The organism is Paenibacillus wenxiniae (genome assembly GCF_039822605.1).
GTDB classification, from domain to species: Bacteria; Bacillota; Bacilli; order Paenibacillales; family Paenibacillaceae; genus Saccharibacillus; species Saccharibacillus wenxiniae.
Genome location: NZ_JBCGUH010000001.1, coordinates 467,960 through 525,630 on the forward strand (window position 1 = coordinate 467,960; position 57,671 = coordinate 525,630).

50 protein-coding genes, 3 pseudogenes and 1 riboswitch (2 of these 54 running past the window's edge) are annotated in these 57,671 nt (G+C 45.2%); of the genes and pseudogenes, 18 read left to right on the top strand and 35 right to left on the bottom strand.

The genetic code is table 11. The annotated features are described in order from the left end of the window. From AAHF22_RS02005 to AAHF22_RS02020, 4 genes are all read left to right on the top strand, one after another. A protein-coding gene (locus tag AAHF22_RS02005; RefSeq protein WP_347323290.1) for a YitT family protein crosses the window boundary here: on the top strand, positions 1-646 show its 3' portion. It extends 176 nt beyond the left edge of the window; 646 of the gene's 822 nt are visible here — the last part of the coding sequence; its start codon lies off the left edge, out of view; it ends in the stop codon at positions 644-646. A gap of 338 nt (positions 647-984) precedes the next feature. Then, the gene (locus AAHF22_RS02010; RefSeq protein ID WP_347323291.1) at positions 985-1,188 is read left to right on the top strand and encodes a hypothetical protein; all 204 of its coding nucleotides are present in this window, start codon (positions 985-987) and stop codon (positions 1,186-1,188) included. A 586-nt stretch (positions 1,189-1,774) separates the two neighbouring features. Further along, positions 1,775-2,950: a putative glycoside hydrolase gene (locus AAHF22_RS02015; protein WP_347323292.1), complete on the top strand. Its 1,176-nt coding sequence runs from the start codon at positions 1,775-1,777 to the stop codon at positions 2,948-2,950. 563 nt (positions 2,951-3,513) lie between these two features. Next, positions 3,514-4,884 (top strand): MATE family efflux transporter, encoded by a 1,371-nt coding sequence (locus tag AAHF22_RS02020; protein ID WP_347323293.1) that lies wholly within the window; start codon positions 3,514-3,516, stop codon positions 4,882-4,884. A 292-nt stretch (positions 4,885-5,176) separates the two neighbouring features. Here AAHF22_RS02020 and AAHF22_RS02025 read toward each other — a convergent pair whose 3' ends face one another. The 6 genes from AAHF22_RS02025 to AAHF22_RS02050 form a co-directional block, all read right to left on the bottom strand. Next, the gene (locus AAHF22_RS02025) at positions 5,177-6,046 is read right to left on the bottom strand and encodes a DUF72 domain-containing protein (RefSeq protein ID WP_347323294.1); all 870 of its coding nucleotides are present in this window, start codon (positions 6,044-6,046) and stop codon (positions 5,177-5,179) included. A gap of 69 nt (positions 6,047-6,115) precedes the next feature. After that, positions 6,116-6,715: a TetR/AcrR family transcriptional regulator gene (locus tag AAHF22_RS02030; RefSeq protein WP_347323295.1), complete on the bottom strand. Its 600-nt coding sequence runs from the start codon at positions 6,713-6,715 to the stop codon at positions 6,116-6,118. 555 nt (positions 6,716-7,270) lie between these two features. Then, positions 7,271-8,254 carry a 6-phosphofructokinase gene (gene pfkA / locus AAHF22_RS02035; protein WP_347323296.1) on the bottom strand — a complete coding sequence of 328 codons (984 nt, stop codon included), beginning with the start codon at positions 8,252-8,254 and terminating at the stop codon, positions 7,271-7,273. Between the two features lie 23 nt (positions 8,255-8,277). Then, positions 8,278-9,360 carry a tetraprenyl-beta-curcumene synthase family protein gene (locus AAHF22_RS02040; RefSeq protein ID WP_347323297.1) on the bottom strand — a complete coding sequence of 361 codons (1,083 nt, stop codon included), beginning with the start codon at positions 9,358-9,360 and terminating at the stop codon, positions 8,278-8,280. Between the two features lie 375 nt (positions 9,361-9,735). Then, positions 9,736-10,941, bottom strand: a complete 1,206-nt coding sequence (locus AAHF22_RS02045; protein WP_347323298.1) for a cytochrome P450 — start codon at positions 10,939-10,941, stop codon at positions 9,736-9,738. Between the two features lie 471 nt (positions 10,942-11,412). Continuing rightward, positions 11,413-11,610, bottom strand: a complete 198-nt coding sequence (locus tag AAHF22_RS02050; RefSeq protein WP_188776465.1) for a cold shock domain-containing protein — start codon at positions 11,608-11,610, stop codon at positions 11,413-11,415. Between the two features lie 155 nt (positions 11,611-11,765). Between AAHF22_RS02050 and AAHF22_RS02055 the strand changes: the two genes are divergently transcribed. From AAHF22_RS02055 to pepF, 3 genes are all read left to right on the top strand, one after another. Then, a complete protein-coding gene (locus AAHF22_RS02055) occupies positions 11,766-11,996 on the top strand; it encodes a hypothetical protein (protein ID WP_188776464.1) in 231 nt (76 codons plus the stop codon). A gap of 8 nt (positions 11,997-12,004) precedes the next feature. Further along, positions 12,005-12,196: a hypothetical protein gene (locus AAHF22_RS02060; RefSeq protein WP_347323299.1), complete on the top strand. Its 192-nt coding sequence runs from the start codon at positions 12,005-12,007 to the stop codon at positions 12,194-12,196. A gap of 388 nt (positions 12,197-12,584) precedes the next feature. Continuing rightward, a complete protein-coding gene (gene pepF, locus AAHF22_RS02065; RefSeq protein ID WP_347323300.1) occupies positions 12,585-14,375 on the top strand; it encodes an oligoendopeptidase F in 1,791 nt (596 codons plus the stop codon). A gap of 27 nt (positions 14,376-14,402) precedes the next feature. Here pepF and AAHF22_RS02070 read toward each other — a convergent pair whose 3' ends face one another. Further along, positions 14,403-14,567: a hypothetical protein gene (locus AAHF22_RS02070; RefSeq protein ID WP_347323301.1), complete on the bottom strand. Its 165-nt coding sequence runs from the start codon at positions 14,565-14,567 to the stop codon at positions 14,403-14,405. A gap of 144 nt (positions 14,568-14,711) precedes the next feature. On the opposite strand from AAHF22_RS02070, the gene AAHF22_RS02075 reads away from it, so the two are divergent. Both AAHF22_RS02075 and AAHF22_RS02080 read left to right on the top strand, forming a co-directional pair. Next, positions 14,712-15,062, top strand: coding sequence for a LapA family protein (locus tag AAHF22_RS02075; protein ID WP_347323302.1), 351 nt, complete (start codon positions 14,712-14,714; stop codon positions 15,060-15,062). 216 nt (positions 15,063-15,278) lie between these two features. Further along, positions 15,279-16,316, top strand: a complete 1,038-nt coding sequence (locus AAHF22_RS02080) for a M42 family metallopeptidase (protein ID WP_347323303.1) — start codon at positions 15,279-15,281, stop codon at positions 16,314-16,316. Positions 16,317-16,527: 211 nt separating this feature from the next. Here AAHF22_RS02080 and AAHF22_RS23840 read toward each other — a convergent pair. Beyond that, positions 16,528-16,974, bottom strand: a pseudogene (locus AAHF22_RS23840) (YrpD family protein). Here AAHF22_RS23840 and AAHF22_RS02085 point away from each other — a divergent pair. Next, positions 16,962-18,362, top strand: coding sequence for a stalk domain-containing protein (locus tag AAHF22_RS02085; RefSeq protein ID WP_347323304.1), 1,401 nt, complete (start codon positions 16,962-16,964; stop codon positions 18,360-18,362). The pseudogene AAHF22_RS23840 and the gene AAHF22_RS02085 overlap by 13 nt on opposite strands. Before the next feature lie 97 nt (positions 18,363-18,459). Here the strand turns inward: AAHF22_RS02085 and AAHF22_RS02090 are convergent. Then, positions 18,460-19,023, bottom strand: a pseudogene (locus tag AAHF22_RS02090) (ABC transporter ATP-binding protein); the annotation flags it as partial. Here AAHF22_RS02090 and AAHF22_RS02095 point away from each other — a divergent pair. From AAHF22_RS02095 to AAHF22_RS02110, 4 genes and pseudogenes are all read left to right on the top strand, one after another. After that, positions 18,998-19,246: pseudogene (locus AAHF22_RS02095) on the top strand (M42 family metallopeptidase); the annotation flags it as partial. The pseudogenes AAHF22_RS02090 and AAHF22_RS02095 sit on opposite strands and share 26 nt — an antisense overlap. A 163-nt stretch (positions 19,247-19,409) precedes the next feature. After that, positions 19,410-19,513, top strand: a riboswitch (TPP riboswitch). 195 nt (positions 19,514-19,708) lie between these two features. Beyond that, positions 19,709-21,478 (top strand): phosphomethylpyrimidine synthase ThiC, encoded by a 1,770-nt coding sequence (gene thiC / locus AAHF22_RS02100; protein WP_347323306.1) that lies wholly within the window; start codon positions 19,709-19,711, stop codon positions 21,476-21,478. 260 nt (positions 21,479-21,738) lie between these two features. After that, positions 21,739-23,145: an AAA family ATPase gene (locus AAHF22_RS02105; RefSeq protein ID WP_347323307.1), complete on the top strand. Its 1,407-nt coding sequence runs from the start codon at positions 21,739-21,741 to the stop codon at positions 23,143-23,145. A gap of 4 nt (positions 23,146-23,149) precedes the next feature. Then, positions 23,150-23,794 carry a hypothetical protein gene (locus tag AAHF22_RS02110; protein WP_347323308.1) on the top strand — a complete coding sequence of 215 codons (645 nt, stop codon included), beginning with the start codon at positions 23,150-23,152 and terminating at the stop codon, positions 23,792-23,794. Positions 23,795-24,051: 257 nt separating this feature from the next. Here the strand turns inward: AAHF22_RS02110 and AAHF22_RS02115 are convergent, their stop codons facing one another. The 8 genes from AAHF22_RS02115 to hemE form a co-directional block, all read right to left on the bottom strand. After that, positions 24,052-26,028 (bottom strand): ABC-F family ATP-binding cassette domain-containing protein, encoded by a 1,977-nt coding sequence (locus AAHF22_RS02115; protein WP_347323309.1) that lies wholly within the window; start codon positions 26,026-26,028, stop codon positions 24,052-24,054. 226 nt (positions 26,029-26,254) lie between these two features. Next, on the bottom strand, positions 26,255-26,851 hold the full coding sequence (locus AAHF22_RS02120; RefSeq protein ID WP_347323310.1) for a TetR/AcrR family transcriptional regulator: 597 nt from the start codon (positions 26,849-26,851) through the stop codon (positions 26,255-26,257). Positions 26,852-26,861: 10 nt separating this feature from the next. Beyond that, complete coding sequence (locus AAHF22_RS02125) at positions 26,862-27,698, bottom strand: DUF92 domain-containing protein (RefSeq protein WP_347323311.1); 837 nt, start codon at positions 27,696-27,698, stop codon at positions 26,862-26,864. An 8-nt stretch (positions 27,699-27,706) separates the two neighbouring features. Beyond that, a complete protein-coding gene (locus AAHF22_RS02130) occupies positions 27,707-28,330 on the bottom strand; it encodes a fumarylacetoacetate hydrolase family protein (RefSeq protein ID WP_347323312.1) in 624 nt (207 codons plus the stop codon). 116 nt (positions 28,331-28,446) lie between these two features. Next, positions 28,447-29,910, bottom strand: coding sequence for a CapA family protein (locus AAHF22_RS02135; RefSeq protein ID WP_347323313.1), 1,464 nt, complete (start codon positions 29,908-29,910; stop codon positions 28,447-28,449). Positions 29,911-30,422: 512 nt separating this feature from the next. Continuing rightward, on the bottom strand, positions 30,423-31,847 hold the full coding sequence (gene hemY, locus AAHF22_RS02140; protein ID WP_347323314.1) for a protoporphyrinogen oxidase: 1,425 nt from the start codon (positions 31,845-31,847) through the stop codon (positions 30,423-30,425). Then, a complete protein-coding gene (gene hemH, locus AAHF22_RS02145) occupies positions 31,847-32,797 on the bottom strand; it encodes a ferrochelatase (protein ID WP_347323315.1) in 951 nt (316 codons plus the stop codon). Before hemH ends, hemY begins: the two co-directional genes overlap by 1 nt. Before the next feature lie 297 nt (positions 32,798-33,094). Continuing rightward, positions 33,095-34,147: a uroporphyrinogen decarboxylase gene (gene hemE, locus AAHF22_RS02150; RefSeq protein ID WP_347323316.1), complete on the bottom strand. Its 1,053-nt coding sequence runs from the start codon at positions 34,145-34,147 to the stop codon at positions 33,095-33,097. Between the two features lie 524 nt (positions 34,148-34,671). Here hemE and AAHF22_RS02155 point away from each other — a divergent pair. Next, positions 34,672-35,892: an MFS transporter gene (locus AAHF22_RS02155; protein ID WP_347323545.1), complete on the top strand. Its 1,221-nt coding sequence runs from the start codon at positions 34,672-34,674 to the stop codon at positions 35,890-35,892. Positions 35,893-36,111: 219 nt separating this feature from the next. On the opposite strand, the gene AAHF22_RS02160 is transcribed toward AAHF22_RS02155, so the two are convergent. Then, a complete protein-coding gene (locus AAHF22_RS02160) occupies positions 36,112-36,759 on the bottom strand; it encodes an O-methyltransferase (RefSeq protein WP_347323317.1) in 648 nt (215 codons plus the stop codon). Positions 36,760-37,050: 291 nt separating this feature from the next. Here AAHF22_RS02160 and AAHF22_RS02165 point away from each other — a divergent pair, with 291 nt between their 5' ends. Both AAHF22_RS02165 and AAHF22_RS02170 read left to right on the top strand, forming a co-directional pair. After that, positions 37,051-38,217, top strand: a complete 1,167-nt coding sequence (locus tag AAHF22_RS02165) for a THUMP domain-containing class I SAM-dependent RNA methyltransferase (RefSeq protein ID WP_371833997.1) — start codon at positions 37,051-37,053, stop codon at positions 38,215-38,217. A gap of 516 nt (positions 38,218-38,733) precedes the next feature. Beyond that, the gene (locus tag AAHF22_RS02170) at positions 38,734-40,776 is read left to right on the top strand and encodes an LTA synthase family protein (RefSeq protein WP_347323318.1); all 2,043 of its coding nucleotides are present in this window, start codon (positions 38,734-38,736) and stop codon (positions 40,774-40,776) included. A 291-nt stretch (positions 40,777-41,067) separates the two neighbouring features. On the opposite strand, the gene AAHF22_RS02175 is transcribed toward AAHF22_RS02170, so the two are convergent. The 11 genes from AAHF22_RS02175 to AAHF22_RS02225 form a co-directional block, all read right to left on the bottom strand. Further along, the gene (locus tag AAHF22_RS02175; protein WP_347323319.1) at positions 41,068-41,301 is read right to left on the bottom strand and encodes a YuzB family protein; all 234 of its coding nucleotides are present in this window, start codon (positions 41,299-41,301) and stop codon (positions 41,068-41,070) included. Between the two features lie 26 nt (positions 41,302-41,327). Beyond that, positions 41,328-41,636, bottom strand: a complete 309-nt coding sequence (locus AAHF22_RS02180) for a HesB/IscA family protein (RefSeq protein WP_347323320.1) — start codon at positions 41,634-41,636, stop codon at positions 41,328-41,330. Positions 41,637-41,738: 102 nt separating this feature from the next. Continuing rightward, positions 41,739-41,999, bottom strand: a complete 261-nt coding sequence (locus AAHF22_RS02185) for a hypothetical protein (protein WP_347323321.1) — start codon at positions 41,997-41,999, stop codon at positions 41,739-41,741. Positions 42,000-42,355: 356 nt separating this feature from the next. Then, positions 42,356-44,854 carry a beta strand repeat-containing protein gene (locus AAHF22_RS02190; RefSeq protein ID WP_347323322.1) on the bottom strand — a complete coding sequence of 833 codons (2,499 nt, stop codon included), beginning with the start codon at positions 44,852-44,854 and terminating at the stop codon, positions 42,356-42,358. Between the two features lie 21 nt (positions 44,855-44,875). Further along, a complete protein-coding gene (locus AAHF22_RS02195; RefSeq protein ID WP_347323323.1) occupies positions 44,876-46,426 on the bottom strand; it encodes a hypothetical protein in 1,551 nt (516 codons plus the stop codon). Positions 46,427-46,761: 335 nt separating this feature from the next. Continuing rightward, entirely contained in the window at positions 46,762-47,220 is a 459-nt protein-coding gene (locus AAHF22_RS02200; protein WP_347323324.1) for a YtxH domain-containing protein, read from the bottom strand. Positions 47,221-47,527: 307 nt separating this feature from the next. Further along, a complete protein-coding gene (locus AAHF22_RS02205) occupies positions 47,528-48,145 on the bottom strand; it encodes a helix-turn-helix transcriptional regulator (RefSeq protein WP_347323325.1) in 618 nt (205 codons plus the stop codon). Positions 48,146-48,442: 297 nt separating this feature from the next. After that, entirely contained in the window at positions 48,443-48,865 is a 423-nt protein-coding gene (locus tag AAHF22_RS02210) for a DUF86 domain-containing protein (RefSeq protein ID WP_347323327.1), read from the bottom strand. Positions 48,866-48,948: 83 nt separating this feature from the next. Then, a complete protein-coding gene (locus AAHF22_RS02215) occupies positions 48,949-49,425 on the bottom strand; it encodes a YfbM family protein (RefSeq protein WP_347323329.1) in 477 nt (158 codons plus the stop codon). A gap of 199 nt (positions 49,426-49,624) precedes the next feature. Continuing rightward, positions 49,625-49,912, bottom strand: coding sequence for a Dabb family protein (locus AAHF22_RS02220; RefSeq protein ID WP_188778755.1), 288 nt, complete (start codon positions 49,910-49,912; stop codon positions 49,625-49,627). Positions 49,913-50,326: 414 nt separating this feature from the next. Beyond that, positions 50,327-50,971: a 50S ribosomal protein L25 gene (locus AAHF22_RS02225; RefSeq protein WP_347323330.1), complete on the bottom strand. Its 645-nt coding sequence runs from the start codon at positions 50,969-50,971 to the stop codon at positions 50,327-50,329. Positions 50,972-51,731: 760 nt separating this feature from the next. Between AAHF22_RS02225 and AAHF22_RS02230 the strand changes: the two genes are divergently transcribed. Next, on the top strand, positions 51,732-52,358 hold the full coding sequence (locus AAHF22_RS02230) for an XRE family transcriptional regulator (RefSeq protein WP_347323331.1): 627 nt from the start codon (positions 51,732-51,734) through the stop codon (positions 52,356-52,358). Positions 52,359-52,920: 562 nt separating this feature from the next. Here the strand turns inward: AAHF22_RS02230 and AAHF22_RS02235 are convergent. From AAHF22_RS02235 to AAHF22_RS02260, 6 genes are all read right to left on the bottom strand, one after another. Then, positions 52,921-54,009 carry a GntR family transcriptional regulator gene (locus tag AAHF22_RS02235; RefSeq protein WP_347323333.1) on the bottom strand — a complete coding sequence of 363 codons (1,089 nt, stop codon included), beginning with the start codon at positions 54,007-54,009 and terminating at the stop codon, positions 52,921-52,923. 593 nt (positions 54,010-54,602) lie between these two features. Next, positions 54,603-54,941, bottom strand: a complete 339-nt coding sequence (locus AAHF22_RS02240) for a hypothetical protein (protein WP_347323334.1) — start codon at positions 54,939-54,941, stop codon at positions 54,603-54,605. Next, complete coding sequence (locus tag AAHF22_RS02245) at positions 54,928-55,113, bottom strand: hypothetical protein (protein WP_347323335.1); 186 nt, start codon at positions 55,111-55,113, stop codon at positions 54,928-54,930. The genes AAHF22_RS02240 and AAHF22_RS02245 overlap by 14 nt, the downstream gene beginning before the upstream one ends. A gap of 300 nt (positions 55,114-55,413) precedes the next feature. Then, on the bottom strand, positions 55,414-56,340 hold the full coding sequence (locus tag AAHF22_RS02250) for a prenyltransferase (protein ID WP_347323336.1): 927 nt from the start codon (positions 56,338-56,340) through the stop codon (positions 55,414-55,416). A gap of 336 nt (positions 56,341-56,676) precedes the next feature. Continuing rightward, complete coding sequence (locus tag AAHF22_RS02255) at positions 56,677-57,135, bottom strand: PTS sugar transporter subunit IIA (RefSeq protein WP_347323337.1); 459 nt, start codon at positions 57,133-57,135, stop codon at positions 56,677-56,679. A gap of 289 nt (positions 57,136-57,424) precedes the next feature. After that, on the bottom strand, positions 57,425-57,671 hold the 3' portion of the coding sequence (locus tag AAHF22_RS02260; RefSeq protein WP_347323338.1) for a PTS fructose transporter subunit IIC. Its footprint extends 1,130 nt past the window's final position; the window shows 247 of its 1,377 coding nt (coding positions 1,131-1,377); the start codon falls outside the window, past its right edge — the gene reads right to left on this strand; the stop codon is at positions 57,425-57,427.

Below are 57,671 nucleotides of genomic sequence, written 5' to 3' on the forward strand. Positions count from 1 at the left end.
TATTCCACTGCTGATTGCCGGGTGGTTTTTACTTGGGAAACGATATATTTTTCTCAGTATTGTGTCGGTTGTCTCAACGACGTGGTTAATGACTATTGTACCGACGACAGCTGCTGCGAGTGATTTGTTGATCTCGTCTGTGTTTGGCGGCGTACTGATCGGTATCGGTGTCGGCATCTCCTTCCGCGCCGGCGGTTCGACAGGCGGCTTCGATATTCTCGGCTCGATCATTACGCGTTATCGCGATTTTCCGGTCGGTAATGTGATCGTCGGTTTGAACGGTCTCGTTATTATCGCGATGGGTTATCTGTCCAACAACTGGAATATCGCGCTTGCTTCGATGGTCTGTATTTATATCGCTGGTAAAGTGGTCGATCTGATTCATGTTAACCATATCAAGGTAACATTGTTTATTGTATCTAATCATACCGATGTGCTGCTGGAAAAATTAATGCCTTTGCAGCGTGGTGTGACGATGATCAAAGCAGAAGGTGCCTTCTCGAACACGCCGAAGGATATGCTCATGACCGTAACTACACGGTATGAGTTGACCGAGCTGCGACGTATCATTAAAGAAACCGATCCGAATGCTTTTGTGAATATGGTCGAAACGATCGGCATTATGGGTTCCTTCCGTAAAAGTTAACTGAACGTCTGTATTTCTTGTATTCATTGGATGTCGCGCGTACAGACGTGAACGGAAGTGTTGAATGTTCTCGAGCCACATGTGCTTGATCCGTGTCTAGTATGAGTATCGATTCACAGTTTGATCCATCCGATAAACTTTTTCATGAATTCATTTTGTGCTATTCACTGAAAGTCGCTTTTTGTCGTTATATATAGTAGAATAAGCACACGCCGCGATTCGACGTAACCATTGAATTTTGTGCACGGTACTTGTTCCTTTATGCACACATGCTTTTCCTAAGTTCCCGTAAGAATGATTTCTCCTTGTTAAGCGAAATGATTCCAGGATAGGAAAGGATGATTATTGTGGAAATGGAAACTGTTAAGTTGTCACAAATTGTCATGAAATGTTTCCCGGATATGATGCCTTCCCTGAAACAGCAGGAACTCAATGCGCTTATTGTACTGCGTGATGGGTTACGCATTTTGGAACCAAACGATGCACTGGAGATTATTCAGTATAGCATTTGTGAAAATCAGGATGAACAACTGATGCAATAACACCTGATTGAACACGAATAAGCTCCTCGTTATGAACTTGTATGAACTAAGTACGCGATTGGATATGCGAATGAATACGCAAGATGAGATAAAAGTACCGCTTCTATCGCCGCGATGTCGGCAATAGAGCGGTACTTTTTTGTGTATAACATGCTAGAATACGTAATAGCAGCGCTACGATTAGAGCGTATACGAAAACTCATATATGTATTAGCAACATGGGAACTTAACACAACTTTCTCCTCTTTAGATTTTGTGCGAGGTCAGAATCTGTCCGCTGATTTCTTGCCGGAGCGCTGCCTGCCCCAATAACAATAGTTTACCTATCCCCCTAGCTGCACTAAAGCTTATATTCATCAATCGTACCGCTATCATTCAAATTCCAATTTTTCTTTTATTTGCTATGTTTAGTCGTTTATGAGACAGTTTAAGTAAATAAATGTTTGTCTGATTCTATTGTTCAGGCGCAACTAATTTCTATACAGGAGGTACTTATATGTAGATGAATCGGTACATATTGAATCGTCACATTCGGCAACGGTAATGCCGAACACTATATTACATAAGAGATGAGGGTACGAAACATATGGATATTTTGTGGGCGCTTATGCTGCTGGCCTCCACCACTTTCGGTGGCGATCAGCAGGCTCAAACACAAACAACACAGACGGCATCCCTGCAATCCATGCTTAATCGGGTCGCGATTCAAAATCAAATGGAACAGACCGAGGTCAACGCGGATCAAACGCCTACCAAAATCGATCCACAACCGGACGCTCCTGTAGTCAAGGGCGTTTATGTAACTGCTTATAGCGCTGGTGGCGCTCGCATGGAAAAGCTGCTCAAGCTGCTGGACGAGACCGAGCTGAACGCGATGGTAATCGACCTTAAAGATGATGCCGGATACATCACGTATAAAACCGAAAATCCAGAGCTACAGAAGCTAGGTAGCCCGCAGAAATTTATCGGTGATATCGATCAGATGATGGCACGACTGAAAAAACACAATGTGTATCCGATTGCCCGTATCGTTGTGTTTAAAGATTCAGTACTGGCAAAAAAGCATCCCGAGCTTTCTTTTGTGAAAAAGAATGGTCAGGTATGGAGCAACGGTAAAGGCGATAACTTCGTCAACCCGTACAAAAAGGCGGTATGGGATTACAATATCGAGCTTGCCAAAGAAGCCGCTGCGAAAGGCTTCAAAGAGATTCAATTTGACTATGTACGCTTCCCTGAAGGCTTTGAGAACCATGAGGACGAGCTGAAATTCGAGAAAAATGACAAGTCTCGTGTAGACGTGGTCGCCGAATTTGTGCAATATGCACGTAAGCAGCTCGCTCCGCTTGGCGTGCGCGTATCGGTTGATATTTTCGGCTATGCTGCTTCCGTCCCTGCTGCTGAAGGCATCGGACAGGATTTTGCGAAAATTTCCGAAAATGTCGATGTGATCAGTCCGATGGTATATCCGAGTCACTATACGACCGGCTGGTTTGGCGTCAAAGACCCGGACAAAAATCCATATGCGACGATCAAAGGCTCGATGGTGGACACGCTGAAAAAGCTTGATCCACTGGCCGAACAAAAGCCGATCATTCGTCCGTGGATTCAGGACTTCACCGCCAGCTGGCTCGGTAGCGGGCATTATGTCAAATATGGTAAGCAGCAGGTAGATGATCAGATTCGCGCGATGAAAGATATGGGTGTGGATGAGTATCTGCTCTGGAATGCAACGAACCGTTATACCGAAGGGGCTAATTTTTAAGAATATTTGAGTGATGAAGAGCAGTGCTTGGACAGCGGTGTCCGGGTGCTGCTTTTTTTGTGTGGATATGGTAGTTGGATATAGCGATTACGTTTGGGAATGAATCATTGTTATTTAGTTCGTTGAAACGAGATGATAGGCAGTACATATTACTTTAAAGTATTCTTCATCTGCGTAAGGAAGTTAGGGAAACAACTTTGATGGAGCCGTATAAACCTATCCGATTTACAGATAAATGTAGCTTTCCTCCATTTCGATAAGTTTGACGTCATCCATACATAATTATTTTAACTATGATGGACGCGATATCGTGAAAATTATATACATTTCCAACAATTACTCACTGCTGTAACCCCCCCTTATCTCATGCAGTCAAATTCTCGTTCTCCTGTATTTTTGGCAATATCGATTACATGTTACCTGCTTCTCAATCCTTAGTTCCTCCTGTACAATAAAGGACTGAATGTAGCCTATTTTGCCTAGCCTCTATCCGGTTGTTGCTTACTGTATCGACATATAGGCTACAGACTGTTCTATCACTCTAATAAATGAGGTACATACGCATGATTCCAACGACAACATGGTTGCAGAAGTATTCGCAGTTTTTGAAAATTTTATTTCCCGTACTCATTACGCAGATTGCGTTATCGATGATCAGTTTTTTTGATACGAATATGTCCGGGCATGCCAGTGCGGAAGATCTGGCCGGGGTTGCAATTGGGTCTAGCCTGTGGATTCCGATTCAGGCGGGGTTGAGCGGCATTCTGGTCGCGATTACGCCGATTATTTCGCATCTGATCGGTGGTGGGCAGCGGCGACAGGTTAATTTTAACGTGTATCAGGCGTTGCTGCTCTCCATTGTGATTGCTCTGGTTGTGTTAGGGGTCGGTTCGCTGCTTGTGAAGCCGATTTTGGAAGCGATGCATCTGGAAGCACGCGTGCATGATGTGGCGTTGTATTTTCTAATGGCGCTATCGGCAGGCATTGTGCCGTTATTTGCGTATACGGTGCTGCGTGGATATATTGATGCGCTGGGGCAAACGCGGTATTCGATGATGATTACGTTATTGTCGTTGCCGATCAATGTGGGATTAAATGCATTGTTGATTTTCGGTAAATGGGGATTTCCACGGCTCGGCGGAGTTGGGGCTGGTGTCGCTTCAGCCATTACATACTGGTGTCTGCTCATTATCGCGCTGATCGTTGTGCGTAAAGCAGCACCTTTTCGTGAAGACCAATTGTTAAATCGCTGGTACGCGCCATCTGGTAGCAAATGGAAAGAGCTATTAAAGCTAGGTGTACCGATGGGCTTTGCGATCTTTTTTGAAACGGCGGTATTCGCAGGCGTGACGTTACTTATGAGCCGTTACGATACGATGACGATTGCTGCTCATCAGGCGGCGCAAAACTTTGCTTCAACGCTCTATATGCTTCCACTTAGCATCTGTACGGCGTTAACGATTGTGGTCGGTTATGAGGTCGGCGCAGGTAGACTGAAAGATGCGCGGCAGTACAGTAAGCTGGGGATCGGTACAGCATTGCTATTGTCGTTAGGTACAGCGGTAATTTTGTTATGGTTTCGGCATCAGGTGTCGGCATTATATTCGTCTGATCCGGTGCTGATTGAGCTAATTGCGCACTTTATGATCTTTGCGAGCTTTTATCAGCTTTCAGATGCAATCGCGACTCCAGTACAGGGCGCATTACGTGGCTATAAAGATGTGAATCCAGCCTTTTTCCTGACCTTTTTGTCATACTGGATTATCGGTTTACCTTCTGGCTATCTGCTCGCGACGTATACGACATGGGGCGCTTATGGATATTGGATCGGGCTGAGCATCGGGCTTGCCTGTGGCGCAATCACTTTACTTGCACGCTTGCTGTGGGTACAACGCAAGGCGAGCGGCGATGCTCATGGAGCGCAGACATCCTAGCATCCGTGTACACGTAAGGGAACGAATGAACACCGAACACCGAACACCGAACACCGAACACCGAACACCGAACACCGAACACCGAACACCGAACACCGAACACCGAACACCGAACACCGAACACCGAACACCGAACACGCTTAATGGTAATGGTCTTGACCTGTATTACAACTAAAAAGCCAGCTTGCTACTGCGAAGCCGACCTATTAGGGTCCAGTCTATTCGCAGCAGCAGCTGGCTTGTCTCATATCCGTGTTCCATTCGTGCATGTACTTTTTAGTTGCCATTCATTTTACAGATCAAACAAATCGATCTGCTCTGCTTCCGGCGGTTGCTCCTCAGGAATCGCCGGAACGTGCTGACCGAGCATCGCCATGAGTTGTCTGGCATTGTCAGCCGCATCACCAGCCGAGTTATTGTTGAAAATAACGCATACTTCCTTCGACTGTTGCTCCAGTCGGCGCAATCGCTCTGCCCATTCAGACAATTCTTGCTCATTATAGCGGTACATGTAACGAATTTCGCGCCAATTCGGCTGACCGGACGCATTCCAGCCGGATTCGTTACGTCCATGCATACGCACGACAGTAAGGTCGGGATGAGTCGCTTTTTCTACAATCGGCACAGAACCGATTCCAGCCTGTGGTTCATCACAGACGCTATGAATCCAATTTTCTTTGTGCATAAAACCAAGCGTTTTGTCACGCATTTGCGGAGTAAACCAGCTTTGATGGCGAAATTCCAGTGCACATGGCACATTCCCCATCAACTGGCGCACACGGCGCAATGTGTTAACATTTTCCCTTGTACAATCGAACCAGGGCGGAAACTGAAACAGCGCGGCTTGCAGCTTGTCTGCTTCCTCCATCGTGCTGATCGACAGCCGGAAATTGCGAAACATCTCCTCTTCGCTATCATATGGAATTTTCCCACGTGTATGTCCGGTCATTCCCTGGTAAGCTTTTACCAGAAAACGAAAATGTGCCGGCGTTTCCGCGGTCCATTTCTCCATATTATGCTTGGACTGAATCGCATAAAAGGAGCTATCCACCTCCACTACAGGAAACAGACTGCTATACACAGGCAACTTTTGCTTGGCTGCCTCTTTCGTGCGGTACAGGGAATCATGATCTCCCCAACCTGTCAAACCGACGCTAATCATGCCTTACAATCCTCCTGGCTTTACTGTCTCATCTGGCTATTCCTGTGCCCTGACAGGCTATTTCATTGACTATACTTTGCTCTGTTTACGTGTGAGACCGGATACGTACAGTCGTACAATATGGATGGCTAACTGCTCGGCACTGACCGTGCCTGGCAATAACTGTGTGAAAACGATTCGTTCGATCGTACCAACGAGGCATTCCGCCACAAGTTCCATCGGCATATCGGTCGACAGATTGCCATTGCGCTGCTCCATACGCAGCATTTTCTCAATGCCTTGCACAAGCTCCATCTTAATATCGTCGGCATCCGGCGACTGGTAAAATCCAATCCGCGTTAAATCCGGATGACTGTAAAAGTACTCAAACATCGACTGAATCGTATGACAGAGCTGATCGAGAACACTGTGTCCACCCGATTCTTGTTGCGGCAACTGACTGTCGTTAATGACCGCCTGCAAGCTTGTACGGAACATATCCACCAATTCTTCAAATACAGCTTCCTTGCTCTCAAAATACAAATAAAATGCAGGTTGTGACAGCTTTGCCTCACTCACAATCGAGCTTACCTTTGTCGTATGAAAGCCATGTACTGCAAATTGTCTTGCAGCAGCGTGTAATAAACGTAACCGGCTCTCCTTTCCCTTTGCTCCTTTTTCTCTAGCCAATGTAAAATAGCCCCCTCTCCTGTTTCCCAGCACTCCACTTATTTGAATTACGGAATGAAACGTATAGCATTCTTCTACTCTATAGTACAATAATTTGTAGCGTTCTTCTAACTTTTGAACAAAAAAATTACCGATTTATTCCAAATAGTAGGTCAACTGATACTTAAAACGCCTTTTTATGTAATCAAAATCATATAAAAATTACGGGTTTTTCCTCTATACTAAACATAACATATACCCGCTATTTATTTCAAAATCAGAGTCGCCTTAGTGTCTCCTGCTGCTAATAGCGATGTGTTGACTTGTTCTTTAGGCGAGTCAAAATAAAAAACAGACCTGTGCTGCATGAAGATCGCACAGGTCTGTTTTCGTTTATATTTTGCTATGCTCCATACATCTTATCCAGGCTAATACGCCAGATGCACTTTATACTAACTACTATGCCTATCCCTATCTCACAAGCTAGCTTAGCTTGCGCTCTACCCATTCCGTCCTAATGATGCAGACGGTGCTACGAGGGCTAGCTATCATCATATACAGGTTACTGAATACCGATTACTGCGACAGACGCAGTGCCAGCTCATACGTAGCATGGTCGAAGTCTTTTTTCGTATTAACGACTTGATCGATATCCGTCATGCTCAGCTCGCCTTTAATAATGCCGCAAGCTTTATCGGATTCGCCAGCGATCAGCATACGTACTGCATAATCGCCAAGACGACTTGCCAGGTTACGGTCACGAGGCGTTGGTGTACCGCCACGTTGGATATGTCCCAGTACCGTTACACGTGGCTCCAGATTTGGATATTGCAGATGCAGCTGTTCTGCTACATCTTCACCGCGTCCTGCACCTTCCGCAACGATAATAATACTGTGGCGTTTACCGCACGCAAAGTTGTTATGCATACGATCTGCAATTTCTTTCAGATCGAAAGGCACTTCAGGTACGAGAATCGATTCGGCGCCAGAAGCCAGACCTGCATGCAGAGCGATGTCGCCGCAATGACGACCCATAACTTCAACGATCGAGACACGTTCGTGGGAAGACATCGTATCACGCAGTTTGTTGATCGCGTCCACAACAACGCCAACCGATGTGTCAAAACCGATCGTATAATCGGTAAACGAAATATCGTTATCAATCGTACCCGGCAGACCCATCGTCTTAATGCCCAGCTTACTCAGCTTGTTGGCACCTTGATACGATCCGTCCCCACCGATTACGATTACACCGTCGATACCGTGTTTGCGCAAAATGTCTGCGCCTTTTTGCTGACCTTCGAGTGTCATGAATTCTTTACAGCGTGCCGATTGCAAAACCGTTCCCCCGCGCTGGATAATATCACCGACGCTGCGAAGATCCATCGGGAAAATATCCTCGTTAAGCAGACCCTGATAACCGCGCTGGATCCCGCATACTTCCAGTCCATAATACAGCGCACTGCGCACAACCGCGCGCACCGCTGCGTTCATGCCCTGCGAGTCGCCTCCACTGGTCAAAACGGCAATTTTTTGTACTGCTGATTCTGTTGCTGACATTCTAATGTCCCCCTTGTTTATGTTCAATACATATACTTACGAATCCAGCGGCTATTGACCATGAAAAAGACGCGGGTTAGCGGTCCTTTTCGCATTAGCCTTCTGGAGACGGTTCGCACTTCCTGCTGTTCACTAACTTTCGGATCAGATAAATACAGAGCGACCAGCCCTTCGATAATCATCCGATGGAAAGACGTGCCAGGAATATGTTCCACATCGCTACGTGCCCAGTCTACAATCTGTTCAATCCGCTGATACATCGTGTCTGGCGAATCGTAATAGTTGCAGAAATTCAAATCGCCACCGCGTCGATCCTCCTCCTGATCGATTACATAATCAAGCATAATATGCAAACAGCACACATGAGGAAAATAAGCATTGTATACCTGCTTCGCTCCATGATCGCCCAGATTAAATCCACTCGCAGCGAGAAACAGCATAAAAACGCCAAGCGTTGAGCCTGTCGCCGCAGCGAATTCGTTCCATTGCAAATGAGGAGTCCGGTATTCATTTTCTGCCCACCAGTTCAGCAGGGCTTCCTCCCTGAGTTCAGGCGCGATATGCTTATGTACTTGAAGATCGCAATACAAGCCGACCAGATCGCGAACATAAGGAAATACAGCAGCATAATCGGGAAGTTGACGTACATTTTGCTGGCAGGTGTGCACAAGCGCTTGCAGATAGCCGCCGTCTTCTTGCTCGGTACGGAGCGCATAATAATGAACCGGCTCCGCATCCGGCGTTACGGCATCCAGCATCGATTGATGCAATAAACGAAAATCCGCTGCATCCATCGATGTGCTGCGATCACACAGATTATCTAAATAATCACTAATCGTCTGAAACGCCACGATAAGCGGCAGCAAAATATGACGCTGCGACAGGTTGGCTACTGCATAAATGGCTCCACCTTCGCAGTGAAACTGTTTGGTAGCGATACTTGCAAGCGCCTGTTTCCTGAGTTCTGCGTCAGGCATGCGTTCCGCCATTTGACGCCAACCATTCAGTTCGCGGCGTACTTCTGGCAAACCATGCTTATACACTCGCTTCATGAGCGAGATGGCATTACGGGGAAACGGGTAACGACTTTGCATCATATCATTCAATGGGCTGCCTCCACGTGGTTGTCTGTTGAACCTATCCTCATTATCATACATCATATTGTGCACCCTCACAACGTGGCAGCGCTATCGATCACAGCGCGCCGTTGTAGCCTTTTCCAGTATTTTATAGCCATTTTACGCTTCTTGTTGGTTCATATGTGGAAACCCACATTTTTCACAAAAAAGATAACATAAACATGATAAACCAGTTGTCTTTTCAACGCAAAAAAGGACGAACCTGAAAAGTTTCGCAACCGCAAAAAAATTGTGAATTTCATGTTAAATGTGAATCATTCATTAAAAAACGCCTGACTCACTTCGATCGATAAGTGAACCAGACGTTTTTTTGAACTCGAATGCTGTAGCATTTATTTTATTTTAGCGGGGCTGCACAGGTAATCGTTTCACACCATACACCATTGGACTGGGCAACAATTCCAGCTGCTGTCCTTCGGTCGCCGCTAAATCCGGAAAACGATCAAGCAGCACATTCAGCGCGGTACGTGCTTCCAATCGTGCAAGCGGCGCGCCCAAACAGAAATGCACGCCCATTCCAAAAGCCATATGCGGATTCGGATGACGATCGATCCGGTATTCGTCTGCCCCTTCAAACTTGTGCTCATCACGATTAGCAGAACCCATCCATGCGGTTACCAGCTGGTCGCGACGAATCATCTGTCCACCCAGCTCGATATCATCCACGGCTTTACGCACCATTCCCTGCACAGGTGAACGAAAACGCAGTGCTTCTTCAATCGCTGTATCCAGCAGTTCTCGGTTGTCGGCAAGCTGGCGCCAGCGTCCAGGCTGCTCGGTCAAACAAATGACCGCATTCCCGATCAGATTGGTCGTCGTCTCATTACCAGCCACGAGCAGCAGTAGACAAAAGCTAAGCAGATGCGGAATATCCAGCTTCTCTCCCTCTACTTCGGCTGCCAGTAACGCAGACACTAGATCATGTTGCGGCTGCGCTTTGCGCTGTTCGATCACGCCCATAAAATACTGATACAGATCACGAGAGGCTTGCTGTTTACGTTGGGCAAGTTGCTGTGGACTTTCATCTTTGCCGCTAAAACCCTCTACCAGCGTATCTGACCAGCCTTTAAATAATTCGCGATCTTGCTCACGCACACCGAGCAATTCTGCAATCACGATGACCGGTAATGGAAACGACAGATCACGAATGATGTCCATTGAAGCACCAGGCTGGATACGATCTAGCAGCTCATGGGTAATCTCAGCGATACGCGGCTCCATCGCAGCGACCGCTTTCGGTGTGAACGCCTTATTAACGATCGAGCGATATTTTTTATGCTTCGGTGGGTCCATCATCAGCAACATATTGGATTGTTGTCCGTCTTGATCGCGACGTGTTTGTGAACTGAACGATTTATAATCCGACATCACACGATGCACATCCTCGTACAAAAACACATCCCAGCTTTTACGCTGTTCATCATAATGTACAGGTGCCTCTCGTCTCATCTGCTCATACCATGCAAAGGCAGAACCTGCCTCCTTCACTCCATGTGGAACGATCATATTCGGCGACAACATGGCGGATGCTTCAGAATTCGATTGCATAGGGGTAACCTCCCGTTATTTATCGTTTTAACGTATGTTCAAACCGAAGTTATGTTAACTATTAATTTTCGAGTCTCGTCATTATCTTTTTACAAAAGGAATCATCCTTTACGTACACTCACCCTAAATTGCGCTTGATGTATCAGCTTTCCTTTAAATTTTACAGAATGGTTGCTATGTATAGGATAGCGCTTTAGCGTATGGCTTAGCAAAAAGCGCTGGCGCTCATTTTAAACGGGATAGATAAAATTACTTTTTTGCGCATATGCTGGCTTGTTAGCTGCTACGAAATCTGGATCGATCTGTAATTTTAATGATGCTTATGCAAAATAACCGGAAAATAGCAAGGGATATACCAAAAAAGCACAAGCCCCTTGCGAACAAGGAAGCTTGTGCTGTAACTAACATATGTGTGATGAACGTTCTTGGATGTTCAATGTATAAGTGATCCGCGTGTAACGGAAATCAATCTTATAATTTTACTACGTTAGCTGCTTGTGGACCACGGTTACCTTCAGTGATGTCGAACTCAACTGCTTGGCCTTCGTCCAAAGTTTTGAAGCCGTCGCCAGTAATAGCGGAGAAGTGTACGAATACATCGTCGCTTCCTTCAACTTCGATGAAACCGAAACCTTTTTCTGCATTAAACCATTTAACTGTACCTTTCATGTAAACAACCTCCTAAAAATAGCGCCATCTATGACGCATGAGTGTATTATAGCGCAACCGATTTCAAAATGCAACGAAGTTAAAGCGTTTTGATTTGCAATTCCTGGGGGCAAAAGGTATGATTTTAGCAATACAGAAGTAGGGAGATTTATACGATGATTAAAAAACACCAGATTTACAAAAGAGACAAATGGAACATGATGACTGTCGAGGTCAATGGCCGCGAACTGATCCTGCGCGAAATTTCGGATGAATGGGGCGAAGAAACCCATCGTTTCCTCAGCCGTCCTGAAATGATGCAGTGGGCAAGCGACCGCTTCCCTAAAGACAAATTCGATAATGAAGCGGAATGGGAAGACATCATGAGTGCCTTCCGGGAGGTTTAAGCCGCCCGATGAACTACACCGCGATCGTTATCTTCATTATCCTTGCCTTTGTGCAAGGATTTGTTCTGATTACGTATAAGGATACGATTCCCAAACCACTGAAACGCTGGCTAGCCATCTTCGCGATTGTGATGCTACTCGTTGCTTTTGGGTTAATGATTTATGGCTTCCTGATGGCTGCCAATCCGAACCCTTCTTAATTTTAAAATAAAAGGTACGCTCGGATTCGTCAGCACAGGATCAGATGAATCCCTACAGGACATGATTGTTTTTCATTCACATGGCAGGCAAGCTCTTATAGCACAGCATGTTCAAGATGCTGCAAGCGAGCTTGCCTGCTATTTGAACTATAGGTATACCTTTAGACGGGAGCGAATACATGTTGTAGATTTAGATGAGTAGCCATTCAGACAAAGGTGAATGTAGCCTTCCTATCTACATGCGCACGATAGCACAGCTTCCGTTTACAGGGCAGATTACGATTTACCGTGTTAACGATCTCCTAAGCAAGAGGTTCAATGAACAGTGATTGTGCTCAATCAAAACAGCTTACCACTTAACTTCACCCACCCTGAGGAGGAATTCGAGATGCAGGAAGTATTGAAACGTTCTGAAGTTGCACCTGAACATTGTTGGAATTTGAATGATATGTTTGCCGATCAGCAAGCATGGGATCAAGCCTATACTGACCTAAAAGCGATGCTGCCGGAAGCGGAACAGCTCAAAGGCAAGTTGAATACAGCGGAAGCCGTCAAACAAGCGTTTGAACTGGAAGACCGTGTTAGCATGCAAATCGAACGCCTGTATGTGTATGCACATATGCATCAGGACGAAGATACAACGAATCCTACATATCAGGCACTGACGCAAAAGGCGAAAAAGCTAAGCGTGGATGTTAGCCAGGCGCTTTCTTTTGTGACGCCGGAAATTTTGAGCCTGTCGGATGCAGAACTGGAACAGCTACTGGAAGCTCCAGAGCTGCAAGCGTATCGCTTTACGTTGCAGGAAATGAAACGTGAGAAAGCGCATATTTTAACCGAAGCCGAAGAAGCATTGCTCGCTCAGGTCGGCAATCTGTCGCAAGCACCGCAAACGATCTTCGGTATGCTGAACAATGCAGATCTGAAATTCCCAAATATTATCGATGAACATGGTAATGAAGTCGAATTGACACACGGACGCTACGTTCAGTTTCTGGAAAGTCCACATCGTGAAGTGCGTGAGCGTGCGTTCAAAGCTGTTTACAGTACGTATGCTCGTCAAAAAAATACGATCGCGGCTACATTGACCGCGAACGTGAACAAAAATATGTTCTACTCTCGTGTGCGTAAATATCCATCCGTGCTGGAAATGTCTCTCTATGGCGACAATATTCCGAAGGATGTGTACACGAACCTGATCGATACGATTCACGAAAGTCTGCCGATCATGCACCGTTATATGGAGCTGCGTAAAAAGCTGCTCGGTGTGGATGAACTGCATATGTATGATCTGTTTGCGCCACTGGTAGAAGAGTTCAATATGGACATCACCTATGAGCAAGCCAAACAAATTGTAGCGGACGGTTTGCAGCCACTCGGTGAAGATTATTTGAACTCCTTGAACAAAGGCTACAATGAAGGTTGGATCGATGTGTATGAAAATGAAGGCAAGCGTACCGGCGCCTACAGCTGGGGCGCGTATGGTACACATCCGTATGTGCTGCTGAACCATAAAGACAATTTGAACAGTATGTTCACACTTGCTCATGAAATGGGTCATGCACTGCATTCATACTATTCAGACAATGCACTCTCCTATCGTGATGCACAATACACGATCTTCCTTGCCGAAGTTGCTTCCACTACAAATGAAGCACTGCTCATGGATTATCTGCTCAAAAAGTCGACTGATCCAAAGGAAAAAATGTACCTGCTTACCTATTATGCAGATCAATTCCGTACAACAGTGTTCCGTCAAACGATGTTTGCTGAGTTTGAAATGATCGTGCATGCACGTAGCGAAGCAGGCGAATCGCTGACACCGCAAGATCTGTCTCAAATTTACTATGATCTGAACGTGAAATATCATGGCGAAGGCATGGTCGTGGATCAGGACATCGAGATGGAATGGGCACGTATTCCGCACTTTTACAACAGCTTTTATGTGTACAAATATGCAACTGGCTTCTCGGCTGCAACGAGCTTTTCCAAGCAAATTTTGGAGGAAGGACAGCCGGCAGTCGACCGCTATCTTGGCTTCCTGCAAAGCGGTGGCAGCGACTACTCCATTAACATTCTGGCAAAAGCTGGCGTGGATATGTCTACACCGGAACCGATCCGCGAAGCGATGAGCGTATTTGAAAACTTGATTAGCGAAATGGAGCAATTGACGAAGTAAACGTTCGTTCAATTACATTCGGTTCAGCTAACTTTCAATCTCAATCTCAATCTCAATCTCAATCTCAATCTCAATCTCAATCTCAATCTCAATCTCAATCTCAATCTCAATCTCAATCTCAATCTCAATCTCAATCTCTGTATCAAGTATATTCGTCATTGATAGATGAATCAGGCAAAAATGCGTCTGCACAGGAAAAATCCTGCTGTCAGGCGTGTTTTTGCTTGAACCGAATGAAGCTAACAAGCAATACTTGTTTACGAAAGCAGGAATTACTTTATATAGTATTGAATGAGATAAATGTCAGGATGGATTGATTTTGAAAGGGGGATTTCGATGAGATTTCAATGGACGTTAATTTTGGGATTGATTTTTGCTGTTATTATTGCGATTTTTGCAGTGATCAATGTGAATCCGGTGCAGGTGAATTTGCTGTTTGATGTAGTGCAGTTGCCGCTTATTTTGCTCATTCTGGGCTGTACACTCGCAGGTGGACTGATCGTTGGATTTTATGGCATTTACCGTCAATACTTTTTACAGCGCAAAATCAAGCAATTGGAAGCGCAAGTTACACAACTGGGCGCTGCTCCTGTCGCCGATAGCGGTCCGGTTGGTAACGTGGAGTTTGATAAAATGTATGCCCGTACCGATGACACAGCTTCGTCGTTCTCTGACCGTAAGCTGTAATACACATCGTATGGTAGGATCAACTGAGTGCCCTATGAATCCACCTGTAGTATCGCTAATGATGGCGATCCGACAGGTGGATTTTTACTGGATAACGATGCGCAAAACTGGTATGTTGGTTACATTGCGTTTTGTTACCCAGGCTGTCAGAGTATAGTACATATACATCTTCTCACGGACAGTACATCATTTTACCGTTTGAAAAAGGAGAACCTCATGAACATTTCGATTAATCGCGATTACACACTGTCCCTGCTTAAAGAACTACTGGAAACACCAAGCCCTACCGGCTACACTCATCATCTGATCGAACGTCTGCATCAGGAAGCGCTGACGCTGGGCGTCACAGCTGAGCGAAACCGCAAAGGTGGTCTTGTACTCACACTGGAAGGTAAAGACCCTTCCCGTACAATTGCACTCAGCGCTCATGTGGATACACTCGGAGCGATGGTACGTGCGATCAAAGCGGAAGGTACGCTTCGGTTGTCGATCGTTGGTAGCTTTATGATGAATAGTATCGAAAATGAATACTGTACGATTCATACACGTGATGGTCGTGTGTACACCGGCACCATTTTGACGACCAATCCATCGGTACACGTCTACGATGATGCCTATGAATTAAAGCGTGAAGAACAAAATATGGAAATCCGCCTTGATGAAATGGTATCGTCGAAGGAAGATGTCGAAAAGCTGGGCATTGCGGTTGGCGACTATATCGCCTTCGATGCACGTCCGGTGCTCACTCCAAGCGGCTATATCAAATCTCGTCATCTGGACGATAAAGCGAGTGTTGCCGCTCTGTTCGGTTTGCTGCAATCGGCCTATGTAGACGGCTGGAAGCCTACGCATCAGGTGAAACTGCTCATTTCCAACTATGAAGAAGTCGGTCACGGTGCTGCTCATATCCCGCATGAAATTGATGAAATGATCGCAGTCGATATGGGCTGTGTGGGCGACGATCTATCGTGTAAAGAAACGGATGTGTCGATCTGTGTAAAAGACAGCTCCGGCCCTTACGATTATGAAATGACTGGCAAACTGGCAGAACTGGCGCAGCGTGAAAAGATTCCGTTTGTGCTTGATGTGTATCCGCATTATGGTTCCGATGCCTCTGCGGCGCTGTCGGCTGGTAATAACATCCGTGCGGCTTTGATCGGACCGGGTGTGCATGCGTCGCATGCGATGGAGCGTACACATAGTGATGCGGTGATTAATACGGCAAGATTGCTTGGGGCTTATATTACGGAGTAACTAGATCAACGTTCTATCGTAAATCATGCCATTAGAAACATAAAATGCTATCAAGTGAACTAGAAATCGGTTCACTTGATAGCATCTCATACATAAACACTTTTAAAAAACTATTTAAAATCTTGGAATATCTATGTTTTAGTTACATTATGGAACAACTTTCTAATTACATTTAATAAACAATTAGTGGTTAGATTTACTCACTATAACATCACTTGCTAATCCTATAATTAACTGTATTTCCGCTTATATCCATAGATGTATAATCAGTAGCATTCTTTACAGGGGCTTTTGCCACTCCGTCAACCGTTATGTCACTTACTGTAGCATTCAATTGTCCAGAAGGGCTAGCACCAGCAATTGTAGCAAGTATTTTGTAATTATCAATTTTTTCTTATCCTGTATTAGATTTCGAAAATATTGAAGTCCATTTAGTATTAGCTCTATGAGAGCAACTTAAGTCTGTACATACTGCTGTTCCTACAAGTTTTACGCGAATAGCATTCTGTTCATTAGTGGAAGATGAGCTATAATTCCGCCAAACATCTATTGGTATAGGCTCGCTGGATAAATAACCATTACTACTTTGAACACTAAAGGTTATATTTAATTCATTGTTAAACTCTGGTATAAAGGAGAACTGAAATGAAGAAAATATTACTTAGTTTATTGATCGCTAGCTTTATAGGTACAGTTTCATTTAACATCACCTCATTTGCAAGAGAAAATCAAAGACATTTGTCAAACATTATTCAACTATCCGGTGCGAATAACAGCGTATATGCACTTGATCATACTGGAAAGCTATGGATTTGGGGCTATAATCAATATGGCAACTTAGGTTTGGGCGATGAAACTGATCGTTTTGCTCCTACTCGTCTACATATTCCAACTTCAACAAGCATTACACAAATTGGAAGCGGGCGTCATATTAATGCTGCTTTGAACACAAGTGGACAGGTATTCAGTTGGTCTGAAAAATGGCCTGGAAAGAATGAAGCTCAATCCAGTACACCTGTTATGATAAACGGATTTAGCGGTATTAAACAAATCGCTGTAGGCGCAAATTTTGTATTAGGCTTAGATCAGAGCGGTAAAGTTCAGTTATGGGGTCAAACTAGTACTTCTGATAATGCATCCAAATTTATAAATGAACCTTCTGCTATCCCTAATACCCCTGAACATATTGTATCAATCGCGGCGAGCCAAAATCATGGATATGTATTAACATCTGAAGGAGCCGTGTGGAGTATATCAATCACCAGTTCTTCAGGTTCAATTGCTGCAAAACCTACTTTGCTACCTGATCTAAAAAACATCAAAATGATATCTTCAGGTGAAAAAGCTATTGCATGTATAGATTCCAACGAGCATGGTTGGATATATGATCAAGATGCTAACCAAGTCGTTAAAGTGCCTTTAACACAACCAATTAAAACTATTTCAGCTCAGCCAATAAATAATGCAGCTATCATAACAAGCAACGGAAATGTATATCAGCTTATATCCAAAACAGATACTCAGCTTCTAAAAGGGGTTCCTTCCAATGGAATCGCTGCGATACAGAATCCTTTAGCAACAACTATACTTACGAAGTCTGGTGAAGTTTGGTCTACAGGTGTGAATGTAAACGGTCAACTGGGAATAGCAAATAATATTAGGCGTATAGCTACAGCACAGCCAGCGATCCAACCGATTCAACTAGAATTGAATGGAACACTGCTTCATCCTGTGAATTCACCAAAAATGGTTGGTAATTATGTATATGTACCGATTAGAGGTGTTTTACAAGAGATGGGTTCGACTGTGAATTGGAACAAAAACCAAAAAAATCTAGTGAAGATTACGAGTAAAAATACGATGATTCAATTACAAGTCGACCAAAAATATGCCATGATTAATGGAAAAGCAGTCCAGTTAGATGCTCCAGTTGTTTATATTGATGGAAGCATGTTTGTACCGTTACGCTTTATTTCGCAGGCTGAAGGCGCTACTGTCAATTGGGATTCAAACTTATATACTGTGAGTATCTCTTTTAAAAATTAATCTAAAGCAGAAAATATACAAATTAAAACCCGCAGACATCAGAATAAAACGTTCTGTCTGCGGGTTTCTCTGTTATGATTCTATACTACTTGCTTTTCTACCCCTGCTCCGCAATCTTCTCCGCCAGCTCATTCAAATACGTCCAGCGCTCCATCAAATGCTCCAGCTCCTGCTCGGCATTCGCTTGCTCGATCATAAGTTCTTGCAAACGGACGGAATCGCTGAATGCGGCTTCCATTTCGGTCGTGATGCGTTCTAGCTTTTGCTCGGCAGCTTCAATCATGCTGTCGATCTGCTCGTATTCGCGTTGTTCCTTATAGCTGAACTTGAGCTTATCGCGGGATGAGCTGCGTTTATTGGCTTCGCCTGCGGATTCACTGGCATCAACGCCAACGTTGCTATTAGCCGCTGGTGTGCTGCTGGCTGCTTTGGGCTGTGCTGCTCCTTTACCTTCAGCGGCTAAACCCGACTTCATCGATTGTCCGCCTGTACGCTCCTCATACTCGCTATAGTTACCCGCATGAATGCTAACGACACCGCCGCCTTCAAGCGCGAATATTTTCTCACAGGTGCGATCCAGGAAATAGCGATCATGGGATACGGCTAGTACAACGCCTGGGAATTCCTCTAAATAGTCTTCCAGTACCGTCAAGTATGAAATGACCGGCAAGCTGGCAGAGCTGGCTAAACGTGAAGGGATTCCGTTTGTGCTTGATGTGTATCCGCATTATGGTTCGGATGCATCAGCAGCATTGTCGGCTGGCAATAACATCCGTGCGGCATTGATCGGGCCGGAGGTGCATGCGTCGCATGCGATGGAGCGTACGCATAGTGATGCGGTGATCAATACGACAAGATTGCTTGGGGCTTATATTACAGAATAATGAATACATGACTATGACGTCATCGTTATTTTAAACGAACGTCTTATTTAATATACCTGCATTAAATTAACAAGCTATTAAACACCTACTTTACACGATATGATGCGGCATACTCTGGAAAAAGTTGACAGAATGCGCTTCATCATCGTATAGTGTGTAGCGAGACATCCACTGGGGGCGCCTGTATAGGCTGAGATAAAGCATTGCTTTTGTCCCTTTGAACCTGATCTGGGTCATGCCAGCGTAGGAAAGTGGTGCAATGATGACTGGCTTTGTTTGCCTGTGATCGTATTGCCGCTTCCGTTCGCCGGAGGCGGCTTTTTGACGTCTGCGGTGAACATAGAAGCGATGATACAGATCATCTGGCTTATTGTACCTATACAAATGACGTCTGTCCTCTCATGCTCCCTGCCTCGCAGTCTCCGATGGATGCTATCCATATACTGTAGGAGGATTTAGAAAATGACGATTTTGACCACCCCATTGCCTGGCAGCCGTAAAGTGTACACGATAGGTTCGCGCCCTGACATTCAGGTGCCTGAACGCGAAATTGCCCTTTCCCCCACTGACATACGCGGTGTAGAAACGGCAAATGAGCCGCTGCGTGTGTACGATACGAGCGGTCCCTATACCGATGAAGAAGCAATGATTGATATTCGTAAAGGCTTACCCGCTTTACGTGCAAGCTGGATTGTGGAACGTAACGATTGCGAATATACGAATGGACGTATGACACGTCCAGAGGATAATGGCTTTTCCAATCAGGATAAGGTCGATCAGCAGGGTGCTGAGCCGTTTCCCCATTACGGGCGCAGGCCGTTACAGGCAAAAGCAGGACAGAATGTAACCCAGCTTCATTATGCCCGTCGTGGTATCATAACGCCGGAAATGGAGTTTATCGCTATTCGTGAAGGAATGGAATCGGAAACCATACGTGCCGAAGTTGCAGCCGGACGCGCGATTATCCCGGCTAATATTAACCATCCTGAACTAGAACCGATGATTATTGGACGCCGTTTTCATGTGAAAATCAATGCGAATATCGGCAATTCGGCAGTTGCTTCCTCCATTGAGCAAGAAGTCGAAAAAATGACCTGGGCAACACGCTGGGGTGCCGATACGATTATGGATTTGTCCACCGGCAAAAATATTCATACGACGCGTGAATGGATTATTCGCAATTCACCTGTACCTGTTGGGACTGTACCGATTTACCAGGCATTAGAAAAAGTCGGTGGTCGTGCTGAGGAATTAAGCTGGGACGTGTATCGAGATACGTTAATTGAGCAGGCAGAGCAAGGTGTAGATTATTTTACGATTCATGCAGGCGTGTTGCTACGTTACATTCCGCTTACAGCTAAGCGCGTAACCGGTATCGTTAGTCGCGGTGGTTCCATTATGGCGGCATGGTGTCTGGCTCATCATCAGGAAAACTTCCTCTATACTCATTTTGCAGACATTTGCGAGATTATGAAGGCGTACGATATTAGCTTTTCGCTCGGAGATGGACTGCGTCCTGGTTCGATTGCAGACGCCAACGATGCCGCCCAATTTGCCGAGCTGGATACACTGGGGGAGTTGACACAAATCGCCTGGCAGCATGATGTGCAGGTCATGGTCGAAGGTCCCGGTCATGTACCGATGCATCTTATACAGGAAAATATGGATCGCCAGTTGGATGTGTGTAAGGAAGCGCCCTTTTATACGCTTGGTCCGCTGACGACTGATATCGCGCCTGGCTATGATCATATTACAAGCGCCATTGGTGCAGCAATGATCGGTTCGATGGGTACGGCAATGCTCTGCTATGTCACGCCCAAAGAGCATCTCGGCTTGCCGAATCGTGACGATGTAAAAGAAGGGGTTATCACTTATAAAATCGCCGCTCATGCCGCCGATCTCGCTAAAGGTCATCCACGCGCCCGCTACCGCGATGATGCCCTGTCTCGCGCACGCTTTGAATTCCGCTGGCGTGATCAATTCCATCTGTCACTTGATCCGGAGCGCGCGCTGAGTTATCACGATGAAACATTGCCTGCGGAAGGCGCCAAATCCGCACACTTCTGCTCGATGTGTGGACCGAAATTTTGCAGCATGAAGATCACACAGGATATTCGTGAACTGGCAGAACAGGACGGGATTACGCCTGAACAGGCAATCGAGGCTGGAATGGAGCAGATGGCGGAGAGCTATCGGGTGCGGCAAGGGACGATGAATGGGGTTTATGAGTGAAAAGGTAGCAGTCGTTTGGTTGGGACGATAGTGTATGAAGATCATCGTTTAATATATAAAATATGACTGTAAAAAGGAATAGTTGATTGATTTAAATAAAACGTCCTCATATTAAATTAGGTATAGTAAAATAACAGGACTATATATCATGATTAGATGAGATGCTATGGGATGAACGATATGTTTACCCCATAGCATTTTATGTATACAGACAAATAAGGTATATTAATAGATATAGTTTGGCTGAGAAGGAGTATATTATGCGAAACCAATGGGATTTATATGTGAAAAATTTTGGACGTATTAAGGAAGCAACGATTACGGTGTCCCCGTTTATGATGTTTGTTGGTAAAAATAATACGGGTAAGAGTTATTTGATGATGTTGCTGTGGGGCATTTTGACTGAGAGTGAACAACTTATACGAAAAGATTTAAAAAAACACCCCCAATTTGAGAAATTAGAACATAATACAAAAGTTCAGTTAAATAAAAACGATGAAGCCATTATCGATATTATTGATCAAGATATAATTTTAAATATATTTAACGATATTTTAAATGAGAATAAAGAATTTGTGCTCCAAAAAATATTTAACTTTCCGATCACATTAAGCGAAATTCGTATATCGAGAAAACATAAAGAACCTTTCAAATTAAAACGAATCAGATCCACTTTCGTAGAAAGTATCAATCTATCTTCTGCTGATATGGAAGATGAAGATACCTCAACGAAATATGAATTTTTATATCGAGATAAAAGACTTACATTTGTAAACAGTACATTCAGTTCAATATTAATTGAGTTTTTTCTACGATTTGTTACCGTAACTATGATTAGAGATGATTTTTTTGATAGCATTTTTCAAAGTAATAAATTGCGACAACCTCTGTATCTTCCAGCATCAAGAACTGGTTTTATGCAAACATACCGTGCAATCGTAGGTAATACATTCGATGAAACAATAGCAGGTTCATTTATTTTAAATGAAGATGATCAACCATATAATGCTTTTCCAGGTACAACTCTCACCTATCCAATAAGTGATTTTTTATCTCGCTTGCAAAAATACAATATAGATACTCATCAGCCAAGTCTGTATAATTCCGAACAATTATTTCTTAATACTGAAATTCTAAAAGGTAATCTGAATAAAAACGAATATAATCAATTTGTTTTCACTCCATTAGGTTCACAAGTTCAATATCCATTACATGTAACATCATCACTCATCTCAGAGTTAGCACCTCTATCTATTTTTCTATCTTCTGATAATGATCCCGACTTATGGATCATTGAAGAAGTAGAAGCACATTTACACACGGAAATGCAGTTGAAAATGGCTCGTTTCCTTTTCCGCCTTGTTAATAAAGATAAAGCAATCTGGATTACCACCCATAGTGACACGCTCGCCCAACAGATCAACAATTTGTTAACGATCGCGCAAAGAAACGACAAAGATAATCTTTTAGATAAATTAAATTACAGTGAACAGGATATTATCTCCGATCTTGACTTAGTGCACGCCTATCAATTTGAAAATGTTGATGATCATACTGTGATCACAAAGCTTGAATTAGGACCTTACGGTTTTGAAATGAAAACATTTAACGATACGCTTGAACAATTAATTAAAGAGACGGATATGATTCAAAATCATGTGGAGTGACGATATGATTCAGATTGGATTTGATTTAGAGCGAATAAAAAAAGAATATTATAACATATTGGATACTCCCTTTCTGACTTTGGAGGAAAACGATCCTGCTGGTAAAGCCAGAGTACAGGTGGAATTTTCAAATGCCACAAACAAGCAATTTATTCAAGTACTCGGCGAGAACCATCATGACTTTTTAAAATATATAACCAATCCCAAATGTGCAGATGGTATCATTCTATCATCCGATATATTGGATCGAACTAAAGCAAGTCTGCATATTATTGAATTGAAATCAGCTATCACAACATCAATTTGGTCTAAAGTGCAGCAACAATTTCGCGGCGCTATTTTAAGAGGAATTGCGTTTGCTTCTTCTTTAGGTATTGCTCAGATTCAGCATATTAGCTTGCATACTTGCTATGTAGAGGACCATTTATTACAAGCTGCTGTCCAAGCACAAACCACTCAACAACATATTAAAGGCATTGCGGCACGTAAACCACTCACTGGTGTTAATATCCCTGAAGCCCAGCAATGGAATATGCCAACTATTTCTATATTTCGAACGCAAACGCTAATGTTAACTCATACTAGACACAAGCTTATTATTAATGAACAGCACGTCAATTCCGGCACAATCACGATTACAGCGATATAATTTGTTTACATCATTTGCATATAGCCGTTACATTGAACTCTCATGAATTTGAGCAATCTTATTACATGCCTCTCATTCCTCCTTAACTTTAAAACTCCTTTTTCGCTATCTTTTTCACTAGTTTATAGTAAACAAAAACTCCCTTTACGTTGGACATCCACATCGGTATACAGATGTATACGTGGGCTTCCATACGAAAGGGAGTTTTATTGTAACTTCATTTATAATCATTGCTAAAACAGATCACTTTCAGTCCATCATCCCTGCTCCGCAATCTTCTCCGCCAGCTCATTCAAATACGTCCAGCGCTCCATCAAATGCTCCAGCTCCTGCTCGGCATTCGCTTGCTCGATCATAAGTTCTTGCAAACGGACGGAATCGCTGAATGCGGCTTCCATTTCGGTCGTGATGCGTTCTAGCTTTTGCTCGGCAGCTTCAATCATGCTGTCGATCTGCTCGTATTCGCGTTGTTCCTTATAGCTGAACTTGAGCTTATCGCGGGATGAGCTGCGTTTATTGGCTTCGCCTGCGGATTCACTGGCATCAGCGCGTTGATGATCAACCGCCGCATTACTGCCAGCAGCTTTAGGCTGTGTGGCTCCGTTGCCTTCAGCGGATAAACCGGACTTCATCTGTTGTCCACCTGTACGCTCCTCATACTCGCTATAGTTCCCCGCATGGATGCTAACGACACCGCCGCCTTCAAGCGCGAATATTTTCTCACATGTGCGATCCAAGAAATAACGATCATGGGATACGACCAGTACGACGCCTGGGAATTCTTCCAAATAATCTTCCAGTACCGTCAATGTGGTAATGTCGAGATCATTGGTCGGCTCATCGAGTAGCAGTACATTCGGTGCGCTCATCAGTACGCGCAATAAATACAGTCTGCGTTTTTCGCCACCGGACAGTTTGGCAATCGGCGTCCATTGTGCGGCTGGCGGGAACAGGAAGCGTTCTAGCATCTGAGCAGCCGTAATGCTACTACCGTCCGATGTTTTGACGACTTCGGCTACTTCTTTAATGTATTCAATCACGCGCATCGACTCATCCATCTCTTGATGCTCCTGCGTGAAATAACCGAATTTAACGGTTTGTCCGGTAATGATGCGTCCAGACGTTGGTTCAATCCGTCCTGAGATGAGATTAAGCAATGTCGACTTGCCTCGTCCGTTCGGACCGACGATACCGATCCGATCACCCGATACGGCATGATACGTTAACTCGTGAATGAGTTCACGTCCACCCAATGTTAGTGACACATGATCCAGTTCAATAATCTGTTTACCGAGACGCGAGGAAACGGTCGATACTTCTAACTGATCGCTCCGACGTCCAGGTGCATCGTTTTGCAATTGCTCAAAACGATCGATTCTTGCCTTTTGCTTGGTCGTCCGTGCTTTAGCACCACGGCGTATCCATGCCAGCTCACGACGCAGCAAGTTTTGCCGCTTGTCTTCTGAGGCTGCCTCGCGTTCCTCACGATCTGCTTTAAGTTCCAGATAACGCGTATAATTCGCTTCATACCGGAATAGTCGTCCTCCATCCAGCTCCAGCATAACCGTTGCGACACGATCGAGGAAATAACGATCATGCGTAATCATCAGCAGGGCACCGCGCCGTTTTTGTAAATATTGCTCTAACCAGGTGACCGAATCATGGTCGATATGGTTCGTCGGCTCATCCAGGATAAGCAGTTCGGCTGGCTGAATTAGCGCTGTTGCCAGGGCGACACGCTTACGCTGACCACCGGACAATGTGCCCATTGGCGCATCATAGCGAGTAATACCGAGCTTGGACAGCACGTTCTTGGCTTCACTTTCCAGCGACCATGCATCCAGTCGATCCATCTCCTGACTGATACGCACCAGTTCCTGTTGAACAGCTGCATCATCTGGTTGCTGCTCCAAGCGATCCATCACGCTCATATAGGCGCTAACCGCTTGTAGCTCTTCACCACCGCCGTCAAACACCTGACGTAATACTGTTGCGTCTGGATCATACGGCGGATTTTGTGCCAGATAACGTACACGTACGCTGTTGCCGATCACAACCTGTCCGCTGTCCGGCTCTTCCAATCCTGCAATAATTTTCAGAAACGTGGATTTCCCTGTTCCGTTTATACCAATAATACCAACTTTATCGCGATCTTCCATGCCAAACGAGGCATCTTGAAACAGTATTTTATCGCCAAAGCTTTTGGCGAGTGCTTCCACAGTCATTATATTCATTGCGATTCACCTTCTCAGGCGCTAAGCCTGTCATTGATCTTAAATTAAGGTACATAGATAGTGCAGCTTTTATATTTTAAGGCTATGATCGTATCATTGCTGGTTTTAGCGTTCTCGCATAGCCTGTTCTCGTACCTATACAATCATTCTATGTCCATACTAATTATATTGTTCTGTGTCGTGAGGATGCCAAGCACTTCATATGCAAGAGATGCACATTCCCTAATTAAGCTGGATCATCTGGCGGACGATTGATCTGCTTTTCACAACCCATCAGAAATAGGTCGGTTACAAAGCGCGTGCGCTCCTGCAATTGCTGCTCGTTAAAGTCCGGATTGAACATCAGATCCATTTTGACTCGATCCAGCATGCCGATATACGACTCTGCTGACCATTGTGGATGGGAAACCTTGCCCTCTTTTAACACATCCAGCACCATCTCCATATAACGGAACATGAATTGACGCATATACTGCATCAGCGCCGGATCATTATTAGGCGCACGGAAGACGAGCTTTGTATATTTGCGGCGTTCAAAATGATAGCGTGTATGATGAATGGCAATCACATACAGCTTATCTGCCATATTGGTACAAGGACGCAATGCTTCTTGCAAATTGTCCAGAAACTGTTCACAGTCACGCCTTGTAACAGCCAGACACAGCTCTTCTTTACTTTTAAAATATAAATAAACCGTACCTTTGGCAATACCCGCCCGATTGGCAATGTCGGAAATTTTCGTTTCATAAAATCCATCCACGCCAAACAGCTCATAAGCAGCGTCCAGTATCAGGTCCAATTTGTCTCCTGTCGTGCCGCTCATACGCCACCTCCTATATGACTAAAAACAGTAGCGCTACCGCTCCACCTAAAATAGAGCTTACCGCGTTCACCATATCATTATTCATCCAGCGCCATCCTCTGGCATAGGTCGTTGGCTGACCGTGATGTGTGTCCGTTTCGACGATTTTGCCACATACGATACAGCGGTGCATCAGCTGCACCGTCGCCCCCAAATATGAGTCGGCAAAACAGCCGGCAAGACCGCCCACCAGACCGGCAAGCACCAGCACACATGCGCCATAGAGCACACTGGTCAAACTGGATAAGTCAGTATATGGATTACCCGTAGAAGACAGAAGCGAAAACAACCACGCCGCTCCGCCAATCATTATACCACCTGCGGCAGCCGCCATCGTGCCGCGAAGCGATACACCGCCGGATGCACCTGGCTCCAGCACACGACCATTTAACACCGAACGCGGCGGCTTACGACTCAAGCTTCCCATTTCGGTTGCCCATGTATCCGCAGTAACCGTCGCCATCACACCGATAAAAGCGAGTACCCATGCTTCATGGGGAGCGAAGGCATGACCAAGACAGAGCACCATACCGAGTCCGCCATTAGCAAACACCTGACCCGCATCACGACGTGATCCTTTCGCATAATCCTGTTCCATACGCCGCTTGCGCTCACGTTTCATCCGCGACAACACACTACCGCTAATGAAAAATAAAATAAGCAGTCCGAACCAGAGCAAACTTCCAGCGGCATAATAGATCGTGCCCATCAGTGCCGCTGCGATCGCTCCTGAGCCGGACAGCCACTGCTTACGATAGCCAAGTCCAGCGATCAGACCCGCACACGCTAAGCCAATCAGCCCATCCAACCAGACGCTCATTGGGCAATCTGGCACGTACCGACCGATTCGCCCGCATAAGTTAATTCAAATGTATCGCCTGCGGCGACAGGGCCGACACCTTCCGGTGTACCTGTGAAAATAATATCGCCTGCGGACAGACCATAATTTTCACCGATATGCGTCAAAATCGTCTCCAGGGAGAAGATCATATTGGTCGTGCGTCCCAGTTGAACCTGCTCGCCATTTTTGAGCAGCGTAAACTCATTGTTCAGCCAGCCCTCTGTACCGGGAAATGGCACGAAGGAAGTCAATGGCGCCGAGTTTTTGAAACCTTTAGCAGCTGTCCACGGATGACCTTTTTGCTTGAGGACGCTCTGTACATCGCGTAATGTAAAATCGATCCCAAGTGCTACTCCATCTACAAGTTGCTCGGCAGATAAACCTGCCTCATAATCGCGACCGATCCGAACGACAAGCTCAGCTTCGTAATGAATTTCCCCTTTATCGGTGGGCAGCACCAGTGCATCATTGGTAAAAGGTACAGCAGCATGCGAAGGTTTCAGGAAGATCATTGGCGAGCTTGGTACTTCGTTGCCCAGCTCCTCGGCATGTAAACGATAATTACGACCTACACAGTATACATTTTGAATAGCACTCATTGAGCATTCTCCTTCTCGATAGGAAATGGTTAGTTTGAAGCGTTCGCCTGTAGCCTGTACACCAACAGCGAACGTAGTACGATGATGGATCAACGTGCAGTATAAGATCGTATTCATTACTTGAGTGGAATCGCATTACCTTTCACATCAAAACGTACACCCGTAGATAAGGATTGCAAACGTTGCAGCAACGTCTGAGCAGGCTGTTGTTCCATCGGTACTGGCTGTCCGAGATTGGCGGTGTACGGAATAACTTTCATGCTGCAATCGCCTTTCACTGAACATACCGCCTGAAATACACCGGTATCCCATGTCTTCTCTGTTAGTGAACGGGTGAAAATAAAGTTCCCTGTGCTATACGCAATCCATTTGCCTTTATATTGTTCTACACCTTGAAGCACATGCGGATGACCGCCTACGACCAGATCAGCCCCTGCATCGATAAAGCGATGCGCTAGATCAGTCTGATGATCGACCGTTGTGTCTGAGCGTTCTACACCCCAGTGGGCAACAACAACGACCAGATCGGCACTACTTTTCGCCTTGCGAATCGCCGCTTCTGCGGCGGTTGCATCATATGCTGTAGCAACACCTGGCTGATTGGCAGCTGCATTCCAGCTTGCCTTCGGGATAACACGGCTAAAGCCAAGCAAGGCGATACGTATCCCTTTTCGTTCAAATATAACCGGTTCATACGCACGGGCAGCATCGGCTCCAGCGCCTACATATTTGACACCGCTAGCATCCAGCTGACGAATCGTATCGGTTAAGCCGACTACGCCCTGATCCAAAATATGATTGTTGGCCAGATTCACCGCATCTATCCCCGCAGCAGCCATATGAGGCAATGCTTCCGGTGACGATTTGAATGCGTATGTTTTATCGGCTGCGGTCGTATTGGAGCTTGTAACCGGTGTCTCCAAATTCACAACTGTCAGATCGTCGTTCGTAAACAGTTGCTTTACATACTGGTATGGATAATCATACCCTTTCTTCGCCAGCAGCTCGCCCATCTTACCGGAAAACATCACGTCACCGCCAAAATTAAGCGTAACGGTTTTCCCCTGCGGCTGCGTGTCTGTCTGCGGTGCAAGCGGTGTAGCCGCTGGTTGCTTGTCCTTATCTGGTGCGTTATCGCTGGATGTTGGTTTGTCGGTTGCACCTGAATCTGTCGCTTCTGCTTCCGCAGGCTCTGCTGGAACCGGCGTTGCTTCAGGCTCCGCTTGTTCATTATGACTAGCTTCCTCTTCATCGATCGTTGTTTCCTGTTCAGCTGTACCATCCTGCTCTTCCTCTGTCTGAGGTGTAAGTTCTGCTGAGGAAGCGCCAGGATTTTCTGACTGTGACGGAGATTCAGTCACTTGCGTTTCCGCAGCTACAGCTGAAGAATCAACAGGACGATTCGCCGCCGATCTAGTCGATGAAGGTGAAAGCTCGTGTGTCCAATACATCACTCCGACCAGTATAATCGCCGCAACGAGTATACTGTTCAAAAGCATCCATCGTCTAAAGCGCCGTTTGCGGCGTAGCAGCTCTTCCTGCTTCTTTTGACGGGATTGTTCTGATCTAGTTGTATACATGTTTTGCTCCTTTAACGGATACGTCTTATCTATTATAGCAGGTTCCACTTACAGGCGAAAAGCTCGCTCTGTATAATTACGCTAGCTCATGCTAATCTGTACGGAGCGATAGTTAAACTAGGGTATGTACGCAATCTGTTATTTGAGATAGATACCACTCCGGCAAGGAATAAAGGGACGGACTCCGATCTCGCACAGGAATCTATAGAGTAGAAGTGAATAGTAGATTGCCATGCTCAGAAAAGGTAAGATATTGGGATTTGCAAAAATCACTTTTTCATTGAAGCTCGTGTTAGGAAACCACTAACACGGCAAGTCGTTCTATCCTCTTATTTCCTTTCCGCAGTGAAGTGCTACTTATACGTATATGAGTTTGCGTACACGCCCTAATACGAAAGGACGCGCAAACGAACACAAAAGGCGCTTCATCCCCATCAAAGGACGAAGCGCCTTACGTATCCAGCTATACGTTATGCAGCTATAGTAGCATAACGTTTATACAACATAACCGCTTAATTCGCCAGCACCTTTACACGCTTGCTTTCCAGCTCAGCGGCATCTCTTGCCGTGCGAATACAATCGGGCAAGCCTACACCATCATAGCCTGCGCCCAGCAATAGCAAACCTGGACGCTGTTGCTCTAACTCGCTACGCATATTTTGAATCGAATCGATATGGCCGACCGGATATTGCGGCATTGAACGACGCAGACGGGTAATTTCCGTAAATAACGGCTGTGCATCGATACCCATCAGCTCGCGCATATCTTTGAGCACACATGCTGTAATCTGTTCATCCGTCTGCTCTACAATTTCCTCCTGCCCATCACGACCAACGTAAAAGCGCATCAGTACGCGATCATCCGGGCTAGTATGCAGCCATTTGGTCGATGTCCATGTGCAGGCGGTAATCGTGCGTCCTTCCTTACGGGGAACGAGGAAGCCTGAACCGTCATATTCGGTTTCGATATGTTTGCGGTCGAATGCCATCACAACATTGGCGACCGATACATAATTGATCCGCTCCAGCGCCGTTGTATCGGCATGACCTTTGAGCAGGGGTGCAGCAGCAAAAGCAGGCACCGTAACAATCACATGCTCTGCCTCCAGCGTTGTACCATCGCTCAGCGCGACCGTATACATGCTATTGTTATAAACAATGGAGTTTGCACCGGTATGCAGACGGAAATCCACGTCTGGTGATAGCGTTTCTTGCAGCTTTTCGGTCAGACTTTGCAGACCACGTTTGAAGGTGAAAAATGCACTCTTCTTCGTGCCTGTATGTGTCTCAACCGGCTTGCGACCGGTACTCATTCCTTTGATCAAACTGCCATATTCACGCTCGACAGCACCAAATTGCGGAAAAGTTGCCTGCAAGCTCAGCTTACGTGTATCACCAGCATAAATGCCTGCGAGTAATGGCTCGGTTACATTTTCCAACACTTCTTTACCAAGACGACGCTCGATAAAATCACCTAACGATTCATCTTCTCCGTCCATTTTGGCAGGTAACAGGAAATCTTCCAGCGCGCGAATTTTACCATCCATCGAGATCAGATCGCTTTCCATAAATGGACGTAGCTCTGTTGGAATACCGAGCACCAGACCAGATGGCATCGGATGCAGCTTGCCATCATGCAAAATATACGTTTTCTTCGCATTCGGGTTCGTCGTCGTCAGCTCATCACCAAGTCCTACTTCTTCGGCTAGCTCAGTCATCGCTGTTTTGCGAGCCAGATAAGAATCCGGCCCTTTTTCGATTACAAAGCCATCACGGTGCAATGTATGCACCTTACCACCGAGTGAACCAGATTGCTCCACGACGGTAATATGTGGATGTAGTCCTTGTTCGCGGAAATATTTACGTACATAAAAGGCGGAGCTAAGACCGGTTATCCCGCCCCCGATAATGATAATATTGCGTTTGGATAATTGCATTACACATGCACCTCTTTTGATTTGCGGATGACCTCGTCAGCCAGTACCTCCATGTAGAGTGGATCTGTATTCAGGGAATCAATACGCATCAGACGCATATCTAGCTCTTGCGCAAGCTCTTGCGCTTCAATATCCAGATCGTAAAGCACCTCAAGATGATCCGAAACAAAGCCGATTGGCGCAACCAGCACATATTTGACCTGCTCATCGCGCAGCTCTTGCATCGTATCCAGCACATCGGGTCCAAGCCAAGGCTCAGCCGTACGTCCCGCACTTTGCCATGTGAACTGCCATGATGGCACATTCGCACGCTTCGCAATCGCTTCAGACGTTTCCAGCAGTTGATCACGGTATGGATCGCCCATGCTTAGAATACGTTCTGGCAAACTATGCGCACTGAACAGTACACGTACCTGATCACGAGTCGCCCCTGTTTCTTCAAACAGTTCCAGCTTGCTGTTCACCCGATTCGCCAATGTCTCAATTAGCTGTGGATGCAGATGATAGCTTTCAATGTAGGAAATGTTCAAACCGTGCTTCTCTGACGTTTCGCGTGCACGCTTCAAATAGCTGCCTACGCTCATAATCGAATAATGCGGTGCCAGCACGATACCAACCGCTTTGGTAATCCCATCTTTCACCATATCTTCAATACCATCTTCGATAAATGGATACGCATGCTTCAACCCTTGATAACATACAAATTCAACATCGCTTCCAGCAGTATGCTCATTCAGCTTTTGCTGTAGGCCAGCGACTTGATTGTCTGTATTTTCACGCAGCGGGAAAACACCACCCACAATCGCTTCATAACGATCTTTCAGCTCTTTCAATTGCTCCGGACTTGGCGGATTGCCGCGACGGATATGCGTATAATAAGCTTCTACATCGTCCAAACTGGCAGGAGTACCATAGGACATAACCAGAACACCGATTTTTTTGTTAGCCATTAAGGATCACCTCAATAATAAAGTAATAGTGCATAACCATTATGTTCATCCATGACATTGATCACATCGACGATTTAAATTTCATCTAAATTTTGGAGCATCCTATAGATTGCTCCCTAGCGATGTGTCATACCTATAGGTTATGCAGGATGAAAATGAACAGATGAACAACTGTACACTTCGTCTAATAACGATAAAATATCTTTTTGAATCAATCTGCCTTCTATTATGCATAAAGCAGATAGTAATTGCCAATTTACTGGATAAAAGAGAGCGCTAATCGCAATTCGATTACCCTTATGTCATCCGACTTCTTAATACGGAAGCGGAATATTCATGCACATAATCGGTCAGCTCTTTGAGTTTATCGATCGATGCCTCTGGGAACAAACCATGACCCAGATTGAAAATATAGCCTGGCTCCTGCAAGCCTTCATCGATAATGCGACGTGCCTGCTCGTGAATGACAGACGAAGGTGCCGTCAATACATACGGGTCCAGATTTCCCTGCACCGCATAGTTGCCACCGAGCCGGCGACGTGCTTCTGGAATCGATACACGCCAATCCAGACCGATCACATCGACTGGCAGTCCATTCAGCTCTGGCAACAGCTCACCTGAACTTACACCAGGGAAATAAATTTTTGGCACATTCAAATCTTTAAGCTGATCAAAAATGTATTGAATCGTTGGTAATACATATGTGCGGAAATCAGTTGCAGACAGTGCGCCCACCCAGCTATCGAATAGTTGGAATGCTTTACCACCATTTTCGATATGTTTACGCAAATAGGTGGCTACCATATCGCCCAATTTGCGCATAAGCGAATGCCACAACTGTGGTTCGCTATACATCATCGTTTTTGTACGAATATAGCTTTTGGATGGTCGGCCTTCGATCAGGTAGCTGGCAATCGTAAATGGCGCACCGGCAAATGTAATGAGCGGCACATCCAGCTCTCGATCCAGAATACGAATCGTTTCCAATACATGACCGAGATCTTCCTCGACCTGAATCGGACGCAGACGCTCTACATCAGCTGCGGTACGAATCGGATTGTCGATAACCGGCCCGATATTTTTTACGATATCAAAATCGATACCGATCGAAGCGACCGGATTCATAATATCGGAATACAAAATCGCCGCATCCACACCGAGCTTACGTACCGGCATCATCGTCACTTCCGCAGCCAGCTCGGGCTGACGGCAAATTTCCAACAATGTATAATTTTCTTTGATTTTCTGATAATCCGGATCATAGCGTCCTGCCTGACGCATATACCAAACCGGTAAACGGTCGGTACTCTGCTTATAGCAGGCACGTATGAAGGAATCGTTATAACTCATAGGGGCAATCCTCCGCATCGGTAATGTTTCACTACACCATCTGGCGCTCTGTGTATGCTGGACATCATGACTGGCAACACTGCTGCACACATGACAAAATAAGCTGTCCTCCCATTGATGTCCAATTTCGTTCGGTTTGACTCACATTTCCATTATCCTCTTTTTCGGAATGCGTAACAACTCCCCTACGATGAACATCCCATGACAATCCTATGAACGCGTGCAAGCTAGAACGTGTTCGCAAACTATTTTGCTGGAGCAGACATTACTTCGGCAAGGAATAAGCTAACCTTTAAAACCAGACAACTTATGATTGTCATCATTTATGTATGACTCGATATCTGTACAGACTGTTATATTCGGGTAATTTACGATATAATCGTCTCATAAAGTTTCATCTAGTGAAAACATGTTTTATTTTATTGATCTTTTTGTTCAAAATTGATCTATTTCAGCTCTAATCATGTTATAATAATGAAATGAATGTAAGGAAGTGAAACAAAATGAAAATAACCAAAATGAATATGGAACCGTGGCGCATAAACCTGATGGTGTTATGGGTCGGACAGTTCCTTGTCAATGCGGGAATGACGATGATCGTTCCTTTTATCGCGTTATACCTGTCTCAAGATCTTGGTGTACAGGGGGAACATCGAATCGCGCTCTGGTCGGGATTTATTTTTGCGGCTAACTTTGTGACCTCATTTATATTCCAGCCACTCTGGGGCAAGCTATCGGATCAGTATGGACGTAAAGTCATGTTGCTACGCTCTGGCTTCGGGATGGCGATTGTGTTTACAGCGATGGGTTTTGCTACACAGGCATGGCATTTGCTCGCGCTACGGCTGCTGAACGGAACGATCTCCGGCTTTAATCCAGCGGCAACTTCGCTCATTTCCAGCAGTACGCCGAAGGAGAAAATGGGCTTTGCGATGGGCATTAGTCAATCCGGGACGGTTGCGGGTACGATCCTCGGTCCATTGATCGGCGGTATACTGGCAGACACGATCGGTTTTCGCTATATTTTCTACATTACTGGTTCGTGTATTTTTCTCGCGACATTGCTGGCACTGTTTCTTGTACGTGAGAAGTTCGATCGCTCACTCGCAGCCAAAATGCCAAAAGTATCCGTATTATCCGGCTTACGTGAACTGAGTTTGACACCGCAGTTACCTGCATTGTTCACCGTAACATTGCTGCTGCAATTTGCGATGATCAGTCCGATGACATTGATGCCGCTTTATGTACAAAAGCTGCATGGTGCAACAGAAAACTTAGCATTCTGGGCAGGTCTGGTTAGTGCCGTGACCGGTCTATCGAATATGCTCACCGCTCCTTTTCTTGGCAAAATTAGCGATAAGTACGGTGCGCACCGGGTATTAACCTTCTCGCTCATCGGAGCGGCATTAACGCTAATTCCGCAGGCGTTTGTGCAAAATATTGGGCAATTGCTGGCGATTCGCTTCTTAATGGGATTATGTATGGGTGGTCTGCTGCCAAGCGTCAACTCGCTGATTCGCTCCTACACACCGGACGGTATGGAAAGCCGTGCATTTGGTTTTAACAGCAGTACGAACGCGCTTGGTAATATGACCGGATCGGTGATGGGTGGTGTACTGGCAGGCTTTATCGGCATTGAAGGATTGTTTATTATGTCAGGTATACTGTTGATGCTGAATATGGCATGGGTGCGTTCAAAACTGTACGGAAAGCCATCGACGGAGCGACAGCATAAGTCGGCGTAACCAGGATAATGATCGAATGGTTATGTCAAGTCAGGTGATCATTCCAATTTGCATGGTAGATTGGAAATGGATTGGTAACTTGATCGTTTGGATGTGGAACTCTATTGTTGATTGGCATCAAAAAAGGAAAACCCGTTCTACTGTGCTCCATGCTTGCAGTACGTCGGGTTTTCCTTTTTATATAGACTTTATAAACTTTATAGACTTTTCGAAATGAACTCAGCCCTTCACTCTGGCAATCGCCAATCCATCATATGCAGGTAGCAACGTCCCTGTTAGGCGCGGATCGGTTGCCATGCGGCGGTTGAACTCGCGTACCGTTTGAATCGCCGGGCCATTTCGTTCCAGATTCAGTGTACGTCCACGCAGTAACAAGTTATCACCAACAATAATCGCACCCGGTGTAGCTAGTTCAATCGCATAATCAAGATAGTTCACATAATTTAATTTATCCGCATCGATAAAAAAGAAATCAAATCGCTGACCTTCCTGTTGTAGTACAGCCAGACTGTGGATCGCTTCACCGATCCGATACTCAACCTGTTGTCCAAAACCAGCGAGTCGCATATGTTCCTGTGCCACCTCGGCATAATCAGGACGAAGCTCCAGAGAAACGATGCGTCCCCCCTCCTCCATGCCGCGCGCCATACAGACACCACTGTAACCGCCCAGTGCACCAATTTCCAAAACGGAGCGAGCACCAGACATTTGTACAAGCAATGTCAGTAAACGTCCGTATCCCGGTTCTACCGATACTTCAGGCATTCGGTTTTCCCGAATCGTTTCTTTAATTTGTAATAGTAGCTCGTCCTCCTCAATCAATTCGTTCATGTATTGCTCCGCATTCGAGCCGTGTTGTTCTGTCATTTTCGTTCAAATTCTCCTTTAACCTCTATTGTGCTATGCCGAAATTTTGCTCATTTGGTGTTCGATATCCATTCCATTCAAAATACGCACTTTTTTACCGGAAACGTTTGTAAGAATAGACGCATTCACATATACTAGATTGTATGGTTTTCAGACGTAACCGGCAAGCAAAACACATGATCATACGATCCAGACGCTATGGACGGACCAATGGCAACAATTGCCGTGCTTGGATTGCAAACGGGAAATCAGCACCGCCCGCTATTTTACAATAAACAGGAGTGAATCTCTATGGTGAAACCTTATGAATTAATTGCCACTTGCCCGATGGGTATTGAGGCTGTTGTCGCGCGCGAGCTGAAACAGCTTGGCTACGATGATGCACGCACGGAAAATGGTCGTGTACGCTTCAGCGGCGATCTGATCGACATTTGTCGTTGTAACTACTGGCTGCGCACTGCCGATCGCATCGTGATCAAGATGGCAGAATTTAAAGCAACTACATTTGACGAGCTATTTGAAGGCGTCAAAGCTGTATCGTGGGCGGACTTTATTCCGGCAGACGGCGAATTTCCTGTATCCGGTCGCTCCCAAAAATCCCAGCTTAGCAGTGTACCGGCAAGTCAGGGTATCGTTAAAAAAGCAATCGTCGAAAAGCTCAAACTAACGTATGATACCGAATGGTTCCCGGAAGATGGCGCACTCTATGCAGTTGATGTAACGCTGCTTGACGACACTGCATTGATCACACTTGATACGACTGGACCTTCCTTGCATAAACGCGGTTATCGTAAACATGCGACCGAAGCACCGCTCAAAGAAACACTCGCTGCTGCAATGATCCTGCTCAGCCGCTGGGGCCCGCATCGCCCGCTGTATGATCCGTTCTGCGGTTCCGGCACATTGCTGATCGAAGCGGCAATGATCGGTTGGAACATTGCACCCGGATTACGCCGTTCGTTCCCTTCGGAAGGCTGGTCGATCATTGATGATGAACTGTGGGAAACGGCACGGGATGAAGCGTTTGATGCCGTACAGGATGATATTCCGCTACAACTTATCGGCAGTGATATCGATCCATCAGCGATCGAGATTGCTAGAGCCTGTGCGAAAAGTGCAGGACTCGGTAATGAGATCGAATTCAAAGTAATGCCTGTATCACGCATCCAACCGAAAGGTAAATTCGGCTGTATCGTTACAAACCCTCCATATGGCGAGCGTCTGAGCGAAGCGAAGGAAGTCGAAACGATGATTCGTGATCTGGGTAAAGCATCGATTTACTTGCCGGATTGGTCGGTATTCGCCATCACACCAACACGTCATTTTGAACAATTTTTCGGGCGCAAAGCAGATAAACGCCGCAAATTGTACAATGGACGGATTGAATGTCAATTTCTGCAATACCTCGGCCCATTGCCACCTCGTGCAAAAGCAGATGTAACGGAGTCGCAGGTCTAACCGAGACTATCGCCATACATTTGATCATAGTACCCGTCTCCGAATCAGCATGATAACGTAATGCATAAACCTATTACCATATATTAGATCATCGTACACCTACCACCGGACTGCATAAAGTCAGCAGACAGAAGCAGTTTGGCGGTACGGTGTCATTTTTTACTGTTAAATGGATGTAAATTGTAGAGACGGATTGTGTTGCATATACGTGTTATTGACGTATGTTATTACATTGTTAACTACACTTGAGAGTGATGATTGCATAGCAAGTCGTTCCTTCCCACTCCATATGCTCTAAAATGCTTTGTTACTTGAACAAGCATACTAAACATGATAAACTGCACGCTAATGCGTTATATGTTGGCTATGTAAGAATGTAAACAGAATGTAATGTTCGACGATAAAAGGATATGCGCATATTTGAGACTGCATATAGGTATGTCCGACTAATCAAATGCCGTAACACACCTTGATCGGCTGTGGGAACGGCTTCTTTAGCGAGGAGGCTTTATTCACTTGGAATCTTTTAACTCTGGTTCGCAGCAACCACGCTGGGTTCAGCGATTGCTGTGGCCGTTGGCTCCGATTCAAATCATCTATTGGATTTTCCTAATTATCATTTTGGAAAAGCTGATGTATTTGCAAAGCAATATTCATTTACCAAATATCGATATGAACGATCTGGACAAGGTAACGGCGGTTGGTTCGATTATACTGGCTTCATTCTGGGTCATGTGGCTGCCTAAACGCGGACGCATCATCGCATTAATCGTGCTGGATGTGCTGCTGAGTTTGCTCATTTTCGCGGATCTGGTATATTTTCGTTATTTTCAGGATTTCATCACCATTCCCGTGCTTATGCAGGCTGGGCAAGTGGAATCGCTCGGTGGCAGTATTCGTGAACTGCTGTCGGTAAAAGATTTATGGCTATTTGCCGATGTGATACTACTCGCTGTCGTGGGCATCACATTGTTGATCCTTCGTATCCTCCGTATCGTTCGCGGTCGTTCTCGTTCGGATCGTCGAGCTTCATCTGCTTATCGTGCCAGTCATCGTACTAGTATGATCGCTGGCAACCAACGCAAACGTCTAACGATCGGCTTTGCTAGAGGTGCGGTACTCCTCTTACTTGGTTGTATCCTGACCTTCGGGCCGATCAAATATGCGACTTCCACCTGGGCAACCGGTTTGTTTGCTGGAAACTGGTGGAATATGTCACTGTACAATGTGACAGGCTTGCTCGGTTTTCACGGCTACGATATTTACCGTTATGCAGATGATCATTTTGGCAATGGCAACCAGCTGTCTGCCGCGCAAACCGACGAGATCAAGCAATGGTTCGATGCCAAACAAAGCGGTCGTGCCAAAGCAGGCGATGATAAGCTATTCGGCGCTTACAAAGATAGCAATGTGATCGTCATTCAGGGCGAAGCCTTTATGAACTTTGTCGTTGGTAAAAGCTACAACGGGCAGGAGATCACGCCTAATATGAATCGTCTAATGAAGGAAAGTATGTATTTTAGCCAGTATTACCATCAGACCGGACAGGGACGTACATCAGATGCCGATATCGGCTCTAACGCCTCGCTGCATCCACTCCCAACCGGCTCGGTGTTTACGCGTTATGCCGATCATCAGTATGATACGATGCCTACTATTTTGAGCAAGCAGGGCTATGATTCATATGTATTCCATGCATATGAGCCAAGCTTCTGGAATCGCTCGGTCATGTATCAAAACATGGGTTACAAGCAGTTTTTTAGCAAAAATGATTTTACGATCGATGAGCCGCTGGGCTGGTCACTCGGTGATAAATCATTTTTCCGTCAATCGGTAGAGAAAATGAGCGGTCTGAAACAACCTTTTTACTCGTTTATGATCACCTTATCAAGTCATCACCCGTACACATTACCACCTTCTGTACAGGAGCTGGATATGGGCGATCTGTCCGGTACGACATTTGGCGATTATATTCAGGCGCTGCATTATGTTGATGCTGCACTCGGTGAAATGGAATCCGAACTCAAGGAAAAAGGACTGTGGGACAAAACGATCCTCGTCTTCTATGGCGATCATGACAACTCGCTTAAAGAAAAAGAACCGATGGAACAATTCCTCGGCAAACCTGTAAGCGATCTGGATATGGAACAGTTTATGAATCAAGTGCCGATGCTCATCCATCTACCTGACGGTGCACATGCAGGCACATACGATATTCCAGCAGGTCAACTCGATATGACTCCATCGTTGCTACACCTGCTCGGTGTGAACGCCAGCCCGTACTATTTGATGGGTAATGATATGTTCAACAACAAGGAGAAAAAGCTAGTTGTGCTGCGTACAGGTGCATTTAGTGATGGGACTATCTTTTATATCCCGTCCGCTGATGGCGTGTTTGAGCATGGTACAGCGTATGATCTGAAAACAAGACAAACGACCGATATCGAACGCGCACGTGCTGGCTTTGAAGAAGCACAAAAGCGACTGAATATATCGGATGAACTCATTATGGGCGACCTAATTCGTCAGTTCCATGATGAGCAGGCACAGACGAAATAAGTACAGTGTAAGTGAGGACGTGAATCAAAAAATCTTCCTCCCACTGCAATCTTGATTATGAATGAGACCAGATTCGAGTTAAATGACCTGTTCATGTTAAACAGCATTTTCCATATCATATGTATAATGAATAAAAGCCTCCTACCTGCGGTCATATGAACCGATGGGTAGGAGGCTTTATTGTATACGTATATCGTTATAGGCATTTCATAGATAAAAACCGAGCTGCGGCAATGCTACACAGACCAAATGGCCGATCGCTATCGCACCGGGCATGTGATGCTATACGAATTACGCTTTTGGTTTTTTGATGAACTTGGCGACCTTGTCCAGCACTTCTTCTTCTGTTGGAGCGCTGACATAACGGCCATTAATGAAAACAAATGCACGCTTGCCACATGGACCACAATAAGACTTGCAGCCAATCTTAATCTCGGCATCCGGCGCCATTTTTTCCAGCTTAGGAATGATTGTTTTGAGGCGAATGTGATTGCACTCGTCACATACGCGAATATCGTTAGCCATGAGTAGTACGGTTCCCTCCGATCATCTTAGTGATGATGGTGACCGAAATCGCCTTTGGATGGGTTCGTAATCACAAAGCCTTCTTCACCTACATACAGGTAATCGATTTTGACGCCATCCAACCATGATTCGTTCGGATCAACCGCTACATCAATTTCCTTGTCTGTAGAGACGACTTCTTCATGACTTTGCGGCTCAGCCAGGTCCATACCGTAGTGCACGTGGTCACCGTGGGCATGAGTCACAAATACACGCAGTTTCAAACCGGCATTTTCCGGCTTGTCCATTTCTTTTTTTATCTCTTTCGCTGCATTGCGCGTAATTTTCACTTTCATGTGATCAGCTCCTTCGTTCAGTTCGAATCGCCTGCGATCGGGCAGGACGCAATAGTTCTATTGTATAACTCGTCCTGCCAATACGCAAGGCTAAACCGATACTCAGCGGCGCGGATCGTATTCGATAACAGACAGCTTGCTCTCCGCTCGGGATACAAACCAGTTCATCATCAACAAAGTGACTCCGATATCATCAATCGGCATAAACGGCATCACATCAGGCATAACCCAATAAGCGAGTACCGGAATAATAAACAGCATTTTTTCTTTTAATGGCAGCTGTCTGGAGGTCAGCAAACCTGGCAATTTTTTAAACACATGTAACCACTGCTTTGCTGAAAATAAACGAGCCCATTTGGACATGTTGCATCTCTCCTTTATGATTGGACGCCACAGCTGCGATCAGGGCGCCGCTCTATCTATAGGCATGTACGCGCACGTGGTGCGTACTCTATATCATACGTTTGAGCCGCAAAAAGTTTCAGGAAATTAGGTATCATTCGCAAAAAAATAGAGCCGCTCTGGTAAGCAAAGGCGGCTCCGTGCAGTGTAATGCTCCTCGTCAGGTGCTTCACACTTTTATACAAACGGGTGGTGCTTCTCTATCGGTGCATGCTGTAATCGCTAGCTGCATGCTGCTATTGTATTACTCGGAACAGTACAATGTTGCTGTTAGTGCTCTTAGTGCTCTTAGTCATTGTCACGCCGTACTGCTAATTTTAGTTCAAACCTGTCATTTTACCGCGATTACGCAAAGCCAATCCAAGCAAGATTAGCAAGCTACCCAGTGCATATACAGTAAATGGCGTTGTTTCTCCAGTTTGCGGCAGCTGGTCAAGATCCATCATACCGTCATTATTCATCGCTTGACGATCTGTTGCCTGTCCATTCGCTTCACTCGCAGCTACCGTACCTACACTTGCAGCAGTAACGATGGATGCTGGATCGTTTGAACGTGGCAACAGCTCTGCCGATGCGATGATGCCATTCAAACTAGCTGCATCTACCGGATTGGATGGCTGTGTTGCATTCTGGTTCGTTGCATTTTCTGTAGCATTGATAGGCTCACCTGTGGAAGCCGCAGAGATCACACTCTCTGTTCCTGCTGCTCCGTCAGTGGAAGCACTCACATCAGAACCTGCTGTACCGTTAGTGCTGGTAACATTACCATCTGTACTGGTCGAAACGGTGCCATTACCGCCCGTACTACCTGTATTGTTACCAGTTGGTGTATTACCAGGAGAGTTGTCACTATCTGTATTACCGGTATTCGTACCATTTCCGTTGTTGCCACCGTTGTTTCCATTACTGCCTGTATTACCGTTATTGCCATTGTTGCCTGTATTACCAGTGTTACCTGTGTTGCCGTTACCGCCAGTATTCCCATTATTATCTGGATCCGTACCGCCTGTATTACCGCCATTGTTACCACCATTATCTCCGCCGCCATTGCCTGGCTGTGATGGTCCAGTTGGATCCGTTCCACCACCAGAACCGCTATCACCGCCACCAGGTGTCGGTACAAACGTATCATTGCCAAGCACGATCAGATCCAGAGCTGGTAAAATACCGTCCGTCAGTCCGACTGAGATTAGAGAAGATTGGTTGCCTGTTCCTTGATTGTTTTGTGCGCTATTGTTTTCGAGAATAGCGAGATCCAGATTACTGCCTAGCACATTGTCCAGACCTAGATTTACACCAGCCTGTTGCTGACTCGTACCGGTTGATGTCGTTTGCTCATTATTTTCCAATACACCAAGATGCAAATCGTTGAGTACGGGAATATGATCTGCGTCTACTTTTACTACTGCCTGGCTATCTGTGCCTGTTGTGCCATCCGACTGCTCATGATTGTCCAGTACGCCTACATGTACGTTGTCGCCTAAAATGGTATCGGTAGCTCCTACTTCTACTACCGCTTGGCTACCTGTACTTGCAGTGCCACCAGATTGTTCATGATTGTCCAGTACGCCTACATGCACGTTGTCACCCACAATAGTGTCGGTAGCTCCTACTTCTACTACCGCCTGGCTATCTGTGCTTGCCGCGCCACCAGACTGTTCATGATTGTCCAGTACACCCACATGCACATTGTCACCCACAATAGTGTCGGTAGCTCCCACTTCCACTACTGCCTGACTACCTGTGCTTGTTGCATTACCAGACTGTTCATGATTATCCAGTACGCCTACATGCACATTGTCACCCACAATAGTATCCGTAGCTCCTACTTCCACTACTGCCTGACTACCTGTACTTGCTGCGCCACCAGATTGTTCATGATTGTCCAATACACCCACATGCACATCATCACCCACAATAGTATCCGTAGCTCCTACTTCTACTACCGCCTGGCTATCTGTATTTGTTGTGCCACCAGACTGTTCATGATTATCCAATACACCTACATGCACATCGTCACCCAGCACAGTATCCGTAGCTCCTACTTCCACTACCGCTTGGTTATCCGTGCTTGCTGTATCACCAGACTGTTCATGATTGTCCAGTACGCCTACATGCACATCGTCACCCACAATCGTGTCGGTAGCTCCTACTTCTACTACCGCTTGGCTACCTGTGCTTGTTGTGCCACCAGACTGTTCATGATTATCCAGTACGCCTACATGCACATCATCACCCACAATAGTGTCCGTAGCTCCTACTTCTACTACCGCTTGGCTATCTGTGCTTGTCGTGCCACTAGACTGTTCATGATCGTCCAGCACACCTACATGCACATCATCGCCCAAAATCGTATCCGTAGCTCCCACTTCAACTACCGCTGAATGAGAACCGTCAGTGTTTTGATCCGATTGCTCGTTGTTGTCCAGCACGCTGATATTCACATCATCGCCTACGATTGTATCTGTGCCGCTAATGTTTACAACTGCATTATGGCTTGCTTCACTCGTAGGCGTGTTGACATCGGATGAAGTCAATACTTCAGCCTGTACTCCATCGCCCAGGATCGTATCCGTCGCTTTCACATTCAGCAACGAGTCTGCTGTCTGCTCGGCTTCAGTACCTGTAGTGTTAGGATCTGTAGTGTTATTGCTTTCCAACACACCTACATGTACACTGCCTTCGCTCTCCTGATTACCGATATCGAGTTTAAGCAAAGCATTGCTATCTGATGCGGCTTGCGCCGTTCCCTGTGACCATGCCATCGTTGCTGCCAGACAACCTGTTGCTACCATCATTTTCACTGACCATTTCATCGTTAATCGCTCCCTTTTATTTTAATAAGACAAATGTCGATTAAAATAGGGAGCCGATTGCGGCGGTTGACCAGGTGGTGCATTCATCCATTGACTACTTCCATGCTGAGACTTTGCACTATACATCCAAACAGGCTGTTTCAGTAATGAAGCTTCTACAGTATCCAATAGCAGCGCCGTTGGCGCTGTGCCGCCAGCATTACCGCCTGACCCATTAAGCTGACCTCCAGACGAAGTAGAACTTGCTGTTAACACGCCGAGCAGATCGCCACTCCAGCCCTGCTCTACTGGCAGACCAGACGGAGCAAATGGGGCTTGTCCACCCCTGTTTTGATCCGCAACCTGCCCGGATACGGATTGAAGCATCTGCTGCGCTTGTTCAGTCGGAACTAGCGCACTGGAATCCGCCAAACTCGCTACATCAGTCCCGCTTTGTGCCCCTGCACTAGCGTTCATATTTGTAGTTGCAGGCTTCATATCACTCGTCTCTATAGCTGGCTGCTCCATATTGGATACAGCTTGCACCGAGACATCAGCGTTACCTGAAAATGGCGTGTTATCCGGTCGAAGCGGTTGCTCCGTTTGCTGCTGAATGATCGCTAGCGGAGACGGCGTTACATTATCCGTAGGAAACACAGTCCTAATCGGTGATGAAGACTCTACACCGGATGGTCGTTCTACTACAGGTGGCTTCACTGCTGTCCCAGTATCACGATCTCGTGCGGTTGGCTCCTGTTCACGACCAGGAGTCGGTTCAACAACAGGTATCTCTCCAGCTACAGGATCTGGAGTGGTCGAGATCGGTGGTAACGTAACGATAGGCGGTATAGTGACCACAGGTGGAACGGTAACGGGAGTAGAGACAATCGGTACTTGATTCACCGTTTCTTTTACAATGACAGGTATCGTTTCAACTACTGTTCCTGTTGTGTCTACCACTTCAGTTGCAGCTTCACCCGTCGTTTTCGTTACTGCTTTCACCGTGTTATCGACCGTTTTGACCGTTTCGACTACTGCTTCTGTCGTTGTGGATACTGTACCCGATACAGCAGATGTCGCTGTATTCACGGTATCGTTGACCGTATTCGTTACTCCTGAAGATACAGTTCCAGTAATGTCCGCTGGCTTGCCGGACACGACTTTCTCTGTCTCCGTAACTACGTTTTGGGTCAGATCGCTCACATGATTCACAATCCCCGTTGTATTGCTCACTGCTTCCGTTACGACCTTAGTCGTATTGTCTACAGTGATTGTCGTCTGAGAGACCACATCCGAGGTTGCTGTTTGTGCAGTATCCGTCACCGATTTCACCGTATTGGACAGTGTGCCTGTTAACGAAGCCGCTGTGCGCTGTACCAGTCCAGGGTTAGACTGTGTGGACGAGCTTGCATCTGTAGCATGACTGCTACCAGAAGCTTCATTACTGCTGGAAGATTCACCGCTGCTTGATGTGCTTTTGATTGAAATACCTTTGTCTAACGAGATTTCAACCCCAGCTGCATGTGTAGCAGGCTGATATAACCATACACTTAGAAATAACAAAACAAATGACACAGGTACTCGATAGTTCATTGGAATATTCACCTCCTTTCACGTAGGAAGTACAGACATATGAAGTAAATAGAAAGAGGTATTATCATTTGCACAATTACATACTCATTAATAATATTATGGAAAATTAGGTTATTCATATAATACCCAAAAACAAGTAATTATATTACTTAAATTGGTATATTTATCATCTAAAAAGTTATTCATTTTGCGAATTTTTCCATATGAGAGATTTGTTTTACATCCTGTTAGCAAATACAAAATAATGCAAAAAAAGAAGCCCGATCGCATGGAGTATTCTCCATATGAGCAGACTTCTTTTACCTATATGTTTTTACAGTTTATGTTTTTACAGTTTATACACTGTAATTGCTCGTTTTATCTTTTCCTGCTGGCGGAGTAGTCGGCTTTGATGTCGAGCTTGCAGTAGCTGGAGTGGCTGACGTTGGCGTAGCACCAACCGCTTTTACATCCTTCTTCTGCTCGGTATGATCTTGCTGCTCTGCATCCTGCTGCTCTTTAAATTCAGCCAGCTCGTGTTTTACATCCTCAGCCGCAGATTCTACCTGCTCTTTCCATTCACGCGCCACGCCGATCGATTCTTTGACGACGGCTACTACTTCGCGGCCTTTTTCGGTTACCTCATGGCCTTTCTCATTCCATTCCGGGCCTTTTTCACGGATCATTTCTGCTCCATACATCAGATCGGCACGGATATCACGTCCATTTTTCGGTGTGAATAGGGCTGCGGTTGCTGCACCGATCAGTGCACCTGTAATCAAGCCATATACGAATTGCGTTTTCTGTTGATCCATTATGATCTCTCCATTCTCTGAATGTAAGTATTTGTTTACTATTACCCAGAATAACAGCTTTGCTACAGGTTTTACGAATCTTTGCTTGCAAATAAGCTAAGACACGACAAAAGACTCGTTGTTCTCCCTTTTAGAGGAGTGGAAACGAGTCCTTTAGGCTTATGCATATTACGATCCATCTTACGGTAAACAATACAAGTATAGCTTCCTAAACGCTAAACGATGCAACACATAGGCGTAAGACATAATCCATGATTTTGCCTACATTCGTTAACACGATCATCTCTACATCGCTATTGATTATCTTTTACCGCTTCTCAATCTGATAAATACAACATTGACCACCTTTAGCAATACATTCGGTACGCGTCACTTTCGCACCTAGCAATTGCTGAAACAATTCCTGTTCACACTGGCAGGCAATGCCATGCTGGTCAGCCACCCGATTGATCGGACAGTTATATTCATACATCGTATATTCACCGTTATCATTGCTTTCATAGCTCGCCATATAACCACTTTGATGCTGAATCTCCGTCAAGGCGGCCACACGCTCACCCAAACTTTGCTGCTCCATTAGCGGACGATAACGATCAAGTAGCTTTTGCTTACGTCCTTCAAAAATGCGTGCGATCGAAGCATCATCCAGCTCATCCAACAGATCGAGCGTTAACTGATGATAATTGTGCGGAAAATGTTCTGCCGCCTGCTCGCTCAATCGAAAGCGTAAATACGGTCGTCCTGTCGGTATACGAACGGTTTCCGCCAGCAGCAGTCCTTCCTGCTCTAATGACTGAATATGACGCCGAACTGCCATTTCCGTAATGCCTAGTTTCTGGGCCAGATCCGATACGCTTGCCGGACCGCCTGTCTTTAGTAACATCATGATCGTTCGCCGTGTGGACGGTTGTGGGTTGGCTTTCATCCCTGGACCCCCCTTTGCTATAAAAATAAAATGACCCTGTCCGCTATAGTTAGCGAAAAGGGTCACCACATCCCTTTAATAATACCGTTATTGTAGCTTATCCGGCAGGGGATGTAAATTCAAAACGATTCATTTGTTAAACACTCATTCCTACATAGACTAATTTCTACATAGACTGATACATTACTCGATTGCAGACACGGCTACTTGCGCGTGTACACGATTATGTATCCGTTTACTGACATCAGTCAGCGTATCGATCCGATCCGCTAGCATGACTATCCACTACCGAAGCTACTACCGAAGCTCACGATCCAAATACTCGCGCACCTGCCGTGCAAATCGGCGCAACACCTCAGGCATGATCGAAGTAAGCGGATGCAATTCATGACGTGGCCAATCATAATAATCCTGTACCAGTGGACGACGCAGCTTGACCAGTTCCAGCAAACGAACCGCTGTCTCCTCATCCATCACCTGCTCGCCGCGAATAATCTCGATAATATCGTCATAACTACTCGCGTCACGCATAATAAAGCCATCGATTAAATAACTACCAATATCCGTTACACATTCAATAGCGAGATGAAGTGCACGCTCCTGCACCAACCCACTGAACAAACTGCCGTCCCAATGGGAAGCTACCTGTTCCAGCGCTCCATATACATCATCAAGTGCCGCAATACGGCGTTCAATTTGCTCACGATTTACGTAATACACCGTTTGACACTCCTTTTGTGATCATCATTTGACCGTTGTGCGAACAACTCCACGATTCTAGCTCCTGTTGCCTGTTCGCTCCATCACGCAATATAAAAAATGACGCCCTGCTCTTTGCGCACCATCGTTGCGTAAAAAATACGTATTTGCTGTACATATTCCGCGATATATTCAAAAAAACCATCGCCATCATCACCATCATAGATCGGATAAATTTCTTCTTTAGCAAGCACGTCGAAATCATAGAGCTGTTTCAGTTGTTCTTCTGTTAACGATTCAAGAAAAAGAGACGCCTCTTTAACCTGTTCAGGAAACAAATAAAAAGCGCCGTATTCTCCGAACTCCAAAAATTGCTCGCTTACCATCGGTACAACATATCCTTTTGGCGGCGTACCATTATCCAATTCACCACAAAGCATAAAATGAATAGCTTGCCACGATTTATCGATATCCAAATCAGCAAAATCTTCCATATCAATATCGTCCAATTTCCGCTTTCCGTGCGCCAATTGTTCTATTAAAGTACGGTCGACCGCCAGATAACCTCCGATCATGCCCATTCGCTAATCCCTCACTTTATTTTGTTGGACAATCATTTGTACTGTAGCAGAAAATCCAGCTCTACTCCGTGAAACGATCCGATACCTTCCCGTCTACTCGCAAACGTTGCCCTTCTTTGTAATTATTGTTCAACTACGTAAGATAGGCATTCTGAACACAATCCCCATGACATATCCCACCATAATCAATCGTAAAAAATCAGTATTCGTAATCGACGGCAATCGTAGATTCTTTGACGGTAGCGATATATTCTGCAATTTGCACATGATCCGGATGAACCTGGTACGCCTGCAAATCATCCAGTGAGTCAAAATCACTAACTAGCGCTACATCATAAGAACGCTCGCTGCGAATTACGTCCACACCTACTTGAATAGAGCGCAGCGTTTCCACTTTGCCTTCCAGCGCACGCAAACCTGTGATCACATTGTTGATAATTTCCTCAGAAGGATTTTTAAATTTAAACAGGACAATATGCTTGATCATCGTCATAGCAACTCCTTTTTGTATGTAATCAATAATAGATGAGCGACTAGTTTAAGCCGCACATTGCTTTTCTATCGTATCATATTTAGCATCATTTTGCCCCTGCCACTGATTAGAACGGCTACTGCGTCTGCGTTGTAATGCCTATGATCTTTTATACAAAATAAAATACAGATACAGATACAGATACAGATACAGATACAGATACAGATACAGATACAGATACAGATACAGATACAGATACAGATACGCTAAAGTATATAGGTTAACCGATAAAAACAACACAAAAACCGGAGCGCAAACTGCGCCCCGGCTCCATGCACACTGTATCGCATTCAATGCGAAACAGCGATTCGATATTTATATTAGCTCATGCTAACTTGAAATTCATACATCATGGATCGAAGCTGGGGATTACTCCTCAGTTTTCTCTTCGTCCGAAGCTTCATCTTTAGCTTCTTCACCTGCTGCTTCTTCATCGGACGCAGTAGGCGTTTCCAGATCTTCGTCAGCTACACGAGGTACAGCGACGGAAACGAGAATGTCTTCGCCATGCGAGATTAGTTCTACGCCGTCTGGCAATTCAACATCTGCTGCTGTGATCGTATCACCGATTTCCAGCTTGGATACGTCTACGACGAGTGTAGATGGCAGGTCTTTAGCAAGACCGGACACGTCCAGTTCGTTCGTTTGAGTTTGCAAAATGCCGCCCACTTTCGTTCCCGGTGCTTCGCCGTGGAAGTCGAGTGGTACGCTAACTGTAATTGGTTTTTTGGAAGATACTTGCAAGAAGTCGACGTGCATAATGCGCCCTTCGCGACGCTGCACATCTTTGAGCAGTACCTGTACATCTTTGCCGTTATCAAGCGTCAGTGAGAAGATATCTGCACCACCACGGCGAGCTTGCACTTGTAATTGCTTGCTATCTACATGTACTGGAATACTTCCGAGATCGGGTCCATATACAACACCCGGTGTACGGCCGCTATTGCGCAGCTCGCGTACCGCGGAATATTTAGTTGCTTCACGTTTTTCAGCTTTCATTTTCATAGTAGTCATACAAATTGACCTCCCTAGAATGATGAGCAATTTTGCTGTATGCAGAGTGCATAGTATGCAATTGAGTCAGCAACCATTACCACTGACCGTTGTTCATATATACCCGGTCAGAACGCAAATGTATCAGAAATACGGAATTTTCTTCAATTTATTCATTATCGTTTCCATTCTTCAGCCCGATTCTGGCTACACTTTGTACTCATTCATATAGCTTGAAAAGGATAAAAAACCGGTTCCACGATGAGCCTTATTTAGACTACGAATTGCCCTATTGGTTCCGAATCATTTTGTTTGATAGTTATTTGATATTTATAGGTAAACGTATACTGATCTGTGTTCGATTACTGGCATGTCTTTTTGTATGGACGTGTTGTATACAGTAATGTAACCTATTTATTATTCAAATGTTGTTATATATAACTACAATCAAATAAAAAAATATTCTATCCTCCAAATAACTGTGTTTCGTTTCTTTTGACATCGACTTGCTGACTATCATAATCATTTTTCACAATCAAATGATTTCCAATATTACATTACAACATTTTCATATTTTGGTAACGGTGCTGTAGTTGAATACATTTTCACTATAGTTTTTGTCAATTTGTATGGCGAAGTTGATTTTTTTGAAAATTACCCCATTTTCATGTGTTATTTTGGCAAAAGTTCGCTTGAAACGAGCGAACTTGTGTTGTAGGATGTTGAAAGGGTCATTAAACCGACTGCTATAAAATGAATAATTACTTTTATCGGAGGAAATATGCCTAATCAACCAGAACGACATTTTATAGAGGCGTGGTCTCTGATTAACCGTAAATACCTTGGTAAAGGTGTCCGCGTCAAACGTTTCCGTAGACCAACACGCTGTCAAATTCGCAATCGCGTTTTGCTCGCTGTACTGATGGTCAAGGATATCAAGCTGTCCGAACTCGCGGAAAGGTTATCAGTTTCTTCACGCAGCGTAAGCGCCTGGGTGTATGAAGGAAGATTGCCGGGCAAAGCGAACCTGGAAAAAGTATGTCGGGAGCTTGGCTATCCGCATCACATCCTATTCAACCCACAGGTGATTAACAACAGTCCTGTCATCTGCCAACAAGCACCATCCCGCTTTATGAAGCGTACCATCACACGTTCTCCAGTACGTAACCACATCTTAACTGGCCTTTGTATGGTTCATGATCTATCTGTAACCGATGTCAGCCACTGGATTGGCGTGCATCCGGGTACATTCCGCAAATGGCTTCATCAAGCAACATTGCCTTCACCTGCTTTTCAGGAAAAAACAGAACAATTTTTCCGTATTCCCAAATCGGTTCTTTTCGCCGATTGTGTACTTGGCGAACAGCCAGAAGAAGAGCTTGAACAATATGCAGAAATGAAGAAATAAGCCACTCGCTATTTATGACGTTATAAACTGTGATCTATTTGTCACATTTAAGTCGATTGAATCGTGAGCGGATACGCTTACAGCATAATTATATACCATGTAGAGCTCCGCCGTTTCGGAATCCCGGTACGTAGCGGAGTTCTTACTTGTCTGGACATATAATAGGTTAGTTAAAATTTTGTATTGCTTTGTAAACTTTCGCCATACAAAAAGCCGGGTATCATGAGCTTACTCTACTCATGCTGCCCGGCTTTTATATCGTTATAGCTGAACTATAGATCGTTCGCGAGGAAGCATGATCTATAATTCAACCATCTGATAGGCTGGCTACGTAATTACAGTTCATCCAACGGCTGACTATATGATTACAGTTCATCCATATAAATTGTCCGACATATGTGGATAGCAGATCACTGGATATCCACATCTTTAATACAAAATAGACTCTTCTAAAATACTTCTTTTGAAAATATATCTCTTTCAAAATGTAGACCTCTCCACAAAGCCAGACAACATTGAAAACGTCCAGCGTCATGACACTGGCTATTGTATCGCCTTACAGTCATTCTTCCGCAGCGGGTGGCGCTGTAGAATCGCGACGAATTAGCTCCGGCGCATGAATTTTTTCCTCTACCTTGCCTCGCCCTTCAAGCATCTGCAATACGATCTCCGCTGCCGCTGTACCAAGTGCATGCTTCGGGTGGCTTAATGTGGTCAGCTTCACTTCAGTCGCTGTAGCGAGAAATGAATCGTCAAATCCAACCATAGACAGATCTTCTGGCACACGCAGACCGGCTTCACGCACCGCTTGCAGCAGAGTGACCGCAAGCTCATCATTGTATAGCACCCAGCCTGTGGCACGTTCAGAACGAGCGGTATCAATAAGACGACGCGCTTGTTGCAGTGGAGCAGAATGTTTATCCTCCGTTGTATAGGTGAAAATTAACGATGGCTGGAGCTGAATACCATACTTGCGATGAGCAGCTACAAAGCCTCTCATCCGCCGCACACCCTGCATATCGTCGGTTTTGAAAAATCCAGCAATCCGGCGATGACCCAGCTCAATCAAATGCTCGGTCGCCAGAAATCCTCCGCGCTCATCATCCATGCGCAAACACGGCGAGTCCATTTCTTCATAGCTGGCATTGATCATTAAATACGGAATTTGTCGATTCTCAATCGTTAGAAAATAATTAAGATTACGGCTCCGCTCGCCGCTCCGCGTTGGTTCAACGATCAATGCTGCGGGAGATTGACGGAGCATCATTTCCAGACACTCCCGTTCTTTTACCGGATCATTATCCGTACTCGCAAGCAACAGACGGTAGCCTGCCTCACGCAACCGCGCTTCGATTCCCTGTACAATTTGCGGGAAAATATAATCGGATATGTAGGTCGTGATCACACCTACCGTTTTATCGTGGCTGGTTGTCCGAACGACAGGCTCGGTGACAAACGTACCTTTGCCCTGGATACGATTAAGCCAGCCATCTCGCATTAATTCGCCTAATGCCTGACGCACGGTCTGGCGACTCACTTCAAACTGCTCCGCAATCTCATGCTCTGACGGCAGACGACTGCCTGGTTGTAAACGGGAAGAATGAATCCAGGAAAGAATTTCGTCCCGTACTTGTCTATATTTAGCGGTCATGGTCCCTCCTGGCTTGGTGGATTACAACAGCAATCCTATTTTCGGTCATTATGCATACATGTTATTGTATCATATCGCATCATACCGGCGTAGTCGGATGCTATGATTATCGAACTTGTTGTACATACATTTTAATAAACCGCTTACATATTGTCCATACCATTCGTCAATTCACTGTACGTATGATGGATTACGAATCATCTGTAACAGATGTCGTTCAGTTTGCAGTGACACCAAAATAACTCCCTGGCGTTAAAAGAGAGTTACTTTACAAATTGCTAAGTATTCATTTTATAGTGTCTGGCTACAGTAGATGAAGCATTCTTATTGCTAAACAGGTATGTATATGCTGAATAAGCTCATCGACATCGTAAATAGACCGCATAGAAGCGCTAAGCAATTGCTGCGGATTCGTTCGCTCCTATTCTAAGTCATATTCGTTGGCAGCAGCTAATGATCGCATAAACTCACATTGTGTTCGCCCATTTCCTTCTCGAAATGGATGTATTACATGGATCTGATCTCTGCCGGATAATGCGTAGCACGTTCTACAAACTTTCAGATGAAAGTTTTGCTACATATTTTTCTACTTTTCACTGTGAGAACAATTCATTTGCCTGTGATTGTATATATTGAGGTAATGCAAAAATATGAGGTAATGCAAAAATAAACTGCTCTTTCGCGATACTTTCCGTTCGTAGCTCACCTGCAAATGAATAAATATCTTGAAACATATACTCATGAATATGTTGAAGATGTTTTAAATCAAAATCTCCTACAATAGGCATTTCTCTTAACTGAGAGATGCGCCATGTACTTAAGATGCGTTCAAACTTTTCTAAAGCTTCAGGATCGCGAATATCATGCTTATTTTTTAGTGTATCGGTTCCAAAATAGCAATATGATGATTGCTGATGATTATACTTTGACACCTGCGGCCATCTCCAGTGCTATTTTTTTAAATTCAGCCTCAGATAGTTTGCCCGTCAATTGCTTTTTAATTAGATGCTCCTCTTGCTCTGTCAAATGTATTCCTTCAACAGCTAAAGCAGCTTTTGAACCTTTAAGCGCACGTTCTGCCTGTTTTGATGTAAATCGCTTCATAATAAAATGGCTCCTTTCCTTCACTTTATAATGATCATCATATCACCATTCGTATACTATCAACATGTTATTGCCTTGCATAGCAAGGGTTTTAAATATTTTAACAAGCGATTTCAAATCAATATTCCCGTTAATATGTATAAACAAAAAGCCGCAGACGATATATCTGCGACCTGTACAATGATAAACAAGTAATAAGTAGATCAGAAACAACTATTTTACGTTCATCGCAATAACGTATCGATCTTATGCGCTGTTGCTTCTCTAACCGTCAACGAACCGCTACTTCCCTCTCACTTTTTACGTCCCGATCCAGTAGCTAACAAGCTGAGCAGCAATAATCAAAACGCCAGATTGAAGCGAAGTGCGTAGCGAAAGCCAGAGCAGTTGCTGATGGGTTTGCAAGTTGCGACGTGACTGCTTCATGCTTGTGTACATGCGGCATAGTGGCAACGCGGCCAGCAATACAATGACAGCGTAGACGGGAATGACACGCGCAATTGCACATAATGCGATACTTAATAGTGCCAGTACGAGTAGAAATACCGAGAAGCGAAACGATTTACGTTCTCCCCACATCACGACCAGTGTACGCTTGCCTACCTGACGATCGGTTTTCCAATGTAAAAAGTGGTGGTTAAAAAAGGTTAATGTCGTCAGTAACCCCATCGGTAGCGATAATAACAACAGTCTTCCATCAAAATGACCGGTTTGCACATAATATGAACCCATGACCGGAAAAATACCAAATGATAGCACATGGGCCAATTCGCTTGTGCCTTTACCGGCATAACCATAACGAATCGGTGGTACGACATAAAATAACGCCAGAAAACAGCCCAATCCGCCGAGCAGCAACACCCCCCAGCCGCTTACGATGTACAGCACGATCGCACAGGCAATCGCTATACCGAGCATCGCCCAGGTGACAATCTCAAACGTCCGCTCATTCCACTTCCCGGATGTCAAATAACCTGAATCGGTTGAGATCGCTTCCTCTGATTCATAGGCTGCCTGATCTGCACCACTGCGATAATCCCACAGATCATTAATCATCATCGAAAAAATATGTGCCGCGCACGAACCAATCATCGTAACAAGCGCAATCCACAAGCTAAATTGCCCATTCCATATCCACGCTGCCAGCGTTCCCTGTATGACACAGATCGCCATTAAAGGTACAAAATGCATTCGTGAAGCCTGGCGAAATTCCTGCCATGTGTTCATCCTATCCCCGCTTTCCGTTCCGTATATTCATCTGTATGGGACAGATGTGCATATACACCATCATTAAACGTTGAATACGAATGGGAAACGCTGGCAACCATATAGACACGCTGAAAAGGAAGTCATCCATTATAAATCGTTTGAATTAAAAAAGACTGGAGCACGCCCATTGGATGGCGAACTCCAGTCTGATCATACTAACGAGCTGATTTTTTAATTATGGCTCTCTATCTATTATTCACGAATGATTATTTATGATTTGTTATTACCACTTACACGACTCACCATTTATTAGCTATCGTCTATCGCTTATTAACTATCGTCTATCGCTCAACTCTAGCCAATATTCCGACTCAAAATATCCAAAATCTCTTCCTTACTGCTCGCTTGCAACAGCTCGGCACGGAATTCGTCATGGATCAGCTTGCGGGATAAAGCGACTAGAATTTGCAAATGCTCATTGCCTGCATTCGCTTCCGGCACACCGATCATAAAGGCCATCTGTGCAGGTTCTCCGTCAAGCGAATCCCAATCAAGCGGCTGCCCAAAACGAGCAAAACCAAGCACGGCACGCGTCACACCAGCTGATTTACCATGCGGTATCGCTACACCAAAACCAATACCTGTCGAGCTTTGCTGCTCACGCGCCATCACAGCACGTACATAATCGGCGGTATCTACTACCGCGCCTGCTGCGGTCATACCTTCAGCAAGCTGTTGAATCGCTTCTTCTCGCGTCGATACAGTCGATGGTAGAAAAATACTTTCAGGTTGTAGCAATTCACGAATATTCATGGGATAGGCTCCTTTAGCTTCTATAGGGTGTATAGTTCTACACGGCAACGACCGGATTGGGGGTCCGGTCGCTGCATGGGTAGGGTATAGATTAAGGTTTGGGATTAAAGTTGAGGGTACTTTTTCAGTCAAATATTGAACTGCGTTTAGGAATTAAAGTTTATCGTTTGTCCTAACAAGTCATGCAATAAATAATCAGATGTTAGATTGTTTAATACAGGTTGTTTAGTACAGATTGTTTATTTCAGACTGTATGAGGCAACGATGGTATACCAGTACAAGCTTTGAATTACGAAGCTACCGGCGTTTTGCGTTTCAGCAACAGTACCATCAATGCTGTTACAACCGTACCGATTGCGATCGACAGTACATAGTAACCGAGGTGATCAATTGCATTTGGAATGAACAGTACGAACACACCACCGTGAGGTGCATGTAGTCCACAACCGAACATCATTGACAATGCACCAGCTACAGCCGAACCTACCATAAAGGAAGGAATAATCCGAATCGGATCGGCTGCACCGAATGGAATC

What these genes read in the sequence shown, in the direction of transcription:
- AAHF22_RS02110 (WP_347323308.1), top strand. Translation starts at nt 23,150, where the DNA reads ATGATTCAGATTGGATTTGATTTAGAGCGAATAAAAAAAGAATATTAT.
- AAHF22_RS02175 (WP_347323319.1), bottom strand. Translation starts at nt 41,301, where the DNA reads ATGGCTAACGATATTCGCGTATGTGACGAGTGCAATCACATTCGCCTC.
- AAHF22_RS02105 (WP_347323307.1), top strand. Translation starts at nt 21,739, where the DNA reads ATGCGAAACCAATGGGATTTATATGTGAAAAATTTTGGACGTATTAAG.
- AAHF22_RS02160 (WP_347323317.1), bottom strand. Translation starts at nt 36,759, where the DNA reads ATGACAGAACAACACGGCTCGAATGCGGAGCAATACATGAACGAATTG.
- AAHF22_RS02185 (WP_347323321.1), bottom strand. Translation starts at nt 41,999, where the DNA reads ATGTCCAAATGGGCTCGTTTATTTTCAGCAAAGCAGTGGTTACATGTG.
- AAHF22_RS02025 (WP_347323294.1), bottom strand. Translation starts at nt 6,046, where the DNA reads ATGATTAGCGTCGGTTTGACAGGTTGGGGAGATCATGATTCCCTGTAC.
- AAHF22_RS02020 (WP_347323293.1), top strand. Translation starts at nt 3,514, where the DNA reads ATGATTCCAACGACAACATGGTTGCAGAAGTATTCGCAGTTTTTGAAA.
- AAHF22_RS02120 (WP_347323310.1), bottom strand. Translation starts at nt 26,851, where the DNA reads ATGAGCGGCACGACAGGAGACAAATTGGACCTGATACTGGACGCTGCT.
- AAHF22_RS02225 (WP_347323330.1), bottom strand. Translation starts at nt 50,971, where the DNA reads ATGACTACTATGAAAATGAAAGCTGAAAAACGTGAAGCAACTAAATAT.
- AAHF22_RS02060 (WP_347323299.1), top strand. Translation starts at nt 12,005, where the DNA reads ATGAACTACACCGCGATCGTTATCTTCATTATCCTTGCCTTTGTGCAA.
- AAHF22_RS02200 (WP_347323324.1), bottom strand. Translation starts at nt 47,220, where the DNA reads ATGGATCAACAGAAAACGCAATTCGTATATGGCTTGATTACAGGTGCA.
- AAHF22_RS02180 (WP_347323320.1), bottom strand. Translation starts at nt 41,636, where the DNA reads ATGAAAGTGAAAATTACGCGCAATGCAGCGAAAGAGATAAAAAAAGAA.
- AAHF22_RS02215 (WP_347323329.1), bottom strand. Translation starts at nt 49,425, where the DNA reads ATGGGCATGATCGGAGGTTATCTGGCGGTCGACCGTACTTTAATAGAA.
- AAHF22_RS02235 (WP_347323333.1), bottom strand. Translation starts at nt 54,009, where the DNA reads ATGACCGCTAAATATAGACAAGTACGGGACGAAATTCTTTCCTGGATT.
- hemH (WP_347323315.1), bottom strand. Translation starts at nt 32,797, where the DNA reads ATGGCTAACAAAAAAATCGGTGTTCTGGTTATGTCCTATGGTACTCCT.
- AAHF22_RS02190 (WP_347323322.1), bottom strand. Translation starts at nt 44,854, where the DNA reads ATGAAATGGTCAGTGAAAATGATGGTAGCAACAGGTTGTCTGGCAGCA.
- AAHF22_RS02135 (WP_347323313.1), bottom strand. Translation starts at nt 29,910, where the DNA reads ATGTATACAACTAGATCAGAACAATCCCGTCAAAAGAAGCAGGAAGAG.
- pepF (WP_347323300.1), top strand. Translation starts at nt 12,585, where the DNA reads ATGCAGGAAGTATTGAAACGTTCTGAAGTTGCACCTGAACATTGTTGG.
- pfkA (WP_347323296.1), bottom strand. Translation starts at nt 8,254, where the DNA reads ATGTCAGCAACAGAATCAGCAGTACAAAAAATTGCCGTTTTGACCAGT.
- AAHF22_RS02165 (WP_371833997.1), top strand. Translation starts at nt 37,051, where the DNA reads ATGGTGAAACCTTATGAATTAATTGCCACTTGCCCGATGGGTATTGAG.
- hemE (WP_347323316.1), bottom strand. Translation starts at nt 34,147, where the DNA reads ATGAGTTATAACGATTCCTTCATACGTGCCTGCTATAAGCAGAGTACC.
- AAHF22_RS02050 (WP_188776465.1), bottom strand. Translation starts at nt 11,610, where the DNA reads ATGAAAGGTACAGTTAAATGGTTTAATGCAGAAAAAGGTTTCGGTTTC.
- AAHF22_RS02080 (WP_347323303.1), top strand. Translation starts at nt 15,279, where the DNA reads ATGAACATTTCGATTAATCGCGATTACACACTGTCCCTGCTTAAAGAA.
- AAHF22_RS02195 (WP_347323323.1), bottom strand. Translation starts at nt 46,426, where the DNA reads ATGAACTATCGAGTACCTGTGTCATTTGTTTTGTTATTTCTAAGTGTA.
- hemY (WP_347323314.1), bottom strand. Translation starts at nt 31,847, where the DNA reads ATGCAATTATCCAAACGCAATATTATCATTATCGGGGGCGGGATAACC.
- AAHF22_RS02085 (WP_347323304.1), top strand. Translation starts at nt 16,962, where the DNA reads ATGAAGAAAATATTACTTAGTTTATTGATCGCTAGCTTTATAGGTACA.
- AAHF22_RS02245 (WP_347323335.1), bottom strand. Translation starts at nt 55,113, where the DNA reads ATGAAGCGATTTACATCAAAACAGGCAGAACGTGCGCTTAAAGGTTCA.
- AAHF22_RS02155 (WP_347323545.1), top strand. Translation starts at nt 34,672, where the DNA reads ATGGAACCGTGGCGCATAAACCTGATGGTGTTATGGGTCGGACAGTTC.
- AAHF22_RS02055 (WP_188776464.1), top strand. Translation starts at nt 11,766, where the DNA reads ATGATTAAAAAACACCAGATTTACAAAAGAGACAAATGGAACATGATG.
- AAHF22_RS02045 (WP_347323298.1), bottom strand. Translation starts at nt 10,941, where the DNA reads ATGCAATCGAATTCTGAAGCATCCGCCATGTTGTCGCCGAATATGATC.
- AAHF22_RS02255 (WP_347323337.1), bottom strand. Translation starts at nt 57,135, where the DNA reads ATGAATATTCGTGAATTGCTACAACCTGAAAGTATTTTTCTACCATCG.
- AAHF22_RS02075 (WP_347323302.1), top strand. Translation starts at nt 14,712, where the DNA reads ATGAGATTTCAATGGACGTTAATTTTGGGATTGATTTTTGCTGTTATT.
- AAHF22_RS02250 (WP_347323336.1), bottom strand. Translation starts at nt 56,340, where the DNA reads ATGAACACATGGCAGGAATTTCGCCAGGCTTCACGAATGCATTTTGTA.
- AAHF22_RS02220 (WP_188778755.1), bottom strand. Translation starts at nt 49,912, where the DNA reads ATGATCAAGCATATTGTCCTGTTTAAATTTAAAAATCCTTCTGAGGAA.
- AAHF22_RS02230 (WP_347323331.1), top strand. Translation starts at nt 51,732, where the DNA reads ATGCCTAATCAACCAGAACGACATTTTATAGAGGCGTGGTCTCTGATT.
- AAHF22_RS02130 (WP_347323312.1), bottom strand. Translation starts at nt 28,330, where the DNA reads ATGAGTGCTATTCAAAATGTATACTGTGTAGGTCGTAATTATCGTTTA.
- AAHF22_RS02115 (WP_347323309.1), bottom strand. Translation starts at nt 26,028, where the DNA reads ATGAATATAATGACTGTGGAAGCACTCGCCAAAAGCTTTGGCGATAAA.
- AAHF22_RS02205 (WP_347323325.1), bottom strand. Translation starts at nt 48,145, where the DNA reads ATGAAAGCCAACCCACAACCGTCCACACGGCGAACGATCATGATGTTA.
- thiC (WP_347323306.1), top strand. Translation starts at nt 19,709, where the DNA reads ATGACGATTTTGACCACCCCATTGCCTGGCAGCCGTAAAGTGTACACG.
- AAHF22_RS02010 (WP_347323291.1), top strand. Translation starts at nt 985, where the DNA reads ATGATTATTGTGGAAATGGAAACTGTTAAGTTGTCACAAATTGTCATG.
- AAHF22_RS02015 (WP_347323292.1), top strand. Translation starts at nt 1,775, where the DNA reads ATGGATATTTTGTGGGCGCTTATGCTGCTGGCCTCCACCACTTTCGGT.